At 45.3% G+C, this 57,671-nt stretch carries 50 protein-coding genes and 8 pseudogenes (1 of these 58 running past the window's edge); 46 read left to right on the top strand and 12 right to left on the bottom strand.

The window, feature by feature from the left end:
* Positions 1–836, bottom strand: partial view of a type IV toxin-antitoxin system AbiEi family antitoxin domain-containing protein gene (locus tag KZ793_RS07270; RefSeq protein ID WP_225814756.1) — the 5' portion only. Its footprint begins 58 nt before the window's first position; 836 of the gene's 894 nt are visible here — the first part of the coding sequence; the start codon lies at positions 834–836; its stop codon lies beyond the left edge, outside the window.
* A gap of 891 nt (positions 837–1,727) precedes the next feature.
* On the opposite strand from KZ793_RS07270, the gene pilL2 reads away from it, so the two are divergent.
* From pilL2 to KZ793_RS07215, 11 genes are read left to right on the top strand one after another with little or no spacing between them, the layout of a single operon-like run.
* Positions 1,728–2,747, top strand: a complete 1,020-nt coding sequence (gene pilL2, locus KZ793_RS07265) for a PFGI-1 class ICE element type IV pilus protein PilL2 (protein WP_225814755.1) — start codon at positions 1,728–1,730, stop codon at positions 2,745–2,747.
* Between the two features lie 6 nt (positions 2,748–2,753).
* The gene (pilM, locus tag KZ793_RS07260) at positions 2,754–3,188 is read left to right on the top strand and encodes a type IV pilus biogenesis protein PilM (RefSeq protein ID WP_225814754.1); all 435 of its coding nucleotides are present in this window, start codon (positions 2,754–2,756) and stop codon (positions 3,186–3,188) included.
* An 18-nt stretch (positions 3,189–3,206) separates the two neighbouring features.
* A complete protein-coding gene (pilN, locus tag KZ793_RS07255) occupies positions 3,207–4,907 on the top strand; it encodes a PilN family type IVB pilus formation outer membrane protein (protein WP_397443584.1) in 1,701 nt (566 codons plus the stop codon).
* 23 nt (positions 4,908–4,930) lie between these two features.
* A complete protein-coding gene (gene pilO2, locus KZ793_RS07250) occupies positions 4,931–6,232 on the top strand; it encodes a type 4b pilus protein PilO2 (RefSeq protein WP_225814753.1) in 1,302 nt (433 codons plus the stop codon).
* Positions 6,219–6,704 carry a type IV pilus biogenesis protein PilP gene (pilP, locus tag KZ793_RS07245; protein WP_225814752.1) on the top strand — a complete coding sequence of 162 codons (486 nt, stop codon included), beginning with the start codon at positions 6,219–6,221 and terminating at the stop codon, positions 6,702–6,704. Before pilO2 ends, pilP begins: the two co-directional genes overlap by 14 nt.
* A gap of 13 nt (positions 6,705–6,717) precedes the next feature.
* On the top strand, positions 6,718–8,271 hold the full coding sequence (locus KZ793_RS07240; protein ID WP_225814751.1) for a GspE/PulE family protein: 1,554 nt from the start codon (positions 6,718–6,720) through the stop codon (positions 8,269–8,271).
* Positions 8,264–9,349 carry a type II secretion system F family protein gene (locus tag KZ793_RS07235; protein ID WP_225814750.1) on the top strand — a complete coding sequence of 362 codons (1,086 nt, stop codon included), beginning with the start codon at positions 8,264–8,266 and terminating at the stop codon, positions 9,347–9,349. Before KZ793_RS07240 ends, KZ793_RS07235 begins: the two co-directional genes overlap by 8 nt.
* Before the next feature lie 59 nt (positions 9,350–9,408).
* Positions 9,409–10,011, top strand: coding sequence for a type 4 pilus major pilin (locus KZ793_RS07230; RefSeq protein ID WP_225814749.1), 603 nt, complete (start codon positions 9,409–9,411; stop codon positions 10,009–10,011).
* A complete protein-coding gene (locus KZ793_RS07225; RefSeq protein WP_225814748.1) occupies positions 10,012–10,677 on the top strand; it encodes a prepilin peptidase in 666 nt (221 codons plus the stop codon). It abuts the gene before it with no gap.
* Between the two features lie 2 nt (positions 10,678–10,679).
* Entirely contained in the window at positions 10,680–11,909 is a 1,230-nt protein-coding gene (gene pilV / locus KZ793_RS07220) for a shufflon system plasmid conjugative transfer pilus tip adhesin PilV (protein WP_225814747.1), read from the top strand.
* Positions 11,910–11,918: 9 nt separating this feature from the next.
* Entirely contained in the window at positions 11,919–12,374 is a 456-nt protein-coding gene (locus tag KZ793_RS07215) for a hypothetical protein (RefSeq protein ID WP_225814746.1), read from the top strand.
* A gap of 236 nt (positions 12,375–12,610) precedes the next feature.
* Here KZ793_RS07215 and tnpC read toward each other — a convergent pair whose 3' ends face one another.
* Genes tnpC through tnpA form a run of 3 tightly spaced genes read right to left on the bottom strand, consistent with a single transcriptional unit; the run spans position 12,611 to position 15,180 of the window.
* Positions 12,611–14,182 (bottom strand): IS66 family transposase, encoded by a 1,572-nt coding sequence (gene tnpC / locus KZ793_RS07210; RefSeq protein WP_225814745.1) that lies wholly within the window; start codon positions 14,180–14,182, stop codon positions 12,611–12,613.
* 19 nt (positions 14,183–14,201) lie between these two features.
* Entirely contained in the window at positions 14,202–14,549 is a 348-nt protein-coding gene (gene tnpB / locus KZ793_RS07205) for an IS66 family insertion sequence element accessory protein TnpB (RefSeq protein WP_166291647.1), read from the bottom strand.
* Positions 14,497–15,180: an IS66-like element accessory protein TnpA gene (tnpA, locus tag KZ793_RS07200; RefSeq protein ID WP_225814744.1), complete on the bottom strand. Its 684-nt coding sequence runs from the start codon at positions 15,178–15,180 to the stop codon at positions 14,497–14,499. The genes tnpB and tnpA overlap by 53 nt, the downstream gene beginning before the upstream one ends.
* 106 nt (positions 15,181–15,286) lie before the next feature.
* Here tnpA and KZ793_RS07195 point away from each other — a divergent pair, with 106 nt between their 5' ends.
* Complete coding sequence (locus KZ793_RS07195) at positions 15,287–15,529, top strand: hypothetical protein (protein ID WP_225814743.1); 243 nt, start codon at positions 15,287–15,289, stop codon at positions 15,527–15,529.
* 145 nt (positions 15,530–15,674) lie between these two features.
* On the opposite strand, the gene KZ793_RS07190 is transcribed toward KZ793_RS07195, so the two are convergent.
* The 3 genes from KZ793_RS07190 to KZ793_RS07180 all read right to left on the bottom strand — a co-directional run bounded on the left by KZ793_RS07190 (position 15,675) and on the right by KZ793_RS07180 (position 17,856).
* Positions 15,675–15,986, bottom strand: a complete 312-nt coding sequence (locus KZ793_RS07190; protein ID WP_011145420.1) for an addiction module antidote protein — start codon at positions 15,984–15,986, stop codon at positions 15,675–15,677.
* Between the two features lie 2 nt (positions 15,987–15,988).
* Positions 15,989–16,306, bottom strand: a complete 318-nt coding sequence (locus tag KZ793_RS07185) for a type II toxin-antitoxin system RelE/ParE family toxin (protein WP_011145421.1) — start codon at positions 16,304–16,306, stop codon at positions 15,989–15,991.
* Positions 16,307–16,836: 530 nt separating this feature from the next.
* The gene (locus KZ793_RS07180; RefSeq protein WP_225814742.1) at positions 16,837–17,856 is read right to left on the bottom strand and encodes an IS110 family RNA-guided transposase; all 1,020 of its coding nucleotides are present in this window, start codon (positions 17,854–17,856) and stop codon (positions 16,837–16,839) included.
* Between the two features lie 148 nt (positions 17,857–18,004).
* Between KZ793_RS07180 and KZ793_RS07175 the strand changes: the two are divergent.
* The 8 genes and pseudogenes from KZ793_RS07175 to KZ793_RS07140 all read left to right on the top strand — a co-directional run.
* A pseudogene (locus KZ793_RS07175) lies at positions 18,005–18,308 on the top strand (transposase); the annotation flags it as partial.
* 540 nt (positions 18,309–18,848) lie between these two features.
* Positions 18,849–19,505: pseudogene (locus tag KZ793_RS07170) on the top strand (IS1595 family transposase).
* A 370-nt stretch (positions 19,506–19,875) separates the two neighbouring features.
* Positions 19,876–23,019 carry a hypothetical protein gene (locus KZ793_RS07165; RefSeq protein WP_225814741.1) on the top strand — a complete coding sequence of 1,048 codons (3,144 nt, stop codon included), beginning with the start codon at positions 19,876–19,878 and terminating at the stop codon, positions 23,017–23,019.
* Positions 23,020–23,111: 92 nt separating this feature from the next.
* On the top strand, positions 23,112–26,315 hold the full coding sequence (locus KZ793_RS07160; RefSeq protein ID WP_225814740.1) for a hypothetical protein: 3,204 nt from the start codon (positions 23,112–23,114) through the stop codon (positions 26,313–26,315).
* A 344-nt stretch (positions 26,316–26,659) separates the two neighbouring features.
* Positions 26,660–28,462, top strand: coding sequence for a hypothetical protein (locus KZ793_RS07155; protein ID WP_225814739.1), 1,803 nt, complete (start codon positions 26,660–26,662; stop codon positions 28,460–28,462).
* Positions 28,463–28,524: 62 nt separating this feature from the next.
* A pseudogene (locus KZ793_RS07150) lies at positions 28,525–28,638 on the top strand (IS110 family transposase); the annotation flags it as partial.
* 74 nt (positions 28,639–28,712) lie between these two features.
* A pseudogene (locus KZ793_RS07145) lies at positions 28,713–29,572 on the top strand (IS1182 family transposase); the annotation flags it as partial.
* Positions 29,573–29,658: 86 nt separating this feature from the next.
* Entirely contained in the window at positions 29,659–30,543 is an 885-nt protein-coding gene (locus KZ793_RS07140; protein WP_225814738.1) for an IS982 family transposase, read from the top strand.
* 2 nt (positions 30,544–30,545) lie between these two features.
* Here the strand turns inward: KZ793_RS07140 and KZ793_RS07135 are convergent.
* Positions 30,546–30,851: pseudogene (locus KZ793_RS07135) on the bottom strand (IS982 family transposase); the annotation flags it as partial.
* Between the two features lie 105 nt (positions 30,852–30,956).
* Here KZ793_RS07135 and KZ793_RS07130 point away from each other — a divergent pair.
* From KZ793_RS07130 to KZ793_RS07025, 22 genes and pseudogenes are all read left to right on the top strand, one after another.
* A pseudogene (locus KZ793_RS07130) lies at positions 30,957–31,706 on the top strand (IS110 family transposase); the annotation flags it as partial.
* A 483-nt stretch (positions 31,707–32,189) separates the two neighbouring features.
* Entirely contained in the window at positions 32,190–32,990 is an 801-nt protein-coding gene (locus tag KZ793_RS07125) for a hypothetical protein (RefSeq protein ID WP_225814737.1), read from the top strand.
* Positions 32,990–33,730: a TIGR03759 family integrating conjugative element protein gene (locus tag KZ793_RS07120; RefSeq protein WP_225814736.1), complete on the top strand. Its 741-nt coding sequence runs from the start codon at positions 32,990–32,992 to the stop codon at positions 33,728–33,730. The genes KZ793_RS07125 and KZ793_RS07120 overlap by 1 nt, the downstream gene beginning before the upstream one ends.
* Complete coding sequence (locus tag KZ793_RS07115; RefSeq protein WP_225814735.1) at positions 33,709–34,332, top strand: transglycosylase SLT domain-containing protein; 624 nt, start codon at positions 33,709–33,711, stop codon at positions 34,330–34,332. The genes KZ793_RS07120 and KZ793_RS07115 overlap by 22 nt, the downstream gene beginning before the upstream one ends.
* 5 nt (positions 34,333–34,337) lie before the next feature.
* Positions 34,338–34,874 (top strand): integrating conjugative element protein, encoded by a 537-nt coding sequence (locus KZ793_RS07110; protein WP_225814734.1) that lies wholly within the window; start codon positions 34,338–34,340, stop codon positions 34,872–34,874.
* 103 nt (positions 34,875–34,977) lie between these two features.
* Positions 34,978–37,140: a type IV conjugative transfer system coupling protein TraD gene (gene traD / locus KZ793_RS07105; RefSeq protein WP_225814733.1), complete on the top strand. Its 2,163-nt coding sequence runs from the start codon at positions 34,978–34,980 to the stop codon at positions 37,138–37,140.
* Entirely contained in the window at positions 37,121–37,873 is a 753-nt protein-coding gene (locus KZ793_RS07100; RefSeq protein ID WP_225814732.1) for a TIGR03747 family integrating conjugative element membrane protein, read from the top strand. The genes traD and KZ793_RS07100 overlap by 20 nt, the downstream gene beginning before the upstream one ends.
* A 173-nt stretch (positions 37,874–38,046) precedes the next feature.
* Positions 38,047–38,958 (top strand): annotated as a pseudogene (locus KZ793_RS07095) (DNA-processing protein DprA).
* A 631-nt stretch (positions 38,959–39,589) separates the two neighbouring features.
* On the top strand, positions 39,590–39,865 hold the full coding sequence (locus KZ793_RS07090) for an integrative conjugative element protein, RAQPRD family (RefSeq protein WP_450091398.1): 276 nt from the start codon (positions 39,590–39,592) through the stop codon (positions 39,863–39,865).
* Positions 39,862–40,098 carry a TIGR03758 family integrating conjugative element protein gene (locus KZ793_RS07085; protein ID WP_225814730.1) on the top strand — a complete coding sequence of 79 codons (237 nt, stop codon included), beginning with the start codon at positions 39,862–39,864 and terminating at the stop codon, positions 40,096–40,098. Before KZ793_RS07090 ends, KZ793_RS07085 begins: the two co-directional genes overlap by 4 nt.
* A gap of 39 nt (positions 40,099–40,137) precedes the next feature.
* The gene (locus tag KZ793_RS07080; protein ID WP_225814729.1) at positions 40,138–40,524 is read left to right on the top strand and encodes a TIGR03745 family integrating conjugative element membrane protein; all 387 of its coding nucleotides are present in this window, start codon (positions 40,138–40,140) and stop codon (positions 40,522–40,524) included.
* Positions 40,525–40,542: 18 nt separating this feature from the next.
* Positions 40,543–40,920 (top strand): TIGR03750 family conjugal transfer protein, encoded by a 378-nt coding sequence (locus tag KZ793_RS07075; RefSeq protein WP_118987525.1) that lies wholly within the window; start codon positions 40,543–40,545, stop codon positions 40,918–40,920.
* Positions 40,917–41,573 (top strand): PFL_4703 family integrating conjugative element protein, encoded by a 657-nt coding sequence (locus tag KZ793_RS07070; protein ID WP_225814728.1) that lies wholly within the window; start codon positions 40,917–40,919, stop codon positions 41,571–41,573. Before KZ793_RS07075 ends, KZ793_RS07070 begins: the two co-directional genes overlap by 4 nt.
* Positions 41,574–41,632: 59 nt before the next feature.
* Positions 41,633–42,493 carry a TIGR03749 family integrating conjugative element protein gene (locus tag KZ793_RS07065; RefSeq protein WP_397443587.1) on the top strand — a complete coding sequence of 287 codons (861 nt, stop codon included), beginning with the start codon at positions 41,633–41,635 and terminating at the stop codon, positions 42,491–42,493.
* A complete protein-coding gene (locus KZ793_RS07060; RefSeq protein ID WP_225814726.1) occupies positions 42,483–43,958 on the top strand; it encodes a TIGR03752 family integrating conjugative element protein in 1,476 nt (491 codons plus the stop codon). Before KZ793_RS07065 ends, KZ793_RS07060 begins: the two co-directional genes overlap by 11 nt.
* A gap of 10 nt (positions 43,959–43,968) precedes the next feature.
* Positions 43,969–44,373: a TIGR03751 family conjugal transfer lipoprotein gene (locus KZ793_RS07055; RefSeq protein ID WP_397443586.1), complete on the top strand. Its 405-nt coding sequence runs from the start codon at positions 43,969–43,971 to the stop codon at positions 44,371–44,373.
* Entirely contained in the window at positions 44,373–47,252 is a 2,880-nt protein-coding gene (locus KZ793_RS07050) for a conjugative transfer ATPase (protein WP_255619224.1), read from the top strand. The genes KZ793_RS07055 and KZ793_RS07050 overlap by 1 nt, the downstream gene beginning before the upstream one ends.
* Positions 47,249–47,659, top strand: a complete 411-nt coding sequence (locus tag KZ793_RS07045; RefSeq protein WP_225814723.1) for a TIGR03757 family integrating conjugative element protein — start codon at positions 47,249–47,251, stop codon at positions 47,657–47,659. Before KZ793_RS07050 ends, KZ793_RS07045 begins: the two co-directional genes overlap by 4 nt.
* Positions 47,656–48,654: a TIGR03756 family integrating conjugative element protein gene (locus KZ793_RS07040; RefSeq protein WP_225814722.1), complete on the top strand. Its 999-nt coding sequence runs from the start codon at positions 47,656–47,658 to the stop codon at positions 48,652–48,654. Before KZ793_RS07045 ends, KZ793_RS07040 begins: the two co-directional genes overlap by 4 nt.
* 60 nt (positions 48,655–48,714) lie before the next feature.
* Positions 48,715–50,087: pseudogene (locus tag KZ793_RS07035) on the top strand (integrating conjugative element protein).
* Positions 50,088–50,089: 2 nt separating this feature from the next.
* The gene (locus tag KZ793_RS07030; protein ID WP_225814721.1) at positions 50,090–50,461 is read left to right on the top strand and encodes a hypothetical protein; all 372 of its coding nucleotides are present in this window, start codon (positions 50,090–50,092) and stop codon (positions 50,459–50,461) included.
* Positions 50,458–51,972: a conjugal transfer protein TraG N-terminal domain-containing protein gene (locus KZ793_RS07025; protein WP_225814720.1), complete on the top strand. Its 1,515-nt coding sequence runs from the start codon at positions 50,458–50,460 to the stop codon at positions 51,970–51,972. Before KZ793_RS07030 ends, KZ793_RS07025 begins: the two co-directional genes overlap by 4 nt.
* 49 nt (positions 51,973–52,021) lie before the next feature.
* Here the strand turns inward: KZ793_RS07025 and KZ793_RS07020 are convergent, their stop codons facing one another.
* Together KZ793_RS07020 and KZ793_RS07015 are read right to left on the bottom strand one after the other, a co-directional pair.
* Positions 52,022–52,186, bottom strand: a complete 165-nt coding sequence (locus KZ793_RS07020; RefSeq protein WP_152964017.1) for a hypothetical protein — start codon at positions 52,184–52,186, stop codon at positions 52,022–52,024.
* Between the two features lie 660 nt (positions 52,187–52,846).
* Positions 52,847–53,800: an Abi family protein gene (locus tag KZ793_RS07015; protein WP_049584405.1), complete on the bottom strand. Its 954-nt coding sequence runs from the start codon at positions 53,798–53,800 to the stop codon at positions 52,847–52,849.
* A gap of 170 nt (positions 53,801–53,970) precedes the next feature.
* On the opposite strand from KZ793_RS07015, the gene KZ793_RS22530 reads away from it, so the two are divergent.
* Positions 53,971–54,105, top strand: a complete 135-nt coding sequence (locus KZ793_RS22530) for a hypothetical protein (protein ID WP_255619222.1) — start codon at positions 53,971–53,973, stop codon at positions 54,103–54,105.
* Positions 54,106–54,298: 193 nt separating this feature from the next.
* A complete protein-coding gene (locus KZ793_RS07010) occupies positions 54,299–54,445 on the top strand; it encodes a hypothetical protein (RefSeq protein ID WP_152964021.1) in 147 nt (48 codons plus the stop codon).
* A gap of 191 nt (positions 54,446–54,636) precedes the next feature.
* Here KZ793_RS07010 and KZ793_RS07005 read toward each other — a convergent pair whose 3' ends face one another.
* Entirely contained in the window at positions 54,637–55,185 is a 549-nt protein-coding gene (locus tag KZ793_RS07005) for a helix-turn-helix domain containing protein (RefSeq protein WP_225814719.1), read from the bottom strand.
* Between the two features lie 283 nt (positions 55,186–55,468).
* Here KZ793_RS07005 and KZ793_RS07000 point away from each other — a divergent pair, with 283 nt between their 5' ends.
* Both KZ793_RS07000 and KZ793_RS06995 read left to right on the top strand, forming a co-directional pair.
* Positions 55,469–55,699: a helix-turn-helix domain-containing protein gene (locus tag KZ793_RS07000; RefSeq protein WP_225814769.1), complete on the top strand. Its 231-nt coding sequence runs from the start codon at positions 55,469–55,471 to the stop codon at positions 55,697–55,699.
* 261 nt (positions 55,700–55,960) lie between these two features.
* On the top strand, positions 55,961–56,323 hold the full coding sequence (locus tag KZ793_RS06995) for a hypothetical protein (RefSeq protein ID WP_225814717.1): 363 nt from the start codon (positions 55,961–55,963) through the stop codon (positions 56,321–56,323).
* Positions 56,324–56,766: 443 nt separating this feature from the next.
* Here KZ793_RS06995 and KZ793_RS06990 read toward each other — a convergent pair whose 3' ends face one another.
* Complete coding sequence (locus KZ793_RS06990) at positions 56,767–57,597, bottom strand: phosphoenolpyruvate hydrolase family protein (protein ID WP_088374595.1); 831 nt, start codon at positions 57,595–57,597, stop codon at positions 56,767–56,769.
* Positions 57,598–57,671: the final 74 nt, after the last annotated feature.

Genomic DNA, 57,671 nt, shown 5'->3' with positions numbered 1-57,671 from the left:
GCTATTAATTTACGGCTTCCTCCACGCTGAACAGTCTTCTTCCATGTTTCAATCGTGCGGTGGGTTAGTCCACAGACTTCTTCCAGAAGGTAACCTACCCTGGCTTTATCTATACCTTTTCCATTTTTATCAACTGTTTTGACGATTACAGGCAGGTATTCACCAGCATATTCACGGAACACATCCTGTACATGCGAGAAACCGCCACACAGATCCGGCTCCCTGAGCATATCCAGAAAGGTTTCACCTATGTTACTTACCCGAATCCCACCGGAGTCATGGAGTTCCTGCTTTTTTCTGTAGTTTCTATGGGTATGGAAAATCAGCTCCTTGCCATCGATTTTTTCGTATGGAGTGAACCCGCGGATCATCAGAGGTTGCATGTTGCTTATAGCGGGGAAATCCTTCAGTAAATGTTCCTGATAAAGGCTCCGGGCAGTATTAAGAGGTGCTTGGATCAGGTGCACAACATGTGGAATACGATCGGTGATGCCATGCCATTCCATTGCGGACAGGTAGGCAAGATGGGAGTAAGGTGTGAGACAGCAGGCAATCTGCTGAGCACTCGCTTGGTTTTTGTTACTGATTTGCCAGATAAAACTAGGAATAATGGGTGACAGAATTCCCTGATTAACCATGTCTTCCAGAGCATCATCCATGATTCGTTTGTCCGGTTCAGTTGCTTGGATTTTGCCAATGCGGATACCATCAAACATCCTGTCACGGTAGAGCATGTAGATATACATATTGAGTTCATGAAGAGCAATTATCGGTTTAGGATGATAGTTAAGAATTATGAGCCTTAGTGCATCTCGCAGTGAAGTTGTTTTCTTCATATTTAATATGATACCTGTCAATGTGTAAGTCCTAAGGACTTATACATTGAAAGATGTTTAATGTCAAGTTTTAAGACTTCGAAATGAGACTGTAACTGCATGAATTAAAGGGAAACAAAAAAACAGCTTGACAACATGTTACTATTACAACAACAATGTCCTAAGGACATTGTTGTTGTAATAGCTGATAGGAGTTGTACGTTGTCAGTCAGCTAAAGTGGTTTATTGTGGTTACTATAGCGCTCTTGCAACAACCAAGAGCTGAAATGGTTTTGATATTACTGTTTCGGCAGGAAAAAATGACCATTAAAAAATCATTACACCGGTGGAATTTATCCAACTTTACCAGAAAGACGAAGTTCTCTGATTGAGCTTGGTATTAAATTTGGGGAAGGGGCCAATTTACTCGCACTGGAATAATTTTCAGGGAATGGTGTCATCTATTATCATGATGTTGGGGGCAGTTTATTCACTATTGTTGGTTACTGACCATCAACCCATCAACCAGAATTTGTAAGTTTTGTTTAGAAAATTCACTTTAAATTGACAAAATAATTTACGTTTCAAGATCTTTCATTAACCTAATGAAAATATTAGTATTTTTTGATTTTAGATATCCATTAGTATTCATAGCCGTTCTGAATGGACTGAAAAACTGTTTGATATCTGGTAGGTGCAAGTCCCACTTCTGCAATCAGTTAGTTGGTAGAGTAGCGATGGTGTACATGTTGATGGTGACTGAAGATAAACTGAGATAGGAATTGTTTGATTCGGTGCACTGACTTCGATTGGTGCGTTTTTTTTGATTTTGTAAAAAGAGTTCTGCATTGAGCACAGTCCCGGATCCCCGCACAGTAAGTCGCATTTAGGATCACTTGCATGGGAATGCTCATGAAAAACCCTGCTTTTTTCTCACTTAGTTGGTTGCCCGTCATGGTGCTGGCTGGGTGTACCGGACAAGCTCAGGAGACTACCGCGTCAGGTGTAAGTTTTCACCATTCTCATCAAGCACGTCCCGCTGTATCCGATATCTATCCTCTGACACCGGAAGTTACACGCTATGATCGCTATACCTTAGTGAGTGTAGGCAGCCAGGCTGCGCAACGTGAACCACTAAATCAGATCATCAATATCACCATGCCAGTACCGTTGGTACAACGTATCGGTGATGGATTGCGCTATCTGCTATTTGGAACCGGTTATTCGCTGTGTGATACCACCGCAGCCCATTTCGTTAAATTGATAGGCCGGCCATTACCTGCTATTCAACGAAAAATTGGGCCGATACGACTCAGTGAAGCGTTACAGATTGTTGCCGGGTCTGCATGGCGTATCCGGGTAGATGAGGTGAATCGTGAAGTGTGTTTTATTTTACGTGATGAATATCGTCAATTTTCCGAGACAACTGTTGGCCGGATGGCACCGCCAAAAATGCGGGTACCGGCACTTACATTGTCCAACAGCACATTAGCTACTCCGTTACCGGAGAAGCCAGCGATAACTGGAAGACCAAAAACAGATACTCCTAAAATTCCTGTGACAGGAGGGAAACCTACTGCTATTTCTTCTGTACTACCCACTCAGCCCGTTAAATCCCTACTCAGTGGTAGTACACCAGTGACAACGGTATCGGTAGGAAACATTTGGCGTGCGGAAACAGGGACCACTTTGCGTGGAACTTTGGAACGGTGGGCCAACGAGACTGATTGTCCGACAGGGGGACATTGGGTAGTGGTGTGGTCGTCACTGACGGATTACCGCATTGATGCACCGCTGACGTTCAAAGGCAACTTTGAGTCCTTGTTGGTACAAGTGTTTGATCTTTACCGACAGGCTGAGAAGCCGTTGTTTGCTGAAGTCAGCCGCTTTCAGTGCCTGATTTCAGTCAGTGATAAACCGGTGGCACGGTAAGCCTCGATGGGGTACGTCATTAGTGCATTTGCTTTGGTTTTTCTGTTGATTGCAGGTGGTGTACAGATGAGGCAGGCAGAACAATTGCTCGTCAATCTTGACAACGCAAGGGCTCGAATACTGGCAGACCAAATGTTGCTATTAGCCAGTGCCATTAATCACTGGCGTGGCGGCTCATCTAAAAATGACATGGTGGATCTTCGTAAGCTCATTCTGCCTTTTCAGCCTGATGCCCGTATCCGGCATGTTATTAGTCAAGGCCGGCTCTGGGTGTGGATGCCGGAAATACCCGGTCTTGTAACTGCTCTGCGCGAACGCACTAAGGGGTCAATGTTGATTGGTGAAGTCCGGCAGGGACGGTTGTATGGCTTATCTGGTCGAGAGATAGGACTCACTCTTCCTGACGGGATTAGCGATGGTGATGTGGTGTATTTCAACTGAAAAGACGGACAGGATTTGATGAAAAATAAACTGTATTCACTCAGGCTTTGTACTTGCCTTGTTCCACTTGCGGCGGTAACAGGAATGGCGCTGATGTCCGGTTGTACCTTGCAGGCAGTGGATAATATGGCGCGTGAGACCAGTATGCAAAGTCGGGTAGCACAACAGCATTTGCATCAACAGCATAGCCTGAAACAGCCAGTAGTAACTTGGGTAGATAAACCCTGGGTGAATTTGAAACCGGTAGTTCAGCCTGTCGCATCGGTAAAGTTACCGTCCTGTCAGATAACGATTAACAGTAAAGTCGGGCTGACATTACCGGAACTGGGACAACGCATTATCCAACTTTGTGGTATTCGGGTCATGGTCGCGCCCGATGTTTTAGCACGAGTATCAACCACTGCCGGTGGGTTGACGCGCCAGATGAATAGGGCATTACCGACAGCTGATGATAAGGGACGTATGCCATTGGATTGGCTGGATGATCGCGATATACACTCAATTGATGCTGATGAGCGTCGAGAGCCAGAAGTACTCACGGGTCTCAATTGGCAAGGGGAGCTAACGGGGCTTTTAGACAATATTGCCAGCCGGTTAGGGATTGCATGGAAGATAGATAACAGGGCAGTCGTGTTTTATCGGTTTGAAACCCGGACATTTCAGTTGAATGTTCTCAACACCCGTACCAGTAGTAATGCCAGTGTTGCCTCAGGTTCAACCAGCAGTATGGGGACATCAGGGGGCAGTGGTAATGCCAACAACTCTGTTTCTGGGGATGCCAGTTCTTCACAGAAAACGACGGTTGATCTGAACAGTGATTTATATGAAGACATCCGTAAGACGGTAGAGAATATGCTGACGCCTGAGCGTGGTCGTTTTTGGTTGTCAAGCTCCAGTGGAACGCTGATGGTAACAGACACACCGGCGGTGCTCGATTCGGTATCCCGTTATGTGGAAGAGCAAAATACTGTTCTCAACCGTCAGGTTTTGTTGAATGTTCAGGTGCTGAGTGTCAGCACTACCCGTAAAGAGCAAATGGGGCTGGACTGGGGATTGGTTTATAACTCATTGAATAGTCTGGGGGCTACGCTGTCTGGCAGTTTCGGTGGTATGGGCAGTGGGGCAACCTCTGCGGGGGTCAGTATTTTGGAAAGTGCAACAGGGAAGGCGGCAAAACTCTCGGGTTCCAGCCTGCTGATAAAGGCGTTGAGCGAGCAAGGTAATGTCAGTGTGGTGACCTCTCAAGGAAGTGCGACCACTAATTTGACCCCGATTCCGATACAGATGGCTGATCAAACGGTGTATGTGGCTCAAAGCAGTACAACGACTGCCGCAGATGTGGGCGCGACCACAGCTCTGACGCCTGGGATGATTACTACCGGGTTTAATATGACCTTATTGCCGTTGATACAGCGTAATGGTGATGTTCAGTTACAAGTGGCTTTTAACCTGTCTGATCCGCCGACTATCCGTTCATTCACATCTAAAGAAGGCAATTCTTATATCGAAATGCCGTATACCCGGCTACGTTCACTGAGCCAGAAAGTGAATCTACGGGCTGGACAGGCTCTGGTACTCACCGGATTTGAACAGGCTGATACACGGGCCACTAAGGCGGGCACCTTTACACCGGGTAATTTCCTGCTTGGGGGAGGACAGTCCGGAGAGAATAAGCGCAGCACGTTGGTGATTTTGATCACCCCCGTATTACTGGATTGAGGAATGAAAGGATGCATGAATCAATGAAAAGCATCGATTTAGAAATATCCGGTGATACACCCGAAGTCACGGTTGTACAGGCCGGACGCCATTGTTGGATCAGTGGCCTGCGTTGGTTGCCGTACATGAAGGTGAAACGGGGACACCGTAGAGGGCAACGTGTTCTTCCTCAATACACTGATGTACATCTGGTCGTGGGAAATCGAGCGGGGAGACGTCAGCAGACTACACGTATGATGGGAACGGGAATGATCAGGAAATTGTATTGCCGTCATACACCGTATTCTTTAGCCATCGCCTTTTTATCGCATTCCGGCCCAAACGGGTACGGGATTTACGATTTGGGCGAGGGGCAATGGTTATTTTTGGCGACGCAGAATGGTTTGCCGTCCGTAATGGCAGATATTGTCGGAACCCGCGAGAGTGTCAATGCAGCACTGTCCCGTTTTTTAACTTTTAACCCGGCTCCTAATAAAAGCTGGCGGGTAGTATCTGACCCTGATAATCCGGCGCACTGGCGCTCAATAACTTCTGCTTTGTCTGCTCATCAGTCTCGGATGTGTCGCCTGCAACGGCGGTGGAGGTCACCATTATTGTTGATGGCCGTATTCATCTCTCTGTTGATAGTCGTAGGGGGGTTATTACCGTTAGGAAAATCTCCCGATGAGATATTACCGATGACTGAAATTGTGCAGGTCAGGGCATCACAATTGTTTGAAGAAACGCCAAAACCTGTTGATTTACCTCATCCGTGGGCCGATAAGCCGTTGCTGCCCGCATTTTTGGCACGTTGTGTCATGATCAGTCGGACGATTCCAGTGTTATTAGCGGGTTGGCGCTTGACGGCAGGTTCATGCCGAAAAGATGGCGTCCGTCTTCACTATGAGATTATGCCTGGCGGTACAGCGGCTCATTTTGTTCAGCGTGTACAGACTGTATTTAATCAGTCACCGGTTTTTGATCTGGTTCAGGGTGCAAAAGAAGGCCGGATATTCCTGCCGTGGAAACCTTTGCCGGTTCGTGATGAAGCGGTGCCTGCGGTTTCAGTACAGTTGATGAAGATGGTTTCGAATTTCCAGCAATGGCAGATCCCCCTGACGTTAAATGAACTCACTCCAGCATCGGCATTACCGGGAGACGGGCAATCTATACCTGCCCAGGATTGGCGAGAATACCTCTTCAGCTTCAGTAGTCGGGTGATGCCAGCATGGCTATTTGCTGAACTGGATGAGACAGGGCTGCGACTGAACAGCGTCACGTTTACCCTGACCTCACAGGGACAGTTAACCTATCAGGCAGAGGGATACATTTATGCCCGGAAATAATATTGCCTTGTGTATCAGCTTGTTAAGTGGGCTAATTTTTATCAGTCCACCCGTTCGGTCAACAGAGGATAGCGCGCTTTCGGCAATGGGTATTACAGCGGCATCTACGGGTGTGACTGTGGGACAGTTAGAACATTTACAAGCGAAAAATCTGCTGCTGGAAGCTGAATTGCAGAGGGCAAAGTTACAACGCCAACTGGCAGAAAGTCAGCATTTGGGGTTGACGGGCAGTAATGATATTGATCTGCCGGTGACCGTACCGCCTGTGATAACTGCGGGACACCTTGTGACTCGTCCTGTGGTTCAGGAGATTTATGGTCGGGGAAATGCATTGCGGGCTAGCGTAAGTCTGCCGGGCCACGGTGTGATGGAATTAGCTGTCGGTGACGCAGTGCCTGGCACTCAGTTCAAAGTTAAGGTGATCACGCTTTCTGCGGTCACGCTAAGTGATGATTCGGTACTCACGTTCTGAGAGAAGAAAGGGAATGAAAGAAAGTCTCCAGATTAATGATGCCGTGTTGCTGTTATGTGAAGAACAACAGGCTACGGTATTAATTGACAACAATCGTCGGGGCGATCCACAGGTCCAGACTCGGGTCATGCAATTACTTGAAACTACACCAGAGGCCGAAATTCGCTTTGTCAATTTGTCAGAATTGCAGGCGAGCCGCCAGAAACAGCATCAGCGGACGAATGAACAGGGAGTTTGTCTGTCGGACTTAACTGATGTGAGTGAACGCCAGAAGCAGGTACTGATCTGTTTTGAACTGGCAAAAAAGCTGAATGCATCAGATATTCATCTGACTATCGGTCCAGGGCTGACCCGAATTGAAATGCGTATTCACGGTGAGCTGGAAGTTGTCAATGAACTGTCGGAAGAGGAGGGAATAGCACTGGCATCTACGATCATCCTGTCGATGTGTGATGTCACTGAAACGCAATTTTTTCCAGGCCGTCAGCAGGACGGGAGGATTAAAGCGGATTTTCTGCGTCGAGTACATTTGTATGGTGCCCGATACAGCCATACGCCAACAGCAGATGGGTTGTATGTTGTGATGCGTGTGATTGCTGATGATGGTGACAAAGTGCCTACACTGACACAATTAGGTTTTTTGCCTCAGCAAATCAAACTGGTTTCCCGTATTTTGCGACTGCCGGAGGGACTGATTGTGCTATCGGGGCCAACCGGCTCCGGGAAGTCCACGACATTACGCACTTTTTGTCGCCAGTATCTTGACAGGACAGGGGGCAAAAAGCGGTTATTGACCGTTGAAGACCCACCGGAGGGACGGATTGCTGGTGCTATTCAAACTCCCATCGTGTGTGACAAAAGTGATGAAGAGGCGGTCAGGCTTGCCTGGCACCGAGCGCTCACCTCTGCGCTGCGTCTTGATCCCGATGCCGTTATGCCAGGCGAAATGCGTGACCTGACCTCTATGTTAACGGCCATTTATGCTGCGCAAACTGGACATAGTGTCATGACGACTCTGCATACCAATAGTGCAGTCGGTATTCCTGAACGCATGATAACGATGGGGGTGAATGCAGGGCTGATTGCAGATGCACAACTGTTGATTGCGTTGATTAGTCAGCGTTTGGTACCGACATTATGTCCGCACTGTCGAGTACCTTGGGCACAGAAACAGGCTGTACTGGATGAGGAACAACGGGCTTATCTGATGCGTTATTGCCATGCTTCCGGTGTGTGTTGTGTGGAGAATTTATATTTTCGTCATCCTGAAGGATGTGAACATTGTTGCCAGACTATTGCCCTGAGCGGACGGGTTGTTAGCCGAGGAGTGACCGGTCGTAGTGTGGTGGCAGAAGTCATTAGGCCAGATGCCCGATTCTTTACCTTGTTGATGACTGAGGGAAAAGAGGCTGCGAGGCAACACTGGGTATCGAATTTGGGCGGGATTACTCGTCGTCAGCATTTACTGAATAAGCTGAATGCAGGGCTGATTGACCCATTGGAGGCAGACTTAGTTTGTCCGCTGGATGAGGATGATTATTTGCTGATGGAGCAGTGTGATGCGTGAAATGTCATGGGTCAGCCGTCTGCGCTATGTGCTAGTTCGCCACACTTTCTTACCGAGTTATCGCATCATTTTCTATGAGGCGTTGCGTTTTCTACTGGAAAACAAGATACCGTTATTGAAAGCATTGCGGCAGATACGTGATGTGTATACCCATTTCAATACGCATTGGCATCCATTTGTTGAGTTAATTGACGATTGCATCTCGGCGCTCACTGATAACAGTCAAACTAATACCTTGGAACATGTGCTGGCTGCTTGGGGGCCGGTAGAAGAGGCGGCGTTAATTAGTGCCGGTATGCGCAGCGGTCATTTGCCTGAAGCGTTGAGTCAGGCCATGACACTGATAGATTGCCGTCAGCGTATTCTGATAGTGTCGCTCAGAATGATGATGTATCCCTTGCTGTTAGTGCTACTGATGACGGGATTACTGGTGATCACAGCAACAGAATTGGTACCAACGCTAAGAAGTATTTCAGATCCGGAAAACTGGCAGGGTGTGCTGGCATGGCTGAACCGGATGGCGACATTCTTTGAGCAGGCTTTCCTGTGGTGTGGTGTCTTACTGCTCTTTTTTATTGTGGGCGTGGTGTATTCGTTGCCGCGGTGGGTCAATCGTCTGCGTCGCATAGCAGATTATCTTATCCCTTGGTCGGTCTATAGCGATATTCAGGGGGCTATTTTTTTACTGAATATGGCTTCCCTTTTACGTGCCCATGTTCAGACGCTGGATGCTTTAATTATCCTGCAACGCTTTGCATCTCCCTGGTTACAGATTCGTCTGGAGTCTATTGCTGATTGTGTCCGTGAAGGGGATCACTTTGGCCGGGCATTGCATCACTGCGGCTATGGTTTTCCGTCAAAGGAAGCGGTTAATTTTCTGTCATTGCTGACGGAAGGTGATGGCACTCCGGACATTATTGGGCGCTATGGTGAGCGGTGGCTGGACCAAACAATCACTCGGGTGAACAGGCGGGCCAATTTGGTCATGTTGAGTTCACTGTTGCTGGTTGTCGGGGCATTTATGTTGATCCTGCTGGCCGTCATGGAAATACAGAACATGGCTAACATCATGCAGTAGTTGAGCCTCCTTTTTAACGATTTTCTCCATAAAGAACCCTTTATATAAGGAATAAATCAATGCAGTACATGATGATACAAAAACAAGACAGAATGGCCTGTCCCCCTGAACGAGGTTGGGCTATTTTGGAAAATGGTGCGGTCGCTCTGGTTGTGATTGCCGTGATTACTGTAGTTTTGGGGGGAATTTATATGTTGTATGACCGCAAGGATGCGGTTGTGGAAACAACGAATCTGCAAACTATCATCTCCAGTACTCAGGGATTAATGAAAGGCAGTGGTGGCTATGAATTTAGCAACGCAGACAAGATGACCGGTATCCTGATTCAGTTGGGGGGCGTACCGAAGAGTATGACGGTTCGCGGCGATACGACCGTCGGTAATGCCACGCTGTGGAATACCTGGGGTGGTCAGGTTAAGGTCGGACCGATCAGCACGGGGGGATTTAATAATGGGTTCACGGTAACTTACGAGAGAGTCCCGCAGTCTGCCTGTGCTTCACTGGCGACTGGGATGAGCCGGGGAGGGAGTGCATCAGAAATCGCCATTAATAATACTCATCACGCTGATGGCAAGGTGACACTGGAAAGCGCCAGTACAGAATGCACAAAGAACAACGGTCGTACCGGTACCAATAAACTGGTCTTTACGATTAACGGTTAAATGAAGACACTGATTGCGGTTAGCTTTCCTACAGAATATACCCCTCTGGTTATGGTGACGTTATTTGTCATCGGATGCGTGCTACTTCGTCCTGTGAGTAAATTTTTGCACGAATACGGTATGTCGATGTGTTCAGGGCATCCGGTACCACGAATGGCTATCTGTCTATACATGGTGTCGGGCACATTGATGTTGTTATCACCTGCTCCGCTGATGGAACGGATAGCCGCACTGTTGCTGTTGAGTTTTTTGTTGCAATTATCGGTTATGGACGTTTTGAGTGGCTGGCTTCCTCGTCAGTTTACACTGGCTTGTCTGGTGTCCGGTGTATTGGTCAGTATTTCGTTGCAGTCAGTATCCATAACTCTTTTTGCGACGGTGCTTATGCTTGCTGGAATGGGGGTGTTGCGCAAGCTGATGAACTGGCACTCTCAATGTGAAGCACTGGGAATGGGGGATGTCTGGCTTATTGGCGCATTGTGTGCATGGCTGACAGGGTTACCGGCACTGATAGCCTGCATGATCGGTCTATCCGGTTTCGTGCTGTGGCATTTGGCACAATTACCTCATCGAAGTTCGAAAGGCGGGCCGCTGGGACCCTGGCTCAGTTTGGGGAGTGTGGTCATGTTGTTGGAGCGGTTATATCAGCCAATATGGGTAATCTAGTAATGACAGAAAGAAATGGCTGTGACGACAGTGAACCTGACCGGGGATATATGATGCTGGGAACTGCCGCTGGGCTCATGATATTGCTGATATTGGCAGCGTTGGGAACCCGTATTTATAACGATTATTTGACGGAGAAGTCCTGGCAGGTCATGGCGGTGCAAAGCAGTCGTTTCAGTGCGGCGTCGAAAGCTTATATTGGCCGTTATTACGATAGATTGCGGAATTCAGCAACAACAGCTCAGCCTGTGATTATCACCCCAGATATGTTGAGAAAAACGGGGCTGTTACCATCCGGATTCAAAGACACCAACAGTTCAGGACAGCGCTATCAGACCGCTGTAGTGCGAAATACCCAGGATCCGGCACTATTGCAGGCAATAGTAGTGACACAAGAAGGGAGTCCATTACCTTATAAAGCCCTGCGCCTGATATCGATGGATATCTCTACCGGATTGGGGGGATACATTCGGGATGGAAAGACGGCTACTGGCGCAATGAGTTCATGGACGGTGCCTTTAAAGGATTTTGGGATAAACAGTGGTGAAGGTCACCTGGCCGCGTTATTGAGCGCAGATGAGTTATCTGCTGCCCGTGAGGAGAGCGACCGATTGTACCGTTTTGCTGTCCCCGGTCGTCCGGAACTGAATAAAATGCATACTGACATTAACATGGGAGGCAACAACCTGAACAATACGGCTACCGTGCATGCACAGGTTGGACATTTTAGTGGCGATATCCGGGCGAATGCCGGCCAGTTTCAGGGGGATATTCGTAGCCACGATGGCTGGATTGTGACGACAAAGAATAAAGGCTGGTTAAATGAAACCTATGGTGGTGGTTGGGTGATGTCGGACAGCAACTGGCTTCGCAGTGTCAATAATAAAAGCGTTTATACTGAGGGGCAAATCAAAAGCGGTACCCTCCGGGCTGATGGGCGTTTGTCGACAGGAGAGTTTTTACAACTTGATAAAGTAGCAGTGGCGGGTACGGCCTGTTTACCCAATGGATTGGTTAGCCGCGATAGCAAAGGTGCCATACTGTCCTGCCAGTCTGGTCTGTGGACAAAAGCAGAAGCCACCTTGCAGCAGAATCAATGTTATCAGGATGGAAACTGGGGCGGACGTGATTTCTCTGAACACCGATGTAAGCCTGGATATTATGCGGCGGGGCTGAAATTTGTGGGTCACCAAAGGAGCGAATCAGCTTATGTCATTACCTGCTGTAAATGAAAACGTAACATGTTCATATATCTGATTTTTATTTTGGTGGTGTTGTGTTGTCCTTGTTTTGCACTGGTGAGCAGATTAACGCCCTGGCGGGGATTCATCTGTTCGGGTTTCCGGCACAGGAAAAAACGGTATTACGTCATTCATCTTTCCCCGACTGACAGGATAGGGCGTCTGACGCGAGGTCGAACCCGGTGCTTGCATGCGGCATTTGTTCGCGAACTTGAGGGGGCATTTTTGCGGGCAGACAGGGATATTCTGTTTCGTTCTCATTTGATGCGGCCTGCTCAGATACAGCTGACCTGTTCGGTTCTGGCGCATTACCCAACAAGGCGTTATCGGATGGTTAAAGTGGTGATCCCTCGTTGGGAGCGAACAGGGATTACATTACAAAACTTACTGTATGAATGGCGTTATGTTTCAACGGCTGCCCGTGGTGTTATGGTGGTGGTGAAACAGGAAAAATAACATCTTATATTCGGGGGTAATTTTCATTTTTTCATGTTGAATTTTTTATCGTCATCCTTTCTGGTTTTGCACAGTATTCTCCTCTGTATCGGGTAATCATATGATTAGACTCTAATCACTACTGAATAAGTCGCATTTCTGTGTCCGTTGTTTTGTCAAGTAACTCGATAATACTAAAAGTATGCCAAGCACAGTGCTAAATAAACGTAAGCGGCTCATTTGAACCGTATTGACGATTAGATATTGGTAAGGTTGAGTTTCCAGGGAAGCAGCTCATGTACCTTGTTTGATGGCCAGTCAGCTATATGGCTGATGACGTACCGCAACCACGCTTCCGGGTCTACACCATTAAGCCGGCAGGTGCCGATTAATGAGTACAGGATGGCCGCCCGCTCACCTCCGCTGTCAGAGCCCGCGAACAGCCAGTTTTTTCGCCCAACAGCGACGCAACGCAGGGCGTTTTCTGCGATATTATTGTCGATCTCCACCCAGCCGTTACGGCAGTACTCGTTCAGACTGTCCCATAACTTCAGCATGTAGGCGAACGCCTTCGCTGTCTCCGAGTGCCGCGACAGCGTTGCCATCTGCTGCTGTATCCAGTCGAACAACAACTGCATCAGCGGAGCGCTGCGCTCTTTTCTTAATGCCAGTCGTTCTTCTGCCGGGTTACCCCGGATTTCTGCTTCTATGGCATATAACTCACCTATCCGCTTCAGGGCTTCCGTCGTGACTGCTGTTGGCGAACGAACGTGAACGTCATGGATTTTACGCCGGGCATGCGCCATGCAGGCGGCCTCAGTGATATTCCCTGTTTCATACAACGCCCGGTATCCACCATAAGCATCTGCCTGGAGGACACCGCTGTAACCTGCCAGATGCTGTTGCGGGTGAACGCCTTTGCGATCGGCTGAGTACGCGAACCACACGGCCGGCGGCATGACCGAGCCTGCATTTCTGTCATCGCGGACGTACACCCACAGGCGTCCGGTCCGGGTTTTACCGCTTCCTGGCTCCTGAACGGGCACGGGGATATCATCGCCATGGACTTTGCCCGGCATCAGAACATACTGGCGTAACACATCGTACAAGGGTTCAAGAAGTTCACTCACCGCCCCGGACCAGCGACCCAGCGTGGCACGGCTTAACGCCACGCCCTGTCGGTTGTATATCTCCGACTGACGGTACAGCGGCATATGCTCTGCAAACTTTGCGGTCACGATCCGCGCCAGTAGTCCAGGCCCCGCATAACTGCGTTCAATGGGTTTGGACGGCATGGGAGACTGGACTATACCGTCACACCGACCACAGGCCAGCTTGGGGCGTTGTGTTTCGATCACTTTAAAGGCGCTGATGATGATCTCGAGTTGTTCTGAGATATCGCAACCCAGCGCATGCAGTTCCCCGCCACATTCAGGGCAGCTTTTTTCTGCCGGAGGGAGCGACTGTATTTCGCGGGGCAGAGTGGCGGGTAACGGTTTTCGTGACGAGGACTGCCGCAGCGCAGGAGGCAGTGCCGGGTCGGGTTGTTCACCCTGGATGTCGGCCATTTCTTCCTGAAGGTGACTGATGTGCTCCTGCACTTCGCGTATCTGTCGTTCAGTCTTCTGCCGTATTTTTTCTGAACGCTGGCCGAACTGCATACGTTGCAGTTTTACCACCAGGGCTTTCAGTCGGCTAATTTCGCTGGCATAAGAGGCCACCCGCTGGGACAGCAGGCGATTGTTTTCTGCCAGTATTTCGTTAGCGGCCATCTGCTCACGCAGCAGCACTTTCAGCTGGGCGATATCATCAGGGAATAAGGGAGTCATTCCCTCACTTTACCGCAAATTATATCCGTATGCCAGAGCGTTCCATCCGCTGCGGATGTTTCCAGTTTATGCCTTCAAGCAGCATGGACAGTTGGGCGGGAGTCAGATGGATTTTACCCTCACGGGTCACCGGCCAGACGAAGTGCCCACGCTCAAGCCGTTTGGTAAACAGGCACAACCCATCGGCATCAGCCCACAGTATCTTAAGCATATCACCCCGACGACCGCGAAAGATGAAGACCTGCCCGGAGAACGGATTATCTTTCAGTGCGTTCTGCACCTTTGAGGCCAGGCCGTTGAACCCGTTGCGCATATCAGTGATGCCTGCCACGATCCAGATACGTGTGCCTGCTGGCAATATGTTCATTAGACACCCCCTTCATTTCACTGATCAGCATACGCAGAAGTTCGGGAGTCAGTTCACCCCGGATGCGCAGTATGCCGGAGGGAAGCTCCAGTTCACAGCAAGGCTCCCTGTCTGCGGGTTGCTGCATAGCGGGGATCGGCGGTTTAACAGGCACAGTGATTTCAGACAGTGTAACGGGCAGGAGCAATGAACTGTCATCCCGGGGACACAGAAGTCCGCGTTTATAAAGGTGACGCCAGTTAAACAACAGGTTGTCGTTGATGCCGTGTTCACGCGCCAGTTGTGCGACATTGGAGCCAGGTTGCAGTGATTTTTCGGCCAGGGAGATTTTAAACGCGAGTGGAAAATTCGGGCGGCGTGACCGCTTGCGTACAACGGGCTCATCCGCTAAAACCGGCTCAGGGATATCAAGCCTGACGGCATTGGTACGTCCGGGGTAAAGCTGCGATTCGAGCTTGTCGGAGGTCATGTTATCAGGCAACGGCCAGCTAATTCCCTGCTTTTTGAAGCGAACAAAGAGATCGCAAATGGTACTTTTGGGGATCCCAAGCCGACGACCAACATCGAGCCTGGACAGGTGTTCATCAAAATGTAAGCGCAGTGCGTCGAGGAGCAGTGTCCGATATTTCATAGCGATAGTGTCCATTAGAAATGATGGACATTATTTTCCCCGAACCGGAGGTATACCGATAGACGGTCTAAATGAGCCGTTTACAAATAAACAAGGATGTTGTGGTATGACAATTGAAGTACCTCCTCTGTTGCCGACGTCTGAGGCTGAAATTGACAGCTTGCGGCAGGCGGTTTCTCAAAAGACCCAACCCAGATTGTTGTCGTTAAAAAAATGTCTGAGGTATCTGTCAATATTGCTTGTTATTGTCAGCATAGCGTTGCTGGCATTCGTGGTACGGCAGCAACATCATCAAGTTAGTGGAATTTCAGTCATTGATGCGAAATGGATCATTCCAGCATTTGCCTGATGAGGTGCAAGAGCTGCACGAACGGCTTGATAAAGCGGATACCGGCTTTGTCTCCCGTCAGGACTGGCAAATGTAAAAATAAGGCTGATGTGGGTTGAAAACCGTCGTTAATCACAGGCTTGACGGTTATAATTATCTGGCAGAATTAAGCTATTAATGCGATATGAGAGAATTGAAATCCTGTTGCTGCAACGACGTTACGCAAAGTTTTCAAAGTCGGATTGCCTTTAGGCGACAGCGTTCGGTACAGAGTCTCGCGTGAAACACCTGCCTTATCTGCAATCTGTGCCATTCCTCCTCGTGCTTCTACAACATGGCGTAATGCCATAAGAAATGCTTCCTGCCCGCCTTCTTCATCCATATCAACAAATGCCTGATGCAGATAATGCTGAGCAAACTCAGGATCTTCACGGAGAAGCTGCACCATTGCATCATCATGTAAACGTGCTTTGGCCATAATTACCTCTTCAAATAGTCCTTCAGACATTCAATCGCCTGATCTATATCGGCATCTTGGGTTCGTTTATCGCCCCCAACTAACAATAACACCACTTCACGACCAACTAAGCTGTAATACACTCTGTAGCCAGGCCCCTGATCTATGCGAAGCTCCCAGACACCCTCTCGACAAGGTTTATTATCACCAAAATTTCCGGTAGCCATTCGGTTAACCCGTGACGAGATTTTCGATTTAGCTATAGGGTCACGAATACCTTTCAGGAACTCCATATACAAGTCCCGGTTATCGGAGGTGAGATAATGTTTGATCGTGTTCATATAAATTATTGTATCTTTAAAGCTACGAATCTGTCAATGTAGCATCTTTCGGTACGAATAATGGAGAGCGTAAAAAACCGTGGGGCAATCATTTAAATGCTCCCCTCGGACGGCAGTTCTGAATGGCGAGCTAAAAAGCACAATTTGAACGTTGGTATCCCAGCATCAAAATTAATGAGCTAGTCGGAATATGGTTGATGGTTTTACATTAGCTATAGCGGCATAAACGCCAATGTAGTGCCCCACAGATTTTATGCTCTATATGAACGCATCCCGTTTGCAAGACAAAAATTACTCTGACATCGACGGTAGGTTGCAGCTCTATATCCGGCCTTATTACAGCCAGAGCTGCGGGCCTTGATGTAATCCGCTGACTGACTCCTCACTCTCCTAACGAGCTTTACGCTCAGAGCATAAATCAGGTTTAGCAAGTCACGGTCTTACCTGTCTTTGTCATCATTATCATTGCCTTAGCAATCTTTCTACATTCATCCTTGTAGTTAAAAGTGAAAGTTGATCAGTGAAACACCTCAGTAAGGTCTGACACTGACGTAATCTTTTTGATATTCCTGCTGATGGGCGACCAATGCCCAAACGGTACGAGCCAGCTTATTGGCCATCCCCACTATCACTACACAGACCGGACGGCGTTTTTTCAGCTCCGTCACCCACGGCAGCGGTGTTTTTGTCAGTAAGGTGGCCACTCTTGCACCGTGAATAAACAGGGTTCTCAGATAGGTATCTCCCCGTTTACTGATGCCCAGTAATTTGACCCGGCCTCCCGTTCCCGTTTGTTTCGGCACCAGGCCCAAATAGGCCGAAAATTCCCTGCCCGACCGAAACGCTCTGGGATCGCCCATCGTTGCGATGGCGGCTGTCGCAATTAAGACACCGACGCCGGGAATTTTCATAATTCGCTGACAATCAGCATTCTGCTTTGCCCACGTCGTCAGTTGTTTTTCCACCTGTTCAATTTGTTCATCGATTTCGTTCAAACGGTGGTATTGCTTTTCAAGCAGATTGAGTAGGAATGGTGCCAGTTTTTCCTTTAGTCGCTCAAGGACTTCAGGCATGGCTTTATCCAGCGAGGTTCTGCCCTTATGTACGGTTTCACCAAATTCCAGCAGTAAACCCTGTAACGAATTGATCTGCGCGGTTCTGAATTTGACGAGTTGATAGCGCATCCGGTGTAATGACAGAATGGCCTGCTGTTCTTCATTTTTGATAGCAACGGATTTACCGGGTTGCTGAATGGCCAGCCAAATCGCCCGGGCATCCTGAACATCGTTTTTATTTCCCATCCGAAATGCCCTGACAAACCGAGCCTTAAGCAAACGCACTTCATGTCCCAGCTTTCTCAGTTCCCGTGCCCAATAGTGAGCGCCCCCGCACGCTTCCATACCAATCAAGCAAGGCTCACGGTTACTAAAGAAAGTTAAAAAATCATTTCGTTTTAGTTGCTTGTCAATGAGTTCACCGGTGTATTCATCAACAAAATGAATTTGCATCAAATGTTTTGCAATATCGACGCCAACAGGAGTAAATTTCATGGGTGGATCCTCCAGTCATCAGGGAGCAACAGGCTTCCCGCTTAGGCACTATAAGGCCGGAAGTCTGAGAGGATCCATGCTTCACCTCTCAATTTCAGCACGGTGCCAAGGGCTAAGTGATTGGGATGCGCTCATTACATTCTCCTAATATCCGGTGGTCATCCAGTTCTGGCTCAAAAAGTGGGGGAATCTGTCAGCCTATTTTCGTTATCCGGCAGGCATCCGAAAGGTGATTTATACCACCAATGCGATAGAATCGGTGCACCACCAGTTCAGGAAGCTGATAAAAACCAAAGGGGCTTTCTTGAATGAAAACAGTTTGTTGAAACTGCTTACCTGGGCTAATGAATGCACAGGAAAAATGGACAATGCCTATTCAGAGTTGGAGTTTGACATTGTCCCAGTTGACCATTCATTTTGATGGGCGACTGAATAACGTGATGACGCTGTAATATTTTTAACGTAACACAAAATTCTGAACGCTCTTGATAATCTTCGTATTATGAGAGGCTTTTCTTTATCAAAATCCCTAGCTTTATTTTTGCATTATATCAAGTTATCCAAGTAAATAAATTTATTTTCTATTATGCTTGTATTTTGAAAATTGTAAGTTAATCTTAATAATTAAGTATTAGTTTTAATTCTTTGTGGTCTACCGCTGATTTCTGGATTAATGAGAGTGTTCCATTAATCAATTATTTGGATTCTATAAGTACTGGGTAACTGTCTAGGGCGGTAGCGTGCCAAAATAATCTCTAGGGTTGACTGGATAGATAAGAGAGCATAAAAAATCGAGGGGCAACATTGGTGTTCACGAGGGGGATGTTATAGTCCAAGATATTAAACTTATACCGAAAAATAGCTTAGATAAAATAGTTTAACAATTTTAATATACAAGAAAAAATTTCAAAATAATTTAATATTTCCAATAACTAAGGAAATATTATTGTTTGGGGCTGTCCTAGATAAGTCATTTGATCTAGGATATCCAAATGAGAAAAAGTCGGATTAGCCAATACAAGCAAAGATGTCTTCAGGAGCTCTTCGTTGCGGGGGCTACATCTCGCACTGCGGCAGAGTTAGTCGGTGTCAACAAGACGACTTCGGCTTACTATTTTCACCACCTCAGAGTCCTTATTGCTGATTATGTCGATGAATATTCCATGTTTGAAGGTGAAGTCGAGATAGACGAAAGCTATTTCGGTGGTAAACTCAAGGGAAAACGCGGACAAGGCTCCGCGGGGAAAGCCCCTGTTTTTGGGCTTCTTAAGCGAGGTGGCAAGGTTTACATCCGTCTAGTACCTAATGCTAAATCCGATACCTTAATGCCGATAATCACAGTAAAGATTAAGCCTGACCGCCGGGTCTACACAGACAATTTTGCCAGCTATGATGTGTTAGATGTATCCGATTTTAAACACTATCGAATCAACCATCGCACGGAGTTTGTAGACCCTAAAAACGGTTAAAACCATATCAATAGAATAGAGAATCTTTGAAACCCGGCCAAACGTCATCTGCGTAGATTTAATGGCATATCAAAGGAGCATTTTGAGCTCTTTCTCAAGGAATGTGAGTGGAGATTTAATACACCGGGTGTAAAAGATCAATTAAACATTCTAAAACAAATAGTTAAAGGGAAAATATAATCGTTATCTAAATAACTTTCCAAAATGGTGCTACACCTTATCTACTAACAATCCTATGTATAACAATGGGTTGAAGAAAGCCACGTGTAGCGAAATTATGAAACCTTATTTAGGACAGCCCCTAATTTAAAATGTACTTACCTATTTTTGCGTAATCTTTCGATAAAATGGGAGGATAATCCCATTTTTGAAATGCGATATCGTTAAATTGTTAGTAATTTTATATTCCATTCGTTATCTTATGATTATTAAGGAAAGTGAAATGATATCGTTACAACAGTAGAAAATAGAATCTATAGAAAATATCAGAACGTAAAAATTTACATCCATGTAATTAACCTTATGTTCTAATTATAGTGGGAGTTCTATTATGAAAAGTGGTCATTCGGGAAAACAAATAAACGAAGATAAAATTAATGATTATATTAATAATCTTAATATGTATATTGATAAGATTAACGACCAATATATTGCGTTGCAAACTCTTGTCCCAAACACGCCTGACGTTGTAACAGCAGTATCACTATCACCATTGAATACTAACAGTACCAACAGAAATTCAGAATTGACCTCCAGTTTAAAAGAGATTGTTAACTCCCCTCAAACACGGAGTTATCTGGATAATTCAGGATCGCACTTAGGATTGCTCTTATCATTTGGCGGCATAGCACCTGGCCTAGTAAGTGACGAGCAGCTTGGTATAGGTATCGGCGCAATGGTGGATTTAACTGAAACTCTGGCTATAGCACTTGCCATGGCCATTCCCATTCCAGGATTTAACATTGTAGTACCTCTAGTGCTGGGTATAGGTATTGGTTATGTAAATAATGAATTAACTGAAGCACCTAAGAATGATGCTTTGCAGAAAGCAATACTTGATGAGATGGCTATCGACGACTATAACCAATTAAAAGATAAGTGTAATGGCTTATACAACTTGCTCTGCGATCTTATTATCAGCACTATTGATTACTATAATAAAGGTCATAAAGATGAACAAATACAGGAGGAACTTAGGTTTAAATATGCTTCTATAGAAACACAGTTCATTTTTAATGAACCGAGTTTTCACGATGTTCGCCTGGGGAAGGGCACAGGTATCGAATTGGGCCTAAGGGCGCATTTTTTGAGTATAATGATGACAGTTTATTTTCATGTAATTGATAATATTTCCCTCTTTAGTAGTAATACTGAGTTCAAAACGCGTGTTGTTAATAAATTTAAACGTACTGTTTCCCGCATGTACAAGACTATTCAAAATATCTATAACGATGACTACGCCAAACAAAGTGTCAATTGCGAATATATTCAAAACATGTACCGATGGGGGTATAGATCATTTGTATCACAATGGGTTAAATATCAATTCACCGTGACCCATTATGCCAGCTTATCTCGTCGTAAGTTAACAAAAACAGATTTGCAGGATGACGTTTCAAAAAGCCTATCTTTTTCAAAACCATTAACTACTTGTTTTGCGGTGGATTTGGATGGAGGAGTAATGTCAAGTCCATTAGTCAATGAATATAACTCGGTAATAAGAGGGTGGTTAGAAAAGATAGTTGTTTATACAGATCACTTCCAAAACCATAATTTTATGCAGTGGTTAGCCAAGCATGTTTTGGGTCAATCGAATGATATTCGGTATACTAATTCCGTTAAAATGACGTATAAGGATCCGTACAGAGAAACTGGTAGCATAGCTAAAGAAGGTGAATGTCAGTCTATTACGTGTTCGTATCTAAATGAGACAATCGATCGTGCTATCATCATGCGTCATTCTCGTGACAATGTGGCGGGTATATCAGCCCATAACTTTCTTTTATCTGCGGAGACTCGGAAAAAGAATAAGAAAAATATTCTGATCGGAAACGATGGTAAAAAAGCAGCCTCTGAATTTGACATTGCCTATACTCCATTACTAAGTGTTCCCGACGAATCCTTTGGCCCAGCTACCTCAATGGAAAATATGGGAATAAAAATTAAAGAATTTTCTAAAAAAATAAAAGAGCTTCTTCATATAAGCAAATCTCAAATATGTACAATAACCACGTCACTTGATTTCCGAATTAACGGACTCCTCTTTCAGGCAGAAAAGAAATCCATCGCGGGGGTATCATTGGTACCACGAAAATTTAATCCAATAGTAAAAACACAACCGTTTTTCTTACCCAAAGGTGCCATCAAGCGGCAGGTGTTACCTATTTACCTAGACGGAGCTATCGGGTTCGCAGGTGGTTCCGGCGGCGTAAGTTTAAAAGCATGGCCGTTACTAGCATCTACTGCTATTTATATTCCGAAGGATGGCAGTGCAAGTTTTACCTTAACTTGTGATGATGATATCCATTCTGGTGGTAAACAGACCAATTGGAACGTAGCGATTATAGGGCAGACACCAAATGGTAACCTCCTCTCGCCTGTTACACTAACCATAACAGCAAATGCTCGGAATGATTCGGAAATAGTCGACGCCCCTTTTACTATTAATCAAGTAGCAGCAGTTCCCAACAAGGCTTATGATGGCGAACACCAACTGAGCGACTTCTGGAGTATAAATTCTTCTACCTGTGGTGTTTTAAATGAGTATGGGGTTGCTGTGCTAGATATTAACATGCAGCTTACTGGGAAAGGATTATCCTTACAGGTGTCGCCATCAATTGATTACATGGTATTGTCGGTTGTTTTAATACCCTGTGAACAACGTAAAACGGGTGATAAAAAATTGGTGTGTTTCTCTATACCCGACGGGGAATTTTCCCGGAAGGTAAAACTGCAAGGCCGTCAGAAAATAATAAGTGCTGATATAGATGTTTTTTTAAAGGGGCAAGTCGATGGAGTAGGGATTCCTCCAATCTCTAATATAGACCCTATTGATTACCTAGGTCGCAATGAGAACTATTTTTCGAGACCATCAGAGGCTAATAGAAACCAATATGAGTCTATATGTGATGCTTCAACATATGTGAAATTATCTAATAACTCGGTAGAGACTTTGTATCGGTGTTATTTTATACAGGGTGTGGTGTATTTGTATCCAAGTATGGAGGCGTCGCCAATTATTTTGCCGATATCCGGCGTATGGCCGTCGTTGGCTCCTTACGGGATGACAAATGATCTTGACGCAGTTTTTAACGTAGACTATCAAGATATGTCTATACTTTACGTATTTAAGGATGAAAAATACGCAGTGATTAAATGGAATACTCTTGGCGAAGGCGAAAAGGATCAAGTGTTGCAGACACCGAAAAATATTGAGTCAGGGTGGCCAACGTTCAAAGATACATGTTACGCCAGTGGAATTGATGCCGCTTCTCTTATTGGTATGAAACCAATTCCTGACGATGGAAAGAAAGCACTGGGATATTATTTGTTTATTTTTGGAAATACGTATTCTGTTGTTAGTCGGATAATTGATTATAAGAAGGCTAACTTGGGAGTAGATGAGGGAGTTAATGATATTATGATTATTGACACAGATCAAAAGACCTTACGTACCTTATTTAATAAATCTTAATGCTTTATTGACCTATCCATCAGATTTAGTTTACTGGAATAAGATTGTGTGGATAAAGCCGAGAACATATTTTCAGATGAAGGAAGTCTATAATGGTAGATAAAAAAATACCCGACATTGATGAAAATCACAAAAGTGACGATATTATTATTGATCCAAAGGAAAATTTCTCTAAGTTTGTTATCTACCTAGGAAAATACTTACTACAGGAATTCTATAATGATTTGTTTATACCGATGGATGATACAGATGTATTTGACTCAATGAGTCGTCGTGCATATGAGTGTCACCAAAAAGCAGAAGAATTAATCGATAAGAATGGTGATGGTCAGCATATTACTTTCTATAAAATCCTTCATCAAGTCTACATCATAGCCCTAGATTTGCTTTACTCTCGAACTGATTATCTAACTCTTAAGAAGAGTAAAGTGAATTCAACAACTTACGAAACTTATTCTGATGTAACTAAGATATTGGAAAATTTGAATAATGGGCTGTCAGTTAACGGTAAAGAACTTGGCTATCTTCAAACTATTGCCCAGGTCTTTGACATGCTATTAACACTCACTACAATTGATAAAAAGATAAAAGATGTGTATGCGCCATTTCAAGAAAAGTATGTCTACAAGGTGTTTGAAGAACATGTTAAATTAACGAAATCTTCCTTAAAAAAACAGCATACACCGCTAGGCTATTCTCGAGTTAGAACGATAGAGGAATGCAAAAGAAATGTATTTGATGATATACTTACATCTAAGGAAAAATTTTATTTGAGAGCGCACTTTTCACGTTTGTGTTTAGGTGCTTTAGAAAACCTCGTTCTCCGAAGAAACCAATTCAGTAACGACATTTTAAAAATAACGAAAAATCCGAGCAGCCTTATAGATAGGCTAAAAGCAAGCATACAAGCAAGGCTTATTCAGTTTAATATCGAAAATAAAGAGGTACCGCTAGATTCCTTTTCAACGGATTTAATATTTAGCTATAAGGAATCTGATAAAACTACTCATTATGACTCAATCTCACTAGATGAGTTAATTATATTTTATTCCTTCTTCGATAATAATTCACCTCTTTTAGTATATGATGGATTTAGACAAATATACTTGCCTGAATATATGACTGTACTATGGCCTAAAGAATGGACGGATAATTTCATATCCTTCTTGTCATCAGAGATGACTGAATACACCAGAAATACCTTTAAAGTACTTAGTGAGTTATACGTTGCTCAAGATACTAAAAAAGATATAGAAATTTATTTATATACTCCCGTTGAGTACATCGAGGCTGAACTCGAAAAGGCGAAAGATAAATTTCTTGTATCTAGAGATTTATCTATTAGTGATCATATATTCTTTAATTTGGTTGATAAACGAAAAAGAGAAAACATAAAAAATTATATCCCCCCTCTAAAGAGCCAAGAAAGTAAGGTATTCACACCGCTAGATATTATGTATGGTAAATTAAGGTTGTATTTAGAAATAAATGAAATGAAGGTGAATGATTTCTTTATCGGACGTGAACGTGCTGGTCTAAGTAACAGTAACAAGAAATTTATTAAATCGATATTGGATATTGACTACAAAAATCAGTATATCGAACAGGCTAATTTAGCGAAAGAAATAGGTATGCCTAATAGTGAAAAAATAGAAAATTTTGTTATTTACGCGTCAACTCAAATAAATTTTTTTTCTGGTGGTTCAGAAACCATATTTTGGAACTCTTATGCAGCGGGTCTATTCGTTTGCCCACTGAATATTGCACAGGATGAAAAATCACGTGAAAAGACATTGATAACTCCATTTATATCATCATGGAGAACACTCAATACAGAAAAACCATTTATTTTATTTTCCTTACGAGACCAGCATGGTATTACTTTCAATGGGTTAGAGGATTTTAAAAAGGAGCTAGAAGAGAATAATAATCTTCGCATTTGGTTTACTCTTCATTTCAACGGAGAATCAATAAAGTCTTTTTCTACATTTGAACTAGTTACTCTCTTTTTTAATGAAAAACTCTTAAATGAGGCTCTATCTGATAGGATAATAAAGACAATTTCGAGCAACACTGACCTATCCTGCCGTAGTTTCAATTTACGTCGTCTATTTGGTGAAGGGAAAGTGCCCCAGTGGGCATGCGGTGGCAGCCTTTCAGAGAAAGATATTATTAATGGATTTTATCATAATATCTATCATTCCATGATAGATATTGGAAAGACCCAAGCAGAAGAATTGATGATAGGTCATAGCCAAATTACCGAACTCAAAATATACAAAACAATAGAAGATATATTGGAAGTGTTAAACAAAGCAGCAGATGCGCTGATTGTAATAAAACCGCCTGCGGGCATTCCAATGAAAATACTGGCTACTCTTGCGGCTGCATACTTGCAGCAAATGACCGGTAAGCTTGTCAAAGAGGTTAAAGGTGTCGTGGCACATGCTCTTTATTCAAGTAATACCAGTGATCGAACTCTCTGGAACGATCAAAGGTTGTGTACAACTGTTGGCAATACAGTAATGCGAAAACAACAACGCATCCATAAAAATAAAGGCCGCCCGATTCGGGATGTCCCTCTGGAATATCAGAGGGCAACTGATTGTGTCCGTAACTATATTCAAAATCAAATTCATTTAGTGAACAGAAATATGGCGATCACAGGGCAGCCTGGAGTGATATCTTCATCGATAATAGACAAAGAGCAGATTGAAGAAAAAAAATACGAAAAAATTAGGAATGTTAATCTTCCTATAGACTCGGACGCTTGGTTTGAGGAGGATTTTCCTGCTGCTGATGAGTTAGACAAATACTACAAAGATAATGTGTGTGGAAAAAAAGGGGATATTTTTCTCCACGTTGATCCTATTTGGGATATTTTACAAAAGCACAATATAGAAACTATAAGTTTCCGTGCTGTGGTTCAATGGGATGCTCCTCTGAATTCAAGCACTTTTACTATTGATGAATTGAATAGCAATTTTGAAAAAAACTGTGCCATTGTTTGTAAATTTGATAACAAAAAATATGTTGTTGATCTAATGGCAAATTGGCTTAGCTATATGCTTCCGCTATTCTCAGAGCAACCTCTTATTCTTCCTGATGAACAGTGGGCGGGGTTTTATCAAAAAAGGCAAAAGGATGTGTTGGTCAAATACAGAGACTTTTCCTACCTAAAAAATGTTAGAGAATTCTTTGCTCATGATGTATTAGAACCTGCGAAGATTATCGATGGAGGTGTGGTTTTGAGGGCTCCTATTTGGTATATGGCTATAAGCAATCGGTGGCAATAGGGTCATGTATAACTGGTTTGTTGCGCAAGAAGCACATAATTCTACCCTAATAGGGCTTGTTTGAGCGATTGGTGAAGCTATAAGTTAGCACTTTACGTGGAATTTTGGCTCGGTTGTTGTGCTGGTTCCAGCATACACTGCCGAGGTGTCTATATCCGAAAGGAGCGTATTTTTATTAAAATTTAGCTGTCAAAAAATAGTTTTGAATTCAAATTCGTTTCTGACGCAGATGATAGATTTGATATGACTATTACACTCGGATTAGTGAGCGCTGGATAATTTGAATACTATCACACTGGCTGCTAGAAATGACTCTGCTGATATGAAATACAAGGATAATTGAAATGCCCATTGCCCGTATACCGATAGAGATACAGAACAACTCTTCCACCAATGTCATGATTGTTATTGTTGACCCAGACAAGCAGAGTGAAAAGGATGATATAATTTTTGCCCGTGGCGACGTTATCTATGATAACGATATGCCTCTTTTTCCAGGTAACACGGTTACAGTCACAGCCCGGTTCATAACTGGTGGCCGTTTACCTGCCATTATTTTTACTGATTGTCACAATTTTACACCATTAGACATGTGCTTCCTGAGTGATATATCGGATGACAATACAGAGAAGAAATTTGTATTGACGGATAATCGTATTGCCGAATTAAAAAAGCAATCTAGTAATATAAAAAAAATATACTCTGATGTGACATCTCAGCAACGCCACATCTGCATAAGTTATTATATTAAAATGGCGCGGGAAAGTCAGTCATGGCATGACATACGGGCAGATGTTGACAAGGATGTGGCTGGTGCATTGTCCCTTGACCCTAAAAAATTAGGAAATACTGAGCTAGTTTACTCATATATGCAAAATTGTTTATATAGCTTTTTCCAGGATACTGAGCTCATATCACCAGACAAGAAAAAGATGCAATTTTTTCTCTATAAAATTGCGGACATCGACCCAACGGCTGATGCATTTCCTCGACTGAAACAAATGGGGGAGATTATGCTTGACGCAAGTCAAGTGAGTGAAATCTATGACCTGTCAAAGGTACAGGGTGGTGTTACAAGCTCGTATACTGAACAGGGGAAAGCCGCTTCCTCCTGCCAATTAACGTACGCTAGCGGATGGCTCAAAGGTCATGACGGTAGTAAACAAATCAGTCTCATGAGGATGTTTTTACATAAAAAGGATATCTTAGGCTCATCTATAAAGACAACACAACAGGATATTGCATCCCCTGTACTCATAGGTCATCTTGGTTCAGATGTCGTGATGGGTATACCATATGAGCTCGCGGCCGACGAGATTTCGCTGCCCAATACAACTGGTCCAGTTACACCTTGGCTAAGATATGCGGTTATTGCGCAGAGCATGTTGGCGGGAGCAATTATAATGGTGGCTGCGGTGTGTTATATTCTGAGGTGCGCTCGTTTTGGCCGACAACGAAATGAGTTAGATCAGAGCAGGAACCGTAACGGCGGGCATCAATCAGACAATATTCCATTGATGCAATTACGTAACAATATTGAAGACGAGCAGGGTAGGGAAAATCAAGAAACCAATAATCGGTTGAATGAAGAAGCAGGAGAAGATAACACTCCGTTTAGTAATGAAAAAAAACATAATTCTGATGCTAGAATATCTACATCTGACATTAAAATATCTACAACAGAAAACTTATCTAACGCATGGATGGAAGCCAGATATCTCTCCCAAAATGTAGATAGGATTATGAATGAGGTAAATAGCCTGCGAGATAACACTGATGATTCGAGTGTAAAAGAAGATCTAGAGACTTTTAGCAAAGAAGTCCAGAACGTAAAAGAGTTGTTGGTAAAGAAGAATGACGCACTTGTGAAAGAGTTAGATACAGTATTGAATATAAATAAAAATTTCAACTATAAGGAAACTGTTTCATTTACTCTGAAAAACTTAAAGGAAATAATCATTAAGACACGTAAATTATCGTCCGACTTTATCACCGTTCTCGACAAAAATGTAATGAAAAATGGAAGCAGTAATAATGAACTTACTGAACTTTCAAAGAAGTTCGACAACTTAATAGATAAATTGGAAAAAGTCCAAGAAGAGACAAAGACAATTGAGAAGAGAATTGAGCCTGATATGCTGGTTTGAGTATCTGTTTAAAATTAAGTTAATTAACGTGAGCTTCACTTAAGAAGGGAACTAAGTGCCTGTGTGCCGGCGCGCATTTTATGGCAAGACGAATAAATGATTTAGTCCATGAAGCTAAATTAATTTCACCGCAGTTTGTCCGGCCTTTCGTTAAAAGTAATAAAAATGATCAGATCATTGACAAAGTGCTGGTTTTTTATCCGGCACTTTGTTTTAATGAAATTCCGTTCACCAGACGGAGCTTGCCGCCATGTTAAGAACACCGCCTCCCCAAACTTTCCCGCCAGAAACCCTCTCGCTTGACGAGCTGGTCCCCAAAAACCATCGGGTCCGTCAAGTCGATGCCGCCATTGATTTCGAATTTATCCGTGAATGAGTTGCCCCGTTATATTGCCACGATAATGGCCGGCCTGCTATCGATCCGGTCAGGCTGATTAAGATGATGTTACTGGGCTATTTATTTGGCATTCCCAGTGAACGCCGTCTGGTACAGGAAATTCAGGTGAATGTGGCTTACCGTTGGTTTCTGCGCCTCGGACTGACAGAGAAAGTGCCTGATGCTTCAACCCTGAGCCAAAACCGCCGCCGTCGTTTCAATCACAGCGAGGTCTTCCAGCAAATTTTTGATAATATTGTTGAGCAGGCCATCGCCAGAGGGCTGGTGGGGGGACGGATACTTTATACTGACAGCACTCACCTGAAAGCCAGTGCCAATTCGCATAAATCCAGGAACGAACAACGTGCTGTGCCCCCTGCCGCCTATTTTGACGCACTGGATAACGCCGTCAATGAAGACCGGGCAGCGGCCGGAAAAAAAGTCTGAAGCCAGCCCTTAAGGAACGGCAGAGAAAGACGAAGGTCAGCACCACTGATCCGGACAGCGGATTTATGCACCGGACCAATAAACCCAGGGGATTCTTTTACCTTGACCACCGTACGGTGGATGGGCAAGTTGGGATTATCACCGATACTTACGCGACACCGGGCAATGTCCACGACAGCCAGCCCTTCATTGAACGGTTGAAGCGCCAGCTTAGCCGCTTTTGTCTCAGCCCCCTTGCTGTTGGACTGGATGCGGGGTACTTCACTGCCCCGGTTTGTTACTTAACCTGAGGTTTGCTTAAGAAAGGAACTCAGTGCCTGAAGCACGATCAAAGTTTTTGTCAAAGAAAACAAAATCGTGGAGATCCTCAGGCATGTCTAATTTAGAAGAACTTTACTGTGACGTCGATGACTTTTGCCAACAATTTATGCCTCTCTGGCATCAACAGTTAATTGACAATGGCCTGTTCAAACGTCGCCGCAATGCTTCCCTTTCTCTCAGTGAAGTCATGACGATACTCATTTTATTCCACATGAGCCATTATCGTGATTTTAAAACGTTTTATATTCAGCATGTTAAACACTATCTTCAGGCCGATTTTCCCCGGTTGGTCAGCTACTCCCGGATGTTAACCTTGAAACAAAGGGCGCTCATTCCTCTTTGTGCTTTTCTTTCGTCACGCAAGGCCCAAACCCAGGGGATCGCCTTTATTGATTCAACCAAAATTGCTGTTTGTCACAATCTCCGTATTCCCCGTCATCGCGTATTTGAGGGCGTCGCACAGCGAGGGAAAACCAGTACCGGCTGGTTTTATGGCTTTAAACTTCATCTGGTTATCAATGATTGTGGTGAACTTTTAGCGGTTAAGCTGACCTCAGGAAATAAAGATGATCGTCATCCCGTCAAAGCGCTGGTACAAGGGTTAACAGGGTGTTTGTATGGCGATAAAGGGTATTTGTCACAGGCCTTGTGTGATGAACTGGAAGCAGAAGGAATAACGTTAATCACTCATGTCCGCAGTAACATGAAGGCAAAAGCGTTATCTCTGTGGGATAAGCTGATGTTAAGAAGGCGATTTTTAATAGAAACGGTTGTGGATCAGCTCAAAAATATTTCTCAGATAGAGCATTCAAGACACCGCAGTCAGCTCGGTTTTTTATTGGAAATCGTTGCGGGCTTAATTGCTTATACATTCCAACCGAAAAAACCGAGCTTGAATTTACGGGATGGTGATATCGCTATTTTTAAACGAAGCTGAGGTTGAGTCAGATAACTGCACAGTGGAACCAAAACGGAAGGCGCGACACTGACAAAACGGGTATAACTGAGCAAGGTTGGAAAATCGTGATGATGATATTTCCAAATATGATCCAGATAAAAATGTTTAAAATTACGGTAATGCGACAGGTGAAAGAGGATCAATATAGTCATAATTTCACTGTGATACATATGACCTTGCCTGCGCCGCAGACGATACCCGTTGTCGAGACAAAATTGCGCCCATTGAGGAATAAAAAAACGGCAAAAGTCATCGACATCGCAGAAAATTTCAACTAATTTGTTCATTGCCTGTTCCTCCCCAGAGCGGTTTTTGGTGTGCACCAAAACTTTGCTCTTGGAACAGGCACTTCGTCAATTCCTTATCCAGAATTCAGGTTAATGAGGTTTGTCAGCGGTCTGAATGATTTTATTGATGCGGAAGCCATCTGCGAAGCGGCCTCACGTCCTTCCATGCGTTTTGTCCGACCCAGAACGGAAGCTCAGCAGGCTATGCGTGTATTACATCGGGTCAGGGAGTCACTGGTCAGAGATAAGGTTAAAACGACCAACCAAATGCAGGCTTTTTTACTGGAATTTGGTATCAGTATGCCGACAAGGATAGCGGTTATAAACCGGCTTTCCCACGTGCTCGCCGAGAATGAACTTCCGCCTTATTTAACTCAGTTACTTATGCGCTTGCATACCCATTATCTCTATCTGGTTGAACAGATAACTGAGCTTGAGAATGAGTTAGCGCAAGCACTGCGATGTGATGATACGGGGCAACGGCTGATGACTATTCCGGGTATCGGCCCGATCACGGCCAGTATGTTATCCTCTCAGCTGGGTGATGGAAAGCAATATGCCTGAAGCCGGGATTTTGCCGCCTCAACCGGCCTGGTTCCTCGTCAATACAGCACGGGAGGAAAGAATACCCTGCTGAGTATCAGCAAACGGGGAGACAAGAAGCTCCGGCAACTATTAGTCCAATGCGCCCGTGTTTTTATCCAACGTATTGCTCACCAATCCGGGCGATTAGCGGATTGGGTCAGAATTCAACTTGAACGAAAACATTCGAATATTGTGGCCTGTGCGCTCGCCAACAAGTTAGCGCGTATAGCCTGGGCCATAACAACACGACAAACCGTGTTTGAAAGATAACGATAACGTGCCCCTAAACAGCCACGTTATCGTTGATTTAAACCGATTGCCTATCTGGTTTTGCGAAGACTGATTATTGATGACATGAACGGCCTGATGATGAACCTAAGCATAAAAATGGCTCTTTGAAGCCGAACGGCTTTTTTAGGCGCATCAGGCGCGGGCATCCTTGCCTATAGTGACGCCGGATAGATTTAAGCAAGCCTAAAATTCATCAAAATGAGTGTTGCAAAAACGAGGGTGACCATAGATTTTATGCTCTATATTGGAGTGTAATTTTCATTTTTTCATATTGAGTTTTTTATCGTCATCCTCTCTGGTTTTGCCCAGTATGCTCCCCGGTATCAGGTAATCATATGATTAGACTCTAATCATGACCTGAATAAGTCGCATTCCTGTGTCCGTTGCTTTGTCAGGCAATCTGATAATACTAAAAAATACGCCAGGCACAGCGCTAAATAAAACAAACAAGGATGTTGTGGTATGACAACTGAAATACCTCCTCTGTCGCCGTCGCCGACGTCTGAAGCTGAAATTGACAGCTTGCGGCAGGTGGTTTCTCAAAAGACCCAACCCAGGTTGTTGTTAAAAAAATGTCTGAGGTATCTGTCAATATTGCTTGTTATTGTCAGCATAGTATTGCTGGCATTCGTGGTACGGCAGCAACATCATCAGTTAGTGGAATTTCAATCATTGATGCGAAATGGATCATTCCAGCATTTGCCTGATGAGGTGCAAAAGTTGCACGAACGGCTTGATAAGGCAGATACCGGCTTTGTCTCCCGTCAGGACTGGCAAATGCAAAATGACCGGTTTCATCAGGCATTGATAGCGCAACAGGGATCCATCAACGACCAACAAAAACAGCTCGCACAGTCAGTGACTGATTTAAGCCGTGCTCATCAGGATCTTACCGAAGCAGTAAGTGTATTGAAAAATATCGGGAAACAGCAGGAAATACGCGTTGACGCATTAATCGCGTGGAAATCTCAGAAGGAAAAGCATTCTGGTAAAAAAGCGGGCACACCTGACCGGGAGGTTCTTCGAGCTAAGAAACAGAGAGTTGCTCCTTTCATACTTTCGGGTATTGAACGTCGGGGAGAACAAGTTTATGCCGTTATTATTCCACGAGACATAGATCCTCATTCCCAAATATCTCAAATGCGCTTACTGACTCCGGGTGAAAGCGCATTTGAGTGGACTCTGGTCAGTATCTCCGATCATCAGGCTTTGTTCCAGGTACAAGGGCACCGTCAAACCCTGTCAGTTAACGAGGGACAATAATGAGAAAAGGTTTTTTCAGCCAGAGGTGTTGGTTGATGCTGGTTGGCGTTGTCATGCCTCTGTCAGCCTCGGCGGCACAAGTTGCTATCTCGGAACAGACAACCACGGTTGCGAAAGCGACCCGGCAACAGGTTATGCAGGCCGAAAATCACCGTATTCAGGCGCAAGCGTGGGGGCTGACAGAAGCCGAATTTCAGCGTTATCAGAAATTGATGCAGGGGCAACGGGGTATTCAGTCTCCTGGACTCGATCCGTTGAGTGCATTGGGCATTGAGGCAGAAACAGTACAAGCGCGTCAACATTATGCAGAATTGTGGGTCAGGCAGGAATATGTCCGTACTGAAAAGGAACTGGCGTTCCAGCGGGCTGTGGATGCGGCCTGGAAACGTCTGGCACCGAATATTTTGCCGGTTAATTTAGGGAAGGGGGACGGAATCGCACAGGGTAATCAGGGACGGCTGGCGTTGTTTGTGAAAGAGGATTGCGCGGCCTGTGATGTTCGGCTGGCTGCTGTCTTGTCAGCTGACAGTGAGGTGGATATTTACCTTGTAGATAGTGAAGGCAATGATGATGTTTTACGTACCTGGGCAGGTAAACATCATATTCCGTCAGAAAAAGTCCGTAGTCGAAAAATCACACTCAATCATGACAAAGGGCGGCGCTGGCGACAATTTGGTCAGGGGAAAATGCCGGTCGTGCTACAACATGAGAATGACGGATGGCGTGTGGTGGCATTTTGAGTCTCGCTGTAGCGGGCAGCCTTTTTTGGGTGACCGAGGGTATAGCCGCCGCCGTAAAGCAGACTGTGCCGCCTGGGTATCAGCAGATTGCGCGGGTGCATGGCGTACCCGCTGAAATGCTTTATGCGTTGGCACTGGCTGAATCGGCAAAACGTTTGCCACAGGAGAAACATGAACGCCCCTGGCCGTGGACGCTCAATGTGGCTGGAAAAAGTTATCGTTATGCAACCCGACAGGCGGTCTGGCAGGCGTTGCAGGGATTTATGCGCAGCGTACCCCTCAAACGTATTGATGTGGGGATTACTCAAGTGAATTTAGGCTGGAACGGCCATTATTTTCGTTCTTATTGGGATGCCTTGGACCCCTATACTAATCTTCATGTGGCAGCTCGTATTCTGAAAAACTGTTATCAATCCAATCCGGGTAGTTGGTTGAATGCGGCAGGCTGTTATCACCATCCCGCTGGCGGTCAGCCCGCGAGTAAGTATCGGAAAATCGTCGCACGTAAACTGAGCACGCTGGAGACCCGATATCCTGTTTTATCCACCAATATTGCTGTAGCTAATACGACACTGACCTGGATTGAACCGAAGGGAAAGTAAAGAAGATGTTAATCCATAACTTAACCCGTTATCGCTACCGTTTATTTTTAATGATGATGATATTAACACCTTGTTCTCAGGCTGCACTGACTATTGTGGCTGATTTGGGTGGACAATCTACGGCAGCATATTTTGATGCCATTAATGCTCAGGATGATGAACTGACCGCCACTTCAAATGCGGAGGTGGCCCCGTCGGATTTAACCGAAGGAGGCATGTTACCGGTGGAAACACCAGAATTGTCTCCTGGACCTGTTGACGCTCGTCCGTTGCAATTGCCGGGAATGGGGGCGTTGTTCATGATTGGGGATGATGCCCGGTCAAAACAGTGGTTGAAGAAAAATTTGGTTGGTCTTCGGAAAAAGCAGGCGGTGGGGTTGTTGGTCAGTGTGCGGGATAAAACACAACTGGATGAACTGCGTCAGCTTGCAGAGGGCTTGGTATTAGCTCCCGCTTCCGGCAGTGATTTGGCTCGTCGTTTGCGCTTACAGCATTATCCAGTGTTGATTACCGATACTGGTTTAACCCAACAGGTGCGTTGATGTGGCCCCGTCATCCTATACTATCCGAACTGGTGTTACCACACAGTTTCCCGGTGCTTTTGTTGGGATTGTTGTTGGCAATTGTGGTGTTATGGCGGGCTAGATGAGCGATCGTTATGTGATTGAAGCACGGTTACGTCCGGCTGTTGAGCTGAATACCGCTGTTGTTTCGGCGGTTGCCGCCGGTGTCTGTATCGCAGCGCCGTGGGCTGTGGCATTGTCACCATCGGTCAGTTATGTCATGGCGGCAGGTTTTGGCGTGTTATCAGGTCTCCGATTCCGGCAGGGGCTACGTGTACTGAACTACCGGCGCAATATCCGACGATTGCCCCGTTATGTGATGGCCAGCCACCAGGTGCCCGTCAGTCATCAGAGATTGTTTCTGGGGAAAGGGTTTCTTTGGCAACAAAAACATACACAGCGATTTCTGGATACCTTGCGCCCGGAAGTCGAACATTATGTTCAACCTCCCCGGTACTATCAATTAGCGAGGGCATTTGAGCGGCGGTTTGAGTACCCATTGCTTTCTTTATGTCGTCTGACGCAACGTGATTCTCCGTGGAATCCACTGAGGCCATTGCCGCCGGTAGGAGGTAATCCGGCATTGCATGGCATTGAGCCGGAAGAGGTTAATGTATCAATGGACCTGTGCGAGCGGGTTGGCCATATGCTAGTACTCGGTACAACCCGTGTTGGTAAGACCCGCCTGGCAGAACTACTTATCACGCAGGATATCCGGCGAGGTAATATCACGATTGTGTTTGATCCGAAAGGGGATGCAGACCTGCTCAAACGTATGTGGGCGGAAGCACATCGTGCTGGACGGGAAGATGAATTCCAGGTGTTTCATCTGGGCTGGCCGGATATTAGTGCTCGCTATAATGCTGTTGGACGTTTTGGTCGGGTTTCAGAAGTCGCTTCTCGTATAGCGGGACAATTGAGTGGGGCGGGTAATAGTGCTGCTTTTCGTGAATTTGCCTGGCGTTTTGTCAATATCGTTACCCGCGCCTTGGTGGCTCTGGGGCAGAGACCGGATTACACCCTGATATTACGCTATGTCACCAATATTGGGGAATTGTATGAAACGTATGCTGAAAAAATTATCAGGCAATGCCTGCCTGTGTTATGGACGCAGGTGGAGAAAAGCTTGGGTCTGCTGACGGAAGACGATTTGCCACGCAATATGCAGGGGCAGACGAATGCAGTGAAAATCTGGGCGATTGAAATGGCACTAAGCTCAGAAGCGGGGAAAAAACTCTACGATCCGATACTGGACGGGTTGCGCAGTGCGGTTCGTTATGATCGCACCTACTTTGACAAAATTGTGGCATCCCTGTTGCCATTACTGGAAAAGCTGACCACGGGGAAAATAGCTGCTCTGTTGGCGCCAGATTACACGGATATGAATGATCCGCGTCCTATCTTTGACTGGCAACAAGTGATACGTAAGAAAGGTATCGTCTATGTGGGGCTGGACGCTTTATCGGATGCAGAAGTGGCTTCGGCAGTAGGTAATTCCATGTTCGCAGACTTGGTTTCTGTTGCAGGTCATATCTACAAATTTGGTTTGGATGATGGTTTACCAGAAGGCAAAACGAGAAAACTCCCTATTAGCTTACATTGTGATGAATTCAATGAACTGATGGGCGATGAATTTATTCCGCTGATTAACAAAGGTGGGGGCGCAGGGATAGAGGTAACCGCTTATACGCAGACCTTGTCCGATATTGAAGCCCGTATTGGCAGCAGTGCTAAAGCTGCACAGGTGACCGGGAATTTCAATACCCTAGTCATGCTGCGGGTCAGGGAAAACAACACCGCCGAACTGCTAACCCGCCAGTTGTCAGAGGTGGAAGTGTATACTAAAACTTTGGTCTCCGGGATTACCGATATCTCCAGTCCAGAGCAGGGGAGTCACTTTACCTCTAACACTCAGGACCGGGTTAGCACGATCAGAACGCCGTTAATTACTCCCGCCGAGGTGATTAATTTGCCAAAAGGGCAGGCATTTGCTTTGCTTGAAGGGGGACGGTTATGGAAGATCCGCATGCCGCTGCCAGCAGCCGATGATGATGACTTGATGCCCGAAAGCCTGCAAAAGATTGCTGATGATATGCGTAAACATTACCGTACCAGTGAATCCTGGTGGTCGGGGAGCGCAATGCCAGATGACAGACAGGTTGACCTGAATGCGGTGTTAAAAACTGCTGTGTTGGCCGATAACTTTGACATGGAGGTGGCAGACAATGGCACAAGCGAAAACTGAGTTGCCGCAGACACCACCGAAAAAGTCAGGACCATTAAAAACGGTTTTGTGGGATTTTCCGTGGATGTTTATTGGCTTGTTGCTGGCTTCGCTGCTTTTCAGTCTGGTGATTGAATATTTTGGGATCGCTTTTTTTTGGCCGGAACAAGGTGAGACACACAGCCAGCAAGTCATGATCACGGAAAGCGGTTGGTTGTCTAAAGAATTTACTCGCAGTTTACTGTTATCGGAGCCTGCTACTACGCTCAGTATCGGGTTAAAATGGGGGTATCAGTGGGTGTTTGTAGACAGTGGTGCACTAGACTGGATTAATCAGCAGCATACAGTACAAGCTCGGAGCCACCATGAAATGGTGAGAGAGTTGAGCGATTGGAGTGTATGGCGGGCGGAAAGTTTGCGGAAGTATCTGCTGGCAACGGTATATGTGACCGTAACCTTTGTTATCCGGCTCACTATATTGGTATTGTCTTTGCCATTGTTTGTGATGGTTATAGGTGTTTCTGTCGTTGAAGGGCTAAGTCGACGTGACTTGCGACGTTATGGTGCTGCCTATGAATCGAGCTTTGTCTATCATCATGCCAAACGGTTTGTGAAACCGGCGTTTTGTGTACCCTGTTTGTTATATCTCTCCTGGCCGTCGGCTGTGTATCCTAATTTACTATTGTTACCCGCAGCTCTCCTATCGGGGATAGCTATTACCGTGATGATGAGTACTTTTAAGAAATATCTTTGAGGTAATAAATAGGTAAAATTTTTAATGATTTTTGTTAGATTTTTCAGCGAAAAAGCCTAATTTGGCAGTAAAAAGAAAAAATAATGGCATTTACTCAGTTAATCATTTAGCGTGTTTTGTACTGCTTATTCTCGGCAGTTAGTGTGTGGGTGTTTTTAATAATCTTTTATGCTATGAATTGGGAACGGAGTAAAATGTTGCAACTTGATTTTGGCTCTTCAGATTCCTTCGAACGAGTGATATCTCCATTTGAGGAGATGGCTGCATATGAAGCGTTGTGGATTGAGCAGGGGGCTACATTTAAAACTATTGCTGATAAATTTCGGCAAGCACCTAATGGTACTATGCCGTCTGAACTCGTCTCCGAAGAAAAAAGAGAGTCTGTCAAAAAGTCACTGAAATATATTCTTAATAAATATTCTGTGGAGCATTTAGGTGTTAGAGTGCACGGAGCTAGTGAGTATCCTGATAAATTGAGAGATGCTCGTCACCCAATAGAATTGTTTTATTATCAAGGTTGGTGGGATTTAGTGAATACTCGGTGTGTAGCTGTTGTCGGTTCACGAAAGATATCTGATGAAGGTCGCCGTAGAACAAGAAAGCTAGTTAAATGTCTTGTGAATGATGGATTTACTATTATTTCTGGCTTGGCTGAGGGAGTAGATACGGTTGCTCATACGACTGTGTTGGAGTTGGGGGGTAACACAATAGCGGTTATTGGTACTCCGTTGTCTCATATTTACCCAAGACAGAATAGTGAGCTCCAAAAGGCAATTAGAGAAAATTATTTGCTAATTAGCTAAGTGCCGTTTAAACGTTATATTGAGCAAGATTACCGTAGTAATCGTCTGTTTTTTCCTGAGCGTACTGTGACTATGTCGGCATTATCTGAAGCGACTATTATAGTTGAGGCATTTGATACCTCAGGAACGATGACGCAAGCTAGAGCGGCTTTGAATCAAGGCAGGAAATTATTTATATTAGAATCTTGTTTCAAGAATACTTCAATTAGCTGGCCGGCAAAATATGAAACGTTAGGGGCTATAAGGGTTAAAGACTATGAGGATATTAGGGAACATCTGTGACTTACCGTCTTACAAAAATTGATGAATTGAGTTGTAGAGATCACTACTATCTTGCAGAAGACGACACTTGTTAATTTTATGGTGAATAGGTAGTCACTATAAAACAATGAAAATGGTTATTAAAAACCATTTGCCGCAAGTTCATATTGTGGGTTTATTTGTAGCTAGAACTGTGTGTGAAGCTGAAATCAATTGGTTTGATGAGTGCTAAATAATTCCTCCAATTTAATATCGACTAATTACTTATTAATACCTCTAACACACCATTTAATTACATTTTTTTTGTGTCGAATTGTACTTAATTAGTCAAATCTGCCTACAGAAAATATTATCTGTAAAGTTTGAATAAATGAACGCCTAATGATCTATTATACCACTTAATTTCTTTGTTGTATTAGAAATCCTCAGTTATCAATTCTATTATTTTAATTAGTCAGATGGGGGATATTTATAGTTTTGTATCAACCCTAAATTCAGATATTCAAAATTTTCAAAATCAGATAAACAATTATTCACTGTAATCGTTACTCTTTTTCGTCACTCTGTTGGTATGTATATCTACGCTGATTAGAGCAATGCTATGGTTTATTTCCGCTTATTTTCCCATAGTCTTTTTGTCCTGACGATACTCATGAGTTGGTCTGTACTGGCCGGAGAAAAAGATGAACTGGCCACCACACTCAGGCAGCTTGACCAGGTGCAGGCCAGTTTGGAACGTGCCCGGGTTTTGGCAGTTCAGGATGGTCAGGCAGACCGTTTTTATTTTGATTATCTACGTGCTAACCGGGACCTCAATATTATCCGTGAAGGCATTAACCGCTATCTGACACCATCCCGTGCCCAACCAGGGATTTCTGCGGCTGTGCTGGATGTGACCGGTCAATATCGTCAGGAGCGAATACGGTGAACGAGGTACAACGCAATGCATTCAGGGCTGCTTCCGGCAATCTCGATCCTCATGTGATGCAATTTCTCTGTATCGGTTTACTGATAGCGGTGCTGTTTCTCTGGGCAGCATGGGGAATAGTGGACATCTGGCAGGGGTGGGCCAATGAAAAGGTACGTGAAGCGGCGATGAACCGTTTTGTCATTCGTGTGGCGTTGTTGCTGGTGATGGCTATCTGGATGTTTGCCAGCTAATCGGTTTTTTAACCTGTAATGGAAAAAAGGGAAAAGGAAATGGATCTGTTAAACCGGGGATGTCAGTCACTGTTCCGCCTGTTTACCCGTATCAATACCCGTGCAGTGTCACTCTGTGTGCTGGCTTATCTGGTTTGTCAACCCGTGACAGCGGCATTGCCAACGGTTGAACCACCTTCCAGCGGGAGTGGCGGCGGCATTTTTAATACCGTTAAAGGTTACTTGCAGGACGGCATAGTAATAGGAGGGCTGGTCGTTGCCGCGATCGCGTTTATCAATGTAGCGACAGCGGCAATCCATACTTTTTCTGAAGTTCGCAGTGACAGAGCTTCCTGGACTAAATTTGGTGCGATTGTGGTGGTTGGTGTAGTGCTGTTAGTGGCGGTTATCTGGCTGCTGGGCAAATCGACTTCCATTCTCTTTTAACCCCAGGGAAGTGTCAGTATGGTTCAGACTATTCGTTTTTTACCTGATCGTCTTAATGCCGAACCTATCGTGTTCCGGGGATTTACTACCCCAGAGCTGGGCTGGACGGCATTAACGGGACTGATAGCTGGCACGGTCATTGGCTTGTTACTGGCACCAGTAACGGGTTGGGTGATGATACCGACGGTGGCACTGATTGCGCCGTTATTATTGATTGCCTTTGGTGGCAAATACCTGGCCCGGATGAAACGCGGTAAACCGGAGAATTACCTCTATCGGCAACTGGAAGTGAAAAAGCGGCACTATGGTCTGGGTGATCCGTCATTGATTGTCACATCACAATGTTGGGCGTTGCGCCGCAGTTATCGGGTAATAACTAAAGCGAGACGATTATGAGTCGTTTTCGTCATGCAATTCAAGATCGGGATCAGCATATCCTGACGCTACGTGCTGCCTGTGGTGTGCTGGTTTTGTTGTTGTTACTGAGTCTGAGTGGCTGGATGATGGCGCCGAGAGAGTTAACCATTCATACGCCGCCGGATGTCCGTAGTGGCAGTACCCGTCCGTGGTGGGAAGTGCCCGTCTCCCAAGTTTATGCCTTTGGTTTTTATATTTTTCAACAACTGAATGCTTGGCCGAAAGACGGGGACGTTGATTATCCGGCGAAAATAGCGGCGCTTTCACCTTATTTGACCCCCTCCTGTCAGGTGTTTCTGGAACAGGATGCTCAAAACCGGTCACAAGTGGGTGAGCTAAAAGATCGCGTGCGGGTGGTGTATGAAATTCCGGAACGGGGCTTTCGTGATAGCAATGTGACGGTGAAGGGCCGGGATAACTGGGTTATCCGGTTAGATTTAGTCGCTGATGAATATTTTCACGCTGAGCCGGTAAAACGGGCACTGGTACGTTACCCAATTAAAATCATTCGTTGGGAAGGGGATGCAGAGCGTAACCCGTTTGGTCTGGCACTGGATTGTTATGACAGCACACCGCAACGGCTGGAAGCTGCATCGCAGCCGGCACCGGCGAAAAAGGGGATATTCCCGTGAAAAAACAGGTACTCGTCGAGTTATTGGCATTGACCGCATTATTATTCTCTGGGTTGGTTATGGTTTCACCCGTTGAGGCTGTGGAGTTGATGAAGTGGGAGCGTATCCCGCTGCCGGTTACTCTGCATGTTGGACAGGAGCGAGTGGTTTTTGTGGATAAAAATGTTCGGGTAGGTTTTCCGAGTGCGCTGAATGGCAAATTGCGGGTACAAAGCACCGGTGGCGCAGTGTATCTGTATCCAAGTGAAACGTTTACCCAGACCCGACTGCAACTTCAGGATGTGGAAAGTGGTGAAGTGATTTTGCTGGATGTGACAGCTACAAATGGAAAAGGTCCCTTTGAGCCGGTTCGTGTGGTGTACCACGGGGATGTGACCACGCTGACGGACAACGACCAGGTTCACTACGGTGCCAAAGGGGATAACATGTTAGCAACGTCTCCCTCTCTTGCTGGTGAACGTCAGGCCGTCCGGCGTCAAAAACTGTCCTACACGGCTCCGTTGCCGGTGGTCCTGACCCGTTACGCCGCGCAAAGTCTGTATGCGCCGTTGCGTACAGTAGAAGCTGTTCCCGGTATTCACCCGGTATCATTGGCCTTGTCGTCTCGATTGACTACATTATATCCCTCTGCGCCGGTAATAGTCTCCCCATTAGGGGGCTGGGGGGTGGATAACTTCACTGTGGTGGCACTGAAAGTGCGTAATACCCACCGTGAGAACGTGGTGCTTGATCCACGCAGGTTGCAGGGGCAATTCATATCAGCGACCTTTCAGCATCGTTGGCTGGGACCGTCAGGTACGCCGGAAGACACGACTACCGTCTATTTGGTGGTGAAAGGTCGGCCTGACCGCGCCTTTCTGCCCGAACCGGTGAGGTCAAAAACGCCCATGAAGCAACAAGGAAATCCCCATGCAAATTAAGTCAAACGGCTTGGTGAAATGGGTCGTGCCTATTTTTGTTATCGCGGGATTAGCGGTGGGTATAAAGAGTTGCCGGCAATCTAATACCTCTGTTAGTCAGGCGGTTAATAATCATGCACTGGCGGAGTTGTCTCCTGGGGAGTTACGTACATTAGGTATTGAGGGAGACACCCCGGAAGACACATTGCGTACTCTGATCGGTGCCTTGCGTAGTATCCGTGTTCAGCAGGCGGCATTGGAAAAACAAAATGCACAATTACTGACTGACAATGAGAAATGGCGAAACGGGAGTCAGAGCATGACTGACCAGATTAACCAGGTGGTAGCGGGCAACCGCGAAGAAACAGAAAAGCAACAGCAGGTATTGAAAGCGGAGCAGCAAACATTGTTCAGCCGGCTTGATCAGCTGACCAGCCAGTTAGGTAAAGGTATAAGCACGGGACACGCTATTGTTGAGCGTGATATGCCGTTGGGGTTAGGGTTGGATAATGTAGATCAGCGTATAAACTTAGATAAAGACGGGCTAGTTTGGATTACCCCACAGGACGGGCTTCCGATTGATCCACAGACTGCGATGAATGGGCAGTCAGCAACTTCCCGTTTCCCGATATCATTTCTGGAAGACAATACGTTGAATCGGCAGAAAACAGAATACGACCGTATTACCAAGAATCAGCAACTCTCTACTGATGGTCGTATAGACGAGTTTATCCGGCCAGTTTATACCCTGCCCGAGAATACGACGCTGGTCGGCAGTCAGGCGATGACTGCATTATTAGGCCGGGTGCCAGTAAATGACAAAGTCACTGACCCGTATCCTTTTAAAGTACTGATTGGTAAAGATAACCTGACTGCCAACGGCATTGAATTGCCGGACGTGGAAGGTGCGATTGTTTCTGGTACGGCTACCGGTGACTGGACCTTGTCTTGCGTGCGCGGCAATGTCACTTCTTTAACTTTTGTCTTTGCAGACGGTACCGTCAGAACTGTGCCGAAATCGGATAATCGCACCAATGGCAGCCATCACGTTCAGGATAATAACGGCGGCGGTATCGGCTGGCTATCTGACGACAACGGTATTCCGTGTATCAGCGGTGAGCGTAAATCCAATGCATCCAGTTACTTACCAACCTTATTTGCTCTTTCTGGTGGCACAGCTGCGGGTGATGTGTTGTCGCAAAGCCAGCTAACCACTCAGTCCAACGGTTATGGCGGTGCGACGTCATCACTGACCGGGGATGCCGGTAAAGCGGTTTTGGGGCAAGCCGCTGCCGGAGGATTTAAGGCCGTATCCGAATGGGTCAAAGCTCGTTATGGCCAAACTTTTGATGCCGTTTACGTACCGCCGGGTGCCAGAGTAGCCGTGCATATTACCCAGCAAATACCGATTGATTATGAAGGGCGGGGACGCAGGGTGAAATATAACTTTGGTCTTGGACAGGAGGTCCGTGATGGTCTGGACTGAGAAAACGAGCATGAATAAAGCGCGAAAAATAGTGATGTTGGTGGTGATAACGATCCTGACCGGTTGCAGCACGTCTAAAGAAGAGATGCTTCCACCGGGAGACAGCACAATGCTAGCTCTGTGGCAGGGGAAAGTCTCGTCGTCACAAGTTACGATGGAGGCCCGTAAAACACTGCGCCGGGAGCTGAACGAACGGGAACAGCAGGCTACGCTGAATTACACGGAAAGTTATAATCGTACACAGGAAAATGAAATCAGTCAGACTTTCCCTCGGTTACCCAATCCGGACATGGTGATGTATCTCTTTCCACATTTAGTTGCGGGGAACACGCCAGTACCGGGATACAGCACGGTGTTTTCGTTCTACAACCAGGTGCAATATGCTTTGCCGGGTGAACGGACGGAGGCATTGTGATGTGGTCGCTGTTGAATAAAGTCCGCTTGCGTAAACGGGGTAATCTATCGGAAGTTTTGGGTGAAACTGAGGTCATACTACCGTCGTCTTCTACCGTTGTTGGGCGTGAACCTTTGAGGCGTCCCGGCAAAATGACCAGCACGGATGAAACTGCGTTGTATGACACTTGGCCGTCTATCATTGATTACCTGCCTTGGGTCGAATATTTGGACGATGAGAAGTGTTTGTTGCTGGATGATGGTCTTTCAGTCGGCGCTATTTATGCTGTTTCCCCGGTATCGACAGAAGGACGCCCCACTGCCCGTCTGGAAGACATTCGTGACCAGGTAGAAGATGCGTTGCAAGACAGTCTGGAAGAAGATGACGTATCTCCCTGGGTAGTACAGTTTTTTTGTCAGGATGAGGATGATCCCGCGTTATATCTGACACAACTTCGTCAGTATATTAAACCTTGGGCGCAGGGTTCAGCCTTCACTGAAGCTTGGTTGGCTGAAACCGAACGTCATCTGAAGGGGATAGCCCGACCGGAAGGGCTGTTTAACGATTCATTGGTGACTGGTCAGTCCTGGCGGGGACAGCAACGTCGTACCCGGATGGTCATTTATCGTTGGGCCCCTGTCGGACAGAAAGAAAGCTTGCTACCCATTGTGTTGCTTAATCAGGTGTGTGACCGACTGACAGCTTCTCTGGCGAGTACAGGTATTTTGTGCCAACGACAAAATGGTGAACAGGTTCATCACTGGTTACTGCGATTATTCAATCCTGATCCAGATTGGATAGACAAAGCGACGTTGTATCAGGCAGCGAGTTATGCTACCCCACAGGCTGGTGAGAGGAAGCCAGATAATGATTTCACGGAAACCTTGTGGTTTACCCCGCCACGTTCTGACGTGAAAAACGGTGTATGGTGGTTTGATAATATTGCTCACCGAGCGGTACCGGTTGAACGGCTGCGTCGTCCACCAGAGCCGGGAACGCTGACCGGTGAAATGGTCAGAGGGGAGAATATCAATGCACTGATGGACTTATTACCCTCAGGAACTCTTGTTTCGCTGACTGTGGTCGCACAAGCACAAGACACGCTAGAACAGGATTTCGACCGGTTGTCAAAAAATGCCGTGGGAGAAAATACTGAATCAGGGAGAGTACGTTCAGACGTAAAAGAAGTTAAGGCACATCTGGGGCTGAGACATAAACTGTGCCGTTCTGCACTGACCTTTCTGTTACAGGGGGCTGATGTTGACGATTTGAACCGTCGGCATCAGCAACTGGCCGCAACCCTGTTGGTATCGGGGTTGCAGCCGGTCAAACCCGAATGCGACGTAGCGCCGTTAAACGGTTATCTGCGTGCCTTACCGATGTGTTTTAACCCGCAACGAGACAAACATCACTGGTATACCCGGTTGACTTGGATGCAGCATGTGGCTGGGTTGTTGCCAGTGACAGGGCGGGCGCCCGGCACAGGCAACCCGGGTCTTAGCTTTTTTAACCGGGGCGGCGATGTGCTGACATTTGATCCGCAAAATAAATATGACCGTACCCAGAATGCGCATCTGTTGCTATTCGGGCCGACTGGTGCGGGGAAGTCGGCTACGCTCTGTGCGAGTTTATCGCAGTTGATGGCGGTGCACTGTCCCCGATTATTTGTGGCGGAAGCGGGCAACAGTTTTGGGCTGTTTGCCGATTACTGTCAACGCCTGGGGCTGAGTGTCAACAAAATCAGCATTAAACCAGGTTGTGGTGTCAGTCTGGCGCTGTTTGCCGATGCCCACCAATTGCTTCAAGTGGCATCTTCTCAGTTGGATTTGGCGGGTGAAAGGTCGGCAGAGGAAACCGCAGATGACGAGGCCGATGAGCAGCGCGATATCCTGGGAGAAATAGAACTTGCGGCGCGCATGATGATCACCGGTGGGGAGAAGAAAGAGGAAGAACGTCTGACGCGGGCGGATCGGGGCATGATACGTGAAGCCATCATGATAGCGGCGAGAGCCAGCTTTGATGACGGCCGACAGATGATCGCGGAAGATTTGCAAAATGCATTGTCTGTGATTGCCCGGGACAGCCGGCGGGATGAACAGGGGAGAGCATTGTGTACCGAACAGCGTCGGGCCCGTGCTGAAGAGATGGCGGGGGCGATGTCAATGTTCACCAGTGGTTTTGAGGGGGAATTGTTTAATCGTCCGGGAACACCTTGGCCAGAAGCAGATGTAACGCTAATTGATCTCGGTACGCTGGCGCGTGAAGGATATGGTGCGCAGATGGCCTTGGCGATGGTGTCTCTGGTCAATACCATCAACAATATGGCGGAACGTGATCAATTTGATGTAAGGGAAATTAATTTTGTCGTGGATGAGGCGCATGTTCTGACCACTAATCCGTTATTGTCACCTTATATGACCAAAGTGGTCAAGATGTGGCGAAAATTAGGGGCCTGGTTGTGGCTGGCTACTCAGAATTTGGCGGACTATCCGGATACGGCTGAGAAAATGCTCAATATGGCGGAGTGGTGGTTGTGTTTGACAATGCCGCCGGATGAAGTCGAACAGATAGCGCGTTTTAAAAAGCTTTCTGAAGAACAAAAATCGGTGTTGCTATCAGCCAGCAAACTCCCGGGTTGTTACACCGAAGGCGTGGTGTTGTCGAAAAAAGTGGAGGCGTTATTTCGGGTGGTGCCGCCCAGTGTGTATCTGGCGCTGGGCATGACGGAGAAAGAGGAAAAGGCAGAGCGCAGGGCGATTATGAAAGCGCTTCATTGCAGCGAATTGGATGCCGCTTTTGTTGTGGCGAGAAGGCTGGACCGTGCCCGTGGTCTGATATCTGGGGAAGTGGCGGATGGGCGTGATGAGGATCTCTTATCCATGCAGGAGTGCAGGCTATGAATATCAGGGTATTCTGGGCGCTTTTCCCGTGGTTAATACCGGTATCCGTGTTTGCCAGCACAGTGATATATACCGACACAAGCCATCCACCGCTCAATGCTGATCAAAACGTCCAAGTTGTGTACCTAGATAAGCCAGAGCAGTTGCAATCACAGTTATTCAGTAAGCTGTCTGCTGATCCTCAACAGGCAGTCAAACAGGCCCGTCAGATTTTGCAGTCTCCATCGTGGCATCAACAGGAGCGACATATCAGTCAGGCTTATCAGGGGTTACTGAATGCCTGGACTCTGGGCCTTAAGAAGTTCCCGGCAGTGGTTTTTGATGATGATTATGTTGTGTATGGTACGACAGACGTTAGACATGCCCGGTTACTTTGGGATACCTATCAGCGGGAAAAACAGCCATGAAGTCTCTGGATTTACCGTCATTAACATGGCATTCCCGGCTGAAAAAGTGCGGCATAGTCCTGCTGTTAACGGTTGTTCTGGCGCCCGTGGCCGTTGCCAGTGTGAATACAGCCCAGATTGTGGCCAGTGCCGCGTCGGCATCGTGCATCAGTTGGCGAATAAAAGGCATATGTTATTGGCTATTGTGTTCTCCCTGGGGGTGCAAAGTGCGTACCTCGATAAAAGTGGAACATTTTATTCCTCAGGCAGTGGTCTCCGTCTATAACGCGCCTGGCGGTAATCCCTGGAGAGAAATGTCTCTGGTCAGCCAGACTGTTGACGGCGTGGAAAATGCCGTAACGCGAGTACTTTCCGGAATAGCCGTGGGCGGCGGTAATCATCAGCTGAAAATCCCAGGCAACCGGAAAAACAATCTGCATTTTAAATATGCCGATGCGATTGGGCATCCGGCAACTTCAATAATGGGCGGGAAAATTTCGGGGTATGCGTGTAAAAGTGCCGCCACGCCTTTTATGCCTTATTTTTTAAGTACTCTGGATAGCGTAGTTTGGCGGACCGGTGTGCCAGAGTCGTTTTATCCCGAAGCGCTGATTCCTGGTAAACGTGAACTGGGTTATTCGTTTCGGGGCAATATGTGGGGCAATATTTATCCGCGAAGCGGGTTTGTGACGCAACAGGATGAGGATAAAGCGGCTGCGGTGGTAGCGCAACGGGTAGTTGACATTATTACCCGCACAGGACAGGGGCATGTTTATCAACTCCTGAAAGGGAACCGCAAACAGGGTTACTGGCCACCCGGCGAAGTCGTTGAGAATACGGGTAACCAAAATCATCAATGGCAACGTATAGCGCCTAAAATGAGCGCATCTTGTGCTGTTTTTCCGGATAACCGCGGGGAAGCGGCAAAGGACGGGAATTATGTCTTTGCATTGTGGCAACCCTATAGTTGTTGTCAGCGACGTGGACAGACTTTTCTCTACAGTACAGATTTTTGAGACTGGGATCATTGGATGAGACAACGATTATTTTTGCCGGTATTGATAGCACTGGCGTTTATGCGTGTTCCTGTTGTTCAAGCGGCAGGTTTTGCCATTGCTGACAGCCCGATAGGTTACGGGAAAAGTATGAATGGCGCTGTATCGGACAAACTGTTTTACAACATGGGTGGCGGATCAGTGATATCGCAGCCGGCGACCCGCAGCAATTTGCAACATCTGGGCGGATTAAACCTCGGTTGGAGCAGTGACCTGATGTGCGGTAACTTTGATTTAAAAACGACGGTAGGGAATCAGCTTAATGGCCTGACTTCGGGTTTTAAAAACCTGATGGGCGAAGTGATACAGGGAGCTACTGGGGCTGTAGCCAGTTTGCCGGCAATGGTTATCCAGCGTGCTAATCCGGGATTATATGAAATGCTGACCAATGGTGTATTACAGGCAGGCATTGCGTTCGACAAATCACAACTGAGCTGCCAGAACATGTCACAGCGTATGATGGATTTTTCCGATAGCAATAAATGGACTAAAGCGGCGTTGATGGAGGAATACAAAACGTTGGTGAATACCGGCAACGGTGATGCGGTTGGCACGACACAAAAAATGGAGGTTGCAGACGGTACACAAGGTTCAAACTGGATAGGGGGTGAAAAACGGGGAGGAAAAGGGCAGAAAGCCATTCAGCCTATCCGGGATCTGGCAAAAGCTGGCTTCAATATGATGAACAACCTGCCGGCGAATAGCCATGCCAATGTCAGCCGTGGTCAATGTAATGGTGCTGCGTGCCAGAAATTCAAGAACAGTGAAGAAGCCGCCGCCGCAGTAGTCAGGGTGTTAGGTGATCGTTCGGTTAGAACCTGTATTGACAGTCGTCAGTGTACCAGTGGTGGTACCGAAGATCAGCCAGGTGCGAGTGTCGCTGGGACGGGGTTTGCGCCGATGCTGGAAGAGGCTACCAAAACCAACATTGAGCAATTGATGAAACTGGTCAGCGGGGAAAATGCTCCCACCGTAGTCAATCTGGCAAAACTCAAAACGGGTAGCCTGGCGGTGACTCGCGGGGTTATCCAGGCACTGAAACGTGATCCGGACAGTGGTGCGCTGGTGAGTCGGTTGGCCAGTGAGTTAGCGATGGCAGACACCATTGAGACCGCGCTCACTATGCGGCGAATGTTGATAACCGGACAGGCAGAGCCGAATGCGGCTGCTCAGACGCAAGCTATGGAAGAGAGTGATCGTCGCATTACGATATTGGACAGAGAAATTGTCGCTATGAAGAATGAGATGGAGCTGCGCCGGGCGATTGCACAAAATACCGCCCTGACCGCGCTTGAGCGTGAACAAAATCGGGTAGAAATGAATTTGCAACGGATAATACCGACAGTCGTATTAACACTTTGTCTGTGCCGCCAAAAGGGCGTGAAGGACAATAATGATGTCTGAGCAAAGTGAAATCCGGGTACCTACTGGCACTAAACAAAGGTTGATAGTGGGACTGAAACGGAATCTCAGACGAGGGTTAATCGTCATGCTGATGATGGGGTGCATGTTACTTGTTGCCGTAGTTGGCTTGGCGTATCCGTCTCAGATCAATGCCTTACAACATTGGATGTACACGACCCGTTACGGCTGGCTGGTTTGGCGATTGGTCATGTACAGTGTTATTGCCTGTTTCATGTGGCAGCTTTGGCGATCCCCATTGCCGTTAACACAGAAAGCTGCTTTGAAACGGATTGCGCTAATTTCGCTGGGATTCGTGGGATGTTGTGAGTATGCCATGTTCTTCGTCTCCGGAGAGCAGCCATGACAACTTACAGCTATTTGGAATATTTTCTGACCCTGCTGGGTTGGATGGTGAATAATGGCTTGTGGAATGTGCTGTTGGCCACTGGGTTATTTGTGCTGCCGCTGACATTTAAAATTATAGGTATCTGGCTGAAAGTCCGGGAAGAAGGGGAGGATGAAGGAAATAAGGGCATGCTCTCAGTGACCCGGATTGAAAACACCTTGTATGGTGCTTTTCTGGTGATGATTGCTTGCTGTGTGCCGTTGGTCAATGTGAGTCTGAGTACCATTACGTATGATGACTCGCGGGCAAAAAGTTGTGGTACTTGGACACCGAAACCGGCTGAAACGGGCTATGCGTCAGTGATATCGTCGCTTGAGGGTAAAACAGCGGCCGCTCCAGTTTGGTGGATACTGGTTCATCAGATTTCCAAAGGGGTCACTCAGGCCGCAATAGCTTCTCTTCCCTGCCGCCCCGACCTGAGGCAACTGCGTTTTGAGGTCCAGCATACGCAGATTAATAATCCGGCATTGGCTCAGATATTACAGGATTTCACCCATGACTGTTATGCGCTGGCATTGTATCAGTGGAAACGCCGGGACGAGGGAAAAACTCTGGATGAAGCGGTATTACGGGATATTGAATGGTTGGGGTCAAAAACGTTTCTGAATGGGGCGGGTTATTATGATGCGCTTCAGTCAAAAACGCCCCGGTCGGATTTTCCTTGGAAACCGCACCGTGATGACGGCTTTGCTAATACAGGACAGGGGGGCTATCCGACCTGCAAAGAATGGTGGTCAGACAGTCAGGTAGGATTGGAAAAACGGATCATGGCGCAGGTTGAACCAGGCATGTGGTTTCGGTTATCGGCGGCATTAAAACTGATGGGTAAGGAGACATCAGAGTACAAAGAAGCGGTGATACGGCGTCTGGTGAGTCCGGAAAACCTGACAACATCTCAGGGGGGACATGTCTATGCAGGTTACGGGGGAAACGCGGATTTTACCCTGATGAATTCAGTGGGCCGTCTGGCTTCATTGGGTGGGATGTCGTTGGGCAGTCTGGCGGCATTTCCGGCATTTGATGCAATGCGCCAGGCATTACCAATGGTGCAGGCTGTTATACTGATGGCAGTGACTATCATATTACCGCTGATTATAGTATTTGCTGTCTACGAATATAAGACGGTCATTACGCTGACCTTTGTCGTGTTTGCGTTGAACTTTTTGACATTTTGGTGGGAATTGGCACGCTGGTTGGACAGCTGGTTATTGGAGGCATTGTACGGTTCGGATACGCACAGCCGATGGAATATGGCCGGTTTTCAGAATAGCACAGACGATATCATTATGAGTTTTGTGATGGGAGCGATGTTTATTGTGTTGCCGGCATTGTGGATGGGAGCGTTGTCGTGGGCGGGTATCAGAGTTGGTGGAGCATTAGAAAACACAGCGTTGAGACATGGGACTTCGGAAGCTCAATCTAGTGGTGCCAAAATAGGAGAGTCGGTGTCGAATAAAATCATGAAATAGTCTATATGATTATATTAAACAGTGATATAGATAATTTATTTCACTGTTTTTAATCATCTAGTTTGCTGCCGTTAGAGTAAAAACCATAACCTTCTGAACCATTCCGATACTTAGCTTTTAGAGATTCACTGTAGGTAGTATCTTGCTTGTTATCTTTAGCTAGTGAAAGTCCCAGTAGTAGTCCAAAGATAAGCACAATAATTCCTACTGCCATTAGTACTCCTATCAGCAAAGTGACCACTATACTGCTAACAAGTAAATAAATAGGCGTATGTCCTATCCAGCTAGGGAGATTGTATTTGTGGGCTTTAGTAACACAATGTGCATCCCAAGTACGTAAACGCCGGCATAAGTTGCGGTAAATGTTAGCGGCTTTTGCTCCCCTAGTTTGGGCACGTGTTATACGTTGTTTGTCATGATGGTTAGTCATTGGATAGCCTCTTGTGGAGGTGATGTTCAGATAAATAATATGATTATTTTCTGGTTAGGTTAGCCAAAAATCTGAGCTGCGTCTATGGCGTGAATTGTAAAACGAGTTGTGTGTTATGCACATTTGCACGGCTGATAAAGCTCATTCACCTGACCCCATCAAAGGGTCGGGTGAATGAAAGCGGTTGGTGAGCTGGGGAGGCGAACCAACATCAGCGGTGTAACTGTGTATAACGCTTATTTAACGAAAGATGGGTAGAGTCATATTTTTAACTATTATAACATATATTAGGCACAAATTTTTTGGTTGATAAGGTATGTGTAACTCAACTTATCCTTTCGTTCACCAAATTAATGTGGAATATAAAAGATATTGTTTTAGTATTATTGGCAAATTTTAACCATGTATTAAGATATTTTTGCATTGTCAAAATATATGGTAACCCTAAAGTTCCCAGAATGGATCTGTATGCCAAGTTTCTGGAAAACCAGCAGAATGTAACAGTGGTATTACTCTTGGAAATTCATGTGCTAAAATGTGAATATCTTGGCCCACATTTACTCCCAGTTTTAAGATTTTGCTTAAATGGTGAAGAGTTGCAAGAAAGACATAGATACGATTGTTATTAGCTGGAGGTATAGAAAGGTGTGGGATAATTTCTGCTGGGGCTCTTAAATTTGAATTCCAAAGACGATTATGATGTGCACATTTGTTTCTCACATCTCTTAATCCACTAATCCACCCAACCAGCGTTTCAAATTTTTTTACACCAAATTCTTTGGCTAAATTGTTGAGGATGTTTTCTCTTTCTGATATTTGAAAACGACGTTTGTCCAAGCAATCATAAATAACAAATATATTTCCCAATGTTGCTAATTCGCCGATAATCCAAAAAGGGGGTAGGGATTTATAATTATCATTTTTCTCATTATAGTACTTTTCCTTATAATGAGTGGCATATTTTTCATTACAAGATGTAAATGAATTTGATAATTTTGAACGTAATAAGTCTATTTTATTTATTTTTTTATTAAAGAAGTTTTTATCGTCGAGATACCAAAATGGATCATCTGTATATTCTGATATAGTGTGATCTAGCCTACTGCGAAATTTTATTTCTAGTCGAGAAATTATGCGAAATATGTAATTGCGTAATGATTCATCGAAACGATAAATATCAAGGCCGTTTTCAAAAAAAACGCCATCGCGAAATTGTTTTTTTCCTTCTTCATTTTGATACATGAACTGGAATAGGTAAATTTTAAAACGATAATAGCTGATAAATGATAATATGTGTTCGGCTAGTACTTTATCTTTGAAATTTAGGCCCTTTTCCTCTAAATCACCAATAAGGTCTATAGGTTTGCGATGCGACTTTGAGTAGGGGATATGAGCCATGATTTAAGATTCCATAAAAAAAAAGCCCGCTTACGTTCCCGGAGGAAGGTAGCGAGCGTTGTCGATACTTATGCTACCAGAGAAGAGAAAAATGTCAATAACATATCAATAGGTTTTTGCCTTAACAGTAGGGTGTTTGACGCTATCTGTTTGTTGCTGTAGGATTCTTGTTGTTGATTGCGGCTATTGCCGCCAGCAACGTGCTAGGGTCACTGATGGTGGAAATCATGCTGCTGATGCCGAAAGATATTTGGGATAAACTCTTGCTGAGAAGTCAACAGGGGTTTTCTCGCCTTTTTAATTAAAAAGGCAAAAATGAGGATACGCAAGCCTAATATGCTGGCATTTGTTAGTACTATAATTGTACATCTTTGTCTCAACAGAAGGTATATTCATTAGGAAAGCTTTAAGTCACGCGGTTTCTCAGCATCGTGAACATCAGAAAAACACAGATTTTTATTTTATAGCTGTAGTACTAAGTGATGATAGGAGAAGGTTATGCAATCAAAACGCCAAGTTTCTGAACTTAAGCAAATGTCTGTAAAAGAGCGCAAAATTGAAGGTATGCGTCGGGCTAAGGCGGCTTTTGATCTGGCTGAACGTACAGGTATGTTAACAAAGCGTTCTGTTATCGTTGAGCGCTGATTTCTTCGTTAAATTGATAAAGCTTTGTCAATGATTTCCCTTTTGAGTGGTAGTAAGTTTTTAAGTTAGTTTGCCAAGTTCGTAATTGCTCTTTGGGTGTTCTACCCGATTGTTTTTATACTCTCACGTTCAGTTCTCCGTGCTGCACCCACGCTTAACTCTATGCTGTTATGATCACCAATTGATTGTGTTTAATTTTTTTCTTGACTTATCAGGGTAGTAATGCATTGCAAAATTTCTTTGTCTGTTGATTCATCCCCTGCAAGAGCCACTTTGATTGCTTGTTTCAAACTTGATCTAATTTGAAGCCTATCAATGGCATCCTTGATGTCTTGTTGTTCATGAGCCATTGTTAATAGCCCTTCAATACCTTTGCGATGAATTAATTTTATAAGCTTATCTACTTCGCATAGATTTAAGGAGTTAAAAACCAAGTTCCAGGAATGTCGTAATTCAATACTATCATTGTGTGCATCTGGTGTTTCAAATTTGAAATTTTTATCCCCATTTGCAAGCCAATCTAGGCTTACATTCTCCTTATTAGCAACAATTTGCATATATTTTAATGATGGGCTTGTTCCTTTATTGATGTAGTTATTGAGAGTTGAATAAGGTAAACCCCAATCCTTAGCAGCAGTCCTAATGTTTCTTTGCCCTACAAGTTGTAATAACCTACTGATTAAACCTTCTTTTTCTTCTTCGTCACTAAAAGAAGCACCTGATGCTTTTTTGTTTGTCATTTTCTCAATTTTCGTTCAATTAGTTGATTTTTAATAAAAATTACTCTCTAAAAGATGAATTTTTCAAATTAGGAAAATTGTGGTCCTAATTTGCTTTACAATATTCAAATTTGGATCAATACTTGTGTTCCAGTGAATAATTTCCCAAAGATTATTTGCACTGACAATTGGTTAGAGTAATTGAAATATAGATTGAAGTAAAACGTACTACTAACAGAGTTTAAAGCAAAGAATGTTACTCGTCGTTTTACAGTATTATTAGATAGTTATACCCGATTGGAGAATTATTGTGGAGAAAAAAGATTGGCATTCGGCAGATATTATCGCTGCGTTAAAAAAGAAAGGAACGTCATTGGCTGCCGTTTCTCGGGAAGCTGGACTAGCATCGTCAACATTATCCAATGCTTTACAGCGTCCCTGGCACAAAGGTGAAACAATCATTGCGAATGCATTAGGACAGAAGCCTGATGAAATCTGGCCTTCCCGTTACCAGAAAAGAAGGAAGAGATATTGATCTTCAGGAGCAAGAGAAAGAATATGGTGACAGTTATAGGAACCATAAAAACAACGCTCTGAAAGTGCTACAACACAATCAGAGCGTCTAACCGCAACATTATTGGAGCTAATGCTATGGCTAATATGAATAGTAACATATCCTCATACTCAAAGCGTTATACATTTAACGCGCAATCTAATGTAGAAACTGAAGCACATACCTTGCTTACTGACTTTTCTTTGGTTTTAATTTTTTGTAAACCAATTGAGAAGCAATATTATGCACAGTAGTATTCCTGATACTCCCGACGACAGTGAGATATCTGATGTGAATATCCTATGGTCTGGCATGTCGGATGCGATTGCGTCACTGGATCTCTCATGTGTTAGCGATACTGTACTGTGTCAGCTAATTGAATCATCTAAAGAAAATACTATGGGTATTTGTCATGGTGTAACTTTTCTTGGTGACTCAATGTTGTCGTTTGCCAGTAATAATATCCATGAATTTACTCCAGAGAGTTTGTGTCAGCTCGGGCATAGCCTATCGGCGCTGAGTTCTCTATTACCGATGCTTTTTACCATTCATGAAAAAGCGAGTGGTGAATATCGTCGTAGGGTTTTGAAAGAAGAAACAAAATAGCCTTGTCAAATGAAACCGGAAAATTTTTGGATAGTTTTCCGGTTTAAAGGCATAAACTATCGCCGACAGGATATTCGATATTGTTGATACTCGTCGGGGCGATTTTTCCCCTTTCCGCCGCCCGAACCGGCATCAGGATGTCGTTACAGTGGCATCAGCACGCTAAATAAGGTATTGAATGCCATCTGGTGTGGGGCTTCTGTCCAGCCAATTGACAACCATTTTTTCATTAACATCGCTGAGTAAGCCCCGGAGACAAGCGAGACTGAGTTGTTGCGGACCGGCAGGATGAAATAAGGGAGTCATACAGGCATGTGTTGGCTGGGGATGGCATATTGGGCATCTTCCCGTATTTTGAGAAAAAGAAAACAATGCGTCATCATAACGTAACCGATATTACGGTTGTAGTACTCAGTTTCCACATAGCTTAAGTATAATTCTCACTAACCCCGATTAATTTCTTTAAATTTTTGGATAGTATATTTGATGGCTTGTTCTGTTGGCAAACGCTCCATTGCACTGGCGCCATAGAATCCATGACAATCGGGGCAATGAGCTAAAATATAGGCTACATCTTCCGGTTCCGAAATTGGGCCGCCGTGGCACAAAATAATAATGTCATTTCGGACAGTTTTAGCCGCCGAAGCACAAGCATTAACGATTGGTATACAAGATTTCAGATCATATGATGTATTAGCACTAATATCGCCGCTAGTGGTTAGCCCCAGATGTACGACGATGATATCAGCACCTGCTTGTGCCATAGCTTCAGCCTCTTTTGCATTGAAAACATAAGGCGTGGTAATCATTCCTTTTTCATGTGCCAGGCGGATTAGCTTCACCTCCAGTGCATAGCCCATGCCTGTTTCTTCCAGGTTTTTTCTGAACTTTCCATCAATAAGTCCTACTGTTGGGAAGTTCTGAATACCAGCAAAACCTTGTGCCTTCAGTTCATCTAGGAAAAGAGGTAAATTACAGAATGGATCAGTACCACAGACACCCGCCAATACAGGTGTTTCCTTAACTATCGGCAATATTTCATTACCCATTTCTCTGACAATTTCATTTGCATTACCGTATGGCATTAATCCGGCCAGTGATCCTCTGCCAGCCATTCTGAAGCGTCCAGAATTATATACGATAATGAGGTCTGCACCTCCTGCTTCCTCGCAACGTGCCGAAAGACCAGTGCCTGCACTCGCTCCAATAATAGTTTCGTTACGTTCGACTTTTTGTTTTATAGTTTTAATAATCTGATTATATTTTTTCTTCATAAGAAATTCCCTGGTGTTCTATAATTTCCTTGAATTGTTGTATTACAAGAGTACAAAATTGTGGTGAATTTATG

It is taken from the genome of Photorhabdus antumapuensis, from assembly GCF_020387775.1.
GTDB classification, from domain to species: Bacteria; Pseudomonadota; Gammaproteobacteria; order Enterobacterales; family Enterobacteriaceae; genus Photorhabdus; species Photorhabdus antumapuensis.
Note: the sequence above shows the minus strand (reverse complement) of the source record. Positions and strands in the feature narration are given on the sequence as shown.

Excerpts from the sequence above, each read along its gene's own strand:
- pilL2 (WP_225814755.1), top strand. The coding sequence starts at position 1,728 with ATGAAAAACCCTGCTTTTTTCTCACTTAGTTGGTTGCCCGTCATGGTG.
- pilM (WP_225814754.1), top strand. The coding sequence starts at position 2,754 with ATGGGGTACGTCATTAGTGCATTTGCTTTGGTTTTTCTGTTGATTGCA.
- pilN (WP_397443584.1), top strand. The coding sequence starts at position 3,207 with ATGAAAAATAAACTGTATTCACTCAGGCTTTGTACTTGCCTTGTTCCA.
- pilO2 (WP_225814753.1), top strand. The coding sequence starts at position 4,931 with ATGAAAAGCATCGATTTAGAAATATCCGGTGATACACCCGAAGTCACG.
- pilP (WP_225814752.1), top strand. The coding sequence starts at position 6,219 with ATGCCCGGAAATAATATTGCCTTGTGTATCAGCTTGTTAAGTGGGCTA.
- KZ793_RS07240 (WP_225814751.1), top strand. The coding sequence starts at position 6,718 with ATGAAAGAAAGTCTCCAGATTAATGATGCCGTGTTGCTGTTATGTGAA.
- KZ793_RS07235 (WP_225814750.1), top strand. The coding sequence starts at position 8,264 with ATGCGTGAAATGTCATGGGTCAGCCGTCTGCGCTATGTGCTAGTTCGC.
- KZ793_RS07230 (WP_225814749.1), top strand. The coding sequence starts at position 9,409 with ATGCAGTACATGATGATACAAAAACAAGACAGAATGGCCTGTCCCCCT.
- KZ793_RS07225 (WP_225814748.1), top strand. The coding sequence starts at position 10,012 with ATGAAGACACTGATTGCGGTTAGCTTTCCTACAGAATATACCCCTCTG.
- pilV (WP_225814747.1), top strand. The coding sequence starts at position 10,680 with ATGACAGAAAGAAATGGCTGTGACGACAGTGAACCTGACCGGGGATAT.
- KZ793_RS07215 (WP_225814746.1), top strand. The coding sequence starts at position 11,919 with ATGTTCATATATCTGATTTTTATTTTGGTGGTGTTGTGTTGTCCTTGT.
- tnpC (WP_225814745.1), bottom strand. The coding sequence starts at position 14,182 with ATGACTCCCTTATTCCCTGATGATATCGCCCAGCTGAAAGTGCTGCTG.
- tnpB (WP_166291647.1), bottom strand. The coding sequence starts at position 14,549 with ATGAACATATTGCCAGCAGGCACACGTATCTGGATCGTGGCAGGCATC.
- tnpA (WP_225814744.1), bottom strand. The coding sequence starts at position 15,180 with ATGAAATATCGGACACTGCTCCTCGACGCACTGCGCTTACATTTTGAT.
- KZ793_RS07195 (WP_225814743.1), top strand. The coding sequence starts at position 15,287 with ATGACAATTGAAGTACCTCCTCTGTTGCCGACGTCTGAGGCTGAAATT.
- KZ793_RS07190 (WP_011145420.1), bottom strand. The coding sequence starts at position 15,986 with ATGGCCAAAGCACGTTTACATGATGATGCAATGGTGCAGCTTCTCCGT.
- KZ793_RS07185 (WP_011145421.1), bottom strand. The coding sequence starts at position 16,306 with ATGAACACGATCAAACATTATCTCACCTCCGATAACCGGGACTTGTAT.
- KZ793_RS07180 (WP_225814742.1), bottom strand. The coding sequence starts at position 17,856 with ATGAAATTTACTCCTGTTGGCGTCGATATTGCAAAACATTTGATGCAA.
- KZ793_RS07165 (WP_225814741.1), top strand. The coding sequence starts at position 19,876 with ATGAAAAGTGGTCATTCGGGAAAACAAATAAACGAAGATAAAATTAAT.
- KZ793_RS07160 (WP_225814740.1), top strand. The coding sequence starts at position 23,112 with ATGGTAGATAAAAAAATACCCGACATTGATGAAAATCACAAAAGTGAC.
- KZ793_RS07155 (WP_225814739.1), top strand. The coding sequence starts at position 26,660 with ATGCCCATTGCCCGTATACCGATAGAGATACAGAACAACTCTTCCACC.
- KZ793_RS07140 (WP_225814738.1), top strand. The coding sequence starts at position 29,659 with ATGTCTAATTTAGAAGAACTTTACTGTGACGTCGATGACTTTTGCCAA.
- KZ793_RS07125 (WP_225814737.1), top strand. The coding sequence starts at position 32,190 with ATGACAACTGAAATACCTCCTCTGTCGCCGTCGCCGACGTCTGAAGCT.
- KZ793_RS07120 (WP_225814736.1), top strand. The coding sequence starts at position 32,990 with ATGAGAAAAGGTTTTTTCAGCCAGAGGTGTTGGTTGATGCTGGTTGGC.
- KZ793_RS07115 (WP_225814735.1), top strand. The coding sequence starts at position 33,709 with ATGGCGTGTGGTGGCATTTTGAGTCTCGCTGTAGCGGGCAGCCTTTTT.
- KZ793_RS07110 (WP_225814734.1), top strand. The coding sequence starts at position 34,338 with ATGTTAATCCATAACTTAACCCGTTATCGCTACCGTTTATTTTTAATG.
- traD (WP_225814733.1), top strand. The coding sequence starts at position 34,978 with ATGAGCGATCGTTATGTGATTGAAGCACGGTTACGTCCGGCTGTTGAG.
- KZ793_RS07100 (WP_225814732.1), top strand. The coding sequence starts at position 37,121 with ATGGCACAAGCGAAAACTGAGTTGCCGCAGACACCACCGAAAAAGTCA.
- KZ793_RS07090 (WP_450091398.1), top strand. The coding sequence starts at position 39,590 with ATGAGTTGGTCTGTACTGGCCGGAGAAAAAGATGAACTGGCCACCACA.
- KZ793_RS07080 (WP_225814729.1), top strand. The coding sequence starts at position 40,138 with ATGGATCTGTTAAACCGGGGATGTCAGTCACTGTTCCGCCTGTTTACC.
- KZ793_RS07075 (WP_118987525.1), top strand. The coding sequence starts at position 40,543 with ATGGTTCAGACTATTCGTTTTTTACCTGATCGTCTTAATGCCGAACCT.
- KZ793_RS07070 (WP_225814728.1), top strand. The coding sequence starts at position 40,917 with ATGAGTCGTTTTCGTCATGCAATTCAAGATCGGGATCAGCATATCCTG.
- KZ793_RS07065 (WP_397443587.1), top strand. The coding sequence starts at position 41,633 with ATGGTTTCACCCGTTGAGGCTGTGGAGTTGATGAAGTGGGAGCGTATC.
- KZ793_RS07060 (WP_225814726.1), top strand. The coding sequence starts at position 42,483 with ATGCAAATTAAGTCAAACGGCTTGGTGAAATGGGTCGTGCCTATTTTT.
- KZ793_RS07055 (WP_397443586.1), top strand. The coding sequence starts at position 43,969 with ATGAATAAAGCGCGAAAAATAGTGATGTTGGTGGTGATAACGATCCTG.
- KZ793_RS07050 (WP_255619224.1), top strand. The coding sequence starts at position 44,373 with ATGTGGTCGCTGTTGAATAAAGTCCGCTTGCGTAAACGGGGTAATCTA.
- KZ793_RS07045 (WP_225814723.1), top strand. The coding sequence starts at position 47,249 with ATGAATATCAGGGTATTCTGGGCGCTTTTCCCGTGGTTAATACCGGTA.
- KZ793_RS07040 (WP_225814722.1), top strand. The coding sequence starts at position 47,656 with ATGAAGTCTCTGGATTTACCGTCATTAACATGGCATTCCCGGCTGAAA.
- KZ793_RS07030 (WP_225814721.1), top strand. The coding sequence starts at position 50,090 with ATGTCTGAGCAAAGTGAAATCCGGGTACCTACTGGCACTAAACAAAGG.
- KZ793_RS07025 (WP_225814720.1), top strand. The coding sequence starts at position 50,458 with ATGACAACTTACAGCTATTTGGAATATTTTCTGACCCTGCTGGGTTGG.
- KZ793_RS07020 (WP_152964017.1), bottom strand. The coding sequence starts at position 52,186 with ATGGCAGTAGGAATTATTGTGCTTATCTTTGGACTACTACTGGGACTT.
- KZ793_RS07015 (WP_049584405.1), bottom strand. The coding sequence starts at position 53,800 with ATGGCTCATATCCCCTACTCAAAGTCGCATCGCAAACCTATAGACCTT.
- KZ793_RS07010 (WP_152964021.1), top strand. The coding sequence starts at position 54,299 with ATGCAATCAAAACGCCAAGTTTCTGAACTTAAGCAAATGTCTGTAAAA.
- KZ793_RS07005 (WP_225814719.1), bottom strand. The coding sequence starts at position 55,185 with ATGACAAACAAAAAAGCATCAGGTGCTTCTTTTAGTGACGAAGAAGAA.
- KZ793_RS06995 (WP_225814717.1), top strand. The coding sequence starts at position 55,961 with ATGCACAGTAGTATTCCTGATACTCCCGACGACAGTGAGATATCTGAT.
- KZ793_RS06990 (WP_088374595.1), bottom strand. The coding sequence starts at position 57,597 with ATGAAGAAAAAATATAATCAGATTATTAAAACTATAAAACAAAAAGTC.